The 57,080-nt window shown below is 52.7% G+C and carries 53 protein-coding genes and 2 tRNA genes (2 of these 55 running past the window's edge); 13 read left to right on the forward strand and 42 right to left on the reverse strand.

The genetic code is table 11. The features are described from left to right. Together ACR9FF_RS19610 and ACR9FF_RS19615 are read right to left on the reverse strand one after the other, a co-directional pair. A protein-coding gene (locus ACR9FF_RS19610) for a glycosyltransferase family 4 protein (protein ID WP_435163934.1) crosses the window boundary here: on the reverse strand, positions 1 to 709 show its 5' portion. Its footprint begins 389 nt before the window's first position; 709 of the gene's 1,098 nt are visible here — the first part of the coding sequence; it begins with the start codon at positions 707 to 709; the stop codon falls past the left edge of the window. Positions 710 to 1,101: 392 nt separating this feature from the next. Continuing rightward, positions 1,102 to 3,696: an adenosylcobalamin-dependent ribonucleoside-diphosphate reductase gene (locus ACR9FF_RS19615; RefSeq protein ID WP_201001577.1), complete on the reverse strand. Its 2,595-nt coding sequence runs from the start codon at positions 3,694 to 3,696 to the stop codon at positions 1,102 to 1,104. A gap of 331 nt (positions 3,697 to 4,027) precedes the next feature. Between ACR9FF_RS19615 and ACR9FF_RS19620 the strand changes: the two genes are divergently transcribed. The 3 genes from ACR9FF_RS19620 (at position 4,028) to ACR9FF_RS19630 (ending at position 7,775) form a co-directional block, all read left to right on the forward strand. Continuing rightward, positions 4,028 to 5,803 carry a DEAD/DEAH box helicase gene (locus tag ACR9FF_RS19620; RefSeq protein ID WP_127497657.1) on the forward strand — a complete coding sequence of 592 codons (1,776 nt, stop codon included), beginning with the start codon at positions 4,028 to 4,030 and terminating at the stop codon, positions 5,801 to 5,803. Beyond that, on the forward strand, positions 5,800 to 6,732 hold the full coding sequence (locus tag ACR9FF_RS19625; RefSeq protein WP_435163938.1) for a YqhG family protein: 933 nt from the start codon (positions 5,800 to 5,802) through the stop codon (positions 6,730 to 6,732). Before ACR9FF_RS19620 ends, ACR9FF_RS19625 begins: the two co-directional genes overlap by 4 nt. A gap of 152 nt (positions 6,733 to 6,884) precedes the next feature. Beyond that, entirely contained in the window at positions 6,885 to 7,775 is an 891-nt protein-coding gene (locus ACR9FF_RS19630) for a hypothetical protein (protein WP_435163941.1), read from the forward strand. On the opposite strand, the gene ACR9FF_RS19635 is transcribed toward ACR9FF_RS19630, so the two are convergent. Continuing rightward, positions 7,772 to 7,960, reverse strand: coding sequence for a YqzE family protein (locus ACR9FF_RS19635; RefSeq protein WP_015845564.1), 189 nt, complete (start codon positions 7,958 to 7,960; stop codon positions 7,772 to 7,774). The two genes, ACR9FF_RS19630 and ACR9FF_RS19635, sit on opposite strands and share 4 nt — an antisense overlap. 147 nt (positions 7,961 to 8,107) lie before the next feature. Here ACR9FF_RS19635 and ACR9FF_RS19640 point away from each other — a divergent pair, with 147 nt between their 5' ends. Further along, complete coding sequence (locus ACR9FF_RS19640; RefSeq protein ID WP_435163944.1) at positions 8,108 to 8,818, forward strand: N-acetylmuramoyl-L-alanine amidase family protein; 711 nt, start codon at positions 8,108 to 8,110, stop codon at positions 8,816 to 8,818. On the opposite strand, the gene ACR9FF_RS19645 is transcribed toward ACR9FF_RS19640, so the two are convergent. Next, positions 8,783 to 9,610, reverse strand: coding sequence for a divergent polysaccharide deacetylase family protein (locus ACR9FF_RS19645; RefSeq protein ID WP_248757840.1), 828 nt, complete (start codon positions 9,608 to 9,610; stop codon positions 8,783 to 8,785). The genes ACR9FF_RS19640 and ACR9FF_RS19645 overlap by 36 nt on opposite strands. Before the next feature lie 125 nt (positions 9,611 to 9,735). Here ACR9FF_RS19645 and ACR9FF_RS19650 point away from each other — a divergent pair. Then, a tRNA-Leu gene (locus ACR9FF_RS19650) sits at positions 9,736 to 9,822 on the forward strand. 122 nt (positions 9,823 to 9,944) lie between these two features. Then, positions 9,945 to 10,031, forward strand: a tRNA-Leu gene (locus tag ACR9FF_RS19655). Between the two features lie 126 nt (positions 10,032 to 10,157). Here ACR9FF_RS19655 and ACR9FF_RS19660 read toward each other — a convergent pair. From ACR9FF_RS19660 to ACR9FF_RS19670, 3 genes are read right to left on the reverse strand one after another with little or no spacing between them, the layout of a single operon-like run. Then, positions 10,158 to 10,370, reverse strand: a complete 213-nt coding sequence (locus ACR9FF_RS19660) for a hypothetical protein (RefSeq protein WP_435163947.1) — start codon at positions 10,368 to 10,370, stop codon at positions 10,158 to 10,160. Between the two features lie 20 nt (positions 10,371 to 10,390). Further along, the gene (locus ACR9FF_RS19665; RefSeq protein ID WP_127497648.1) at positions 10,391 to 10,705 is read right to left on the reverse strand and encodes a hypothetical protein; all 315 of its coding nucleotides are present in this window, start codon (positions 10,703 to 10,705) and stop codon (positions 10,391 to 10,393) included. A gap of 40 nt (positions 10,706 to 10,745) precedes the next feature. Beyond that, positions 10,746 to 11,315 carry a xanthine phosphoribosyltransferase gene (locus ACR9FF_RS19670; protein ID WP_015845569.1) on the reverse strand — a complete coding sequence of 190 codons (570 nt, stop codon included), beginning with the start codon at positions 11,313 to 11,315 and terminating at the stop codon, positions 10,746 to 10,748. Positions 11,316 to 11,525: 210 nt separating this feature from the next. Here ACR9FF_RS19670 and ACR9FF_RS19675 point away from each other — a divergent pair, with 210 nt between their 5' ends. Together ACR9FF_RS19675 and ACR9FF_RS19680 are read left to right on the forward strand one after the other, a co-directional pair. Further along, positions 11,526 to 12,230: a hypothetical protein gene (locus tag ACR9FF_RS19675; protein ID WP_435163952.1), complete on the forward strand. Its 705-nt coding sequence runs from the start codon at positions 11,526 to 11,528 to the stop codon at positions 12,228 to 12,230. A gap of 89 nt (positions 12,231 to 12,319) precedes the next feature. Next, positions 12,320 to 13,357, forward strand: coding sequence for a YkvI family membrane protein (locus ACR9FF_RS19680; protein ID WP_435163955.1), 1,038 nt, complete (start codon positions 12,320 to 12,322; stop codon positions 13,355 to 13,357). Here the strand turns inward: ACR9FF_RS19680 and ACR9FF_RS19685 are convergent. From ACR9FF_RS19685 to ACR9FF_RS19695, 3 genes are read right to left on the reverse strand one after another with little or no spacing between them, the layout of a single operon-like run. Continuing rightward, positions 13,322 to 16,540 carry an AAA family ATPase gene (locus ACR9FF_RS19685; protein WP_435163958.1) on the reverse strand — a complete coding sequence of 1,073 codons (3,219 nt, stop codon included), beginning with the start codon at positions 16,538 to 16,540 and terminating at the stop codon, positions 13,322 to 13,324. The two genes, ACR9FF_RS19680 and ACR9FF_RS19685, sit on opposite strands and share 36 nt — an antisense overlap. Next, positions 16,537 to 17,805: a metallophosphoesterase family protein gene (locus ACR9FF_RS19690; RefSeq protein WP_435163961.1), complete on the reverse strand. Its 1,269-nt coding sequence runs from the start codon at positions 17,803 to 17,805 to the stop codon at positions 16,537 to 16,539. Before ACR9FF_RS19690 ends, ACR9FF_RS19685 begins: the two co-directional genes overlap by 4 nt. A gap of 2 nt (positions 17,806 to 17,807) precedes the next feature. Then, complete coding sequence (locus tag ACR9FF_RS19695; RefSeq protein WP_435163964.1) at positions 17,808 to 18,938, reverse strand: glycosyltransferase family 4 protein; 1,131 nt, start codon at positions 18,936 to 18,938, stop codon at positions 17,808 to 17,810. 499 nt (positions 18,939 to 19,437) lie between these two features. Between ACR9FF_RS19695 and ACR9FF_RS19700 the strand changes: the two genes are divergently transcribed. Further along, complete coding sequence (locus tag ACR9FF_RS19700; protein WP_236013199.1) at positions 19,438 to 20,529, forward strand: GGDEF domain-containing protein; 1,092 nt, start codon at positions 19,438 to 19,440, stop codon at positions 20,527 to 20,529. A gap of 62 nt (positions 20,530 to 20,591) precedes the next feature. Here the strand turns inward: ACR9FF_RS19700 and ACR9FF_RS19705 are convergent, their stop codons facing one another. From ACR9FF_RS19705 to nrdI, 7 genes are all read right to left on the reverse strand, one after another. Continuing rightward, a complete protein-coding gene (locus ACR9FF_RS19705; protein WP_317982077.1) occupies positions 20,592 to 21,254 on the reverse strand; it encodes an HAD family hydrolase in 663 nt (220 codons plus the stop codon). Beyond that, on the reverse strand, positions 21,251 to 21,934 hold the full coding sequence (locus ACR9FF_RS19710; RefSeq protein WP_201001590.1) for a YjjG family noncanonical pyrimidine nucleotidase: 684 nt from the start codon (positions 21,932 to 21,934) through the stop codon (positions 21,251 to 21,253). The genes ACR9FF_RS19705 and ACR9FF_RS19710 overlap by 4 nt, the downstream gene beginning before the upstream one ends. Positions 21,935 to 21,966: 32 nt before the next feature. Then, complete coding sequence (locus ACR9FF_RS19715) at positions 21,967 to 22,764, reverse strand: PhzF family phenazine biosynthesis protein (RefSeq protein WP_435163969.1); 798 nt, start codon at positions 22,762 to 22,764, stop codon at positions 21,967 to 21,969. 147 nt (positions 22,765 to 22,911) lie between these two features. Then, positions 22,912 to 23,367, reverse strand: a complete 456-nt coding sequence (locus ACR9FF_RS19720; protein ID WP_127497078.1) for a GyrI-like domain-containing protein — start codon at positions 23,365 to 23,367, stop codon at positions 22,912 to 22,914. 158 nt (positions 23,368 to 23,525) lie between these two features. After that, positions 23,526 to 24,482: a class 1b ribonucleoside-diphosphate reductase subunit beta gene (gene nrdF / locus ACR9FF_RS19725; RefSeq protein WP_248762621.1), complete on the reverse strand. Its 957-nt coding sequence runs from the start codon at positions 24,480 to 24,482 to the stop codon at positions 23,526 to 23,528. 70 nt (positions 24,483 to 24,552) lie between these two features. Next, positions 24,553 to 26,637 carry a class 1b ribonucleoside-diphosphate reductase subunit alpha gene (gene nrdE / locus ACR9FF_RS19730; RefSeq protein ID WP_127497082.1) on the reverse strand — a complete coding sequence of 695 codons (2,085 nt, stop codon included), beginning with the start codon at positions 26,635 to 26,637 and terminating at the stop codon, positions 24,553 to 24,555. After that, positions 26,570 to 26,983, reverse strand: a complete 414-nt coding sequence (gene nrdI / locus ACR9FF_RS19735; RefSeq protein ID WP_127497084.1) for a class Ib ribonucleoside-diphosphate reductase assembly flavoprotein NrdI — start codon at positions 26,981 to 26,983, stop codon at positions 26,570 to 26,572. Before nrdI ends, nrdE begins: the two co-directional genes overlap by 68 nt. Positions 26,984 to 27,301: 318 nt before the next feature. Here nrdI and ACR9FF_RS19740 point away from each other — a divergent pair, with 318 nt between their 5' ends. Continuing rightward, positions 27,302 to 27,523 carry a hypothetical protein gene (locus tag ACR9FF_RS19740; protein ID WP_127497086.1) on the forward strand — a complete coding sequence of 74 codons (222 nt, stop codon included), beginning with the start codon at positions 27,302 to 27,304 and terminating at the stop codon, positions 27,521 to 27,523. 150 nt (positions 27,524 to 27,673) lie between these two features. Then, entirely contained in the window at positions 27,674 to 28,312 is a 639-nt protein-coding gene (locus tag ACR9FF_RS19745) for a thymidine kinase (RefSeq protein WP_127497088.1), read from the forward strand. Between the two features lie 122 nt (positions 28,313 to 28,434). Here the strand turns inward: ACR9FF_RS19745 and ACR9FF_RS19750 are convergent, their stop codons facing one another. The 12 genes from ACR9FF_RS19750 to ACR9FF_RS19805 form a co-directional block, all read right to left on the reverse strand. Continuing rightward, positions 28,435 to 29,196, reverse strand: coding sequence for a class I SAM-dependent DNA methyltransferase (locus ACR9FF_RS19750; protein WP_127497090.1), 762 nt, complete (start codon positions 29,194 to 29,196; stop codon positions 28,435 to 28,437). Between the two features lie 4 nt (positions 29,197 to 29,200). Further along, complete coding sequence (locus tag ACR9FF_RS19755; protein WP_201001604.1) at positions 29,201 to 30,139, reverse strand: CvfB family protein; 939 nt, start codon at positions 30,137 to 30,139, stop codon at positions 29,201 to 29,203. Further along, on the reverse strand, positions 30,136 to 30,483 hold the full coding sequence (gene rsfS / locus ACR9FF_RS19760; protein ID WP_127497094.1) for a ribosome silencing factor: 348 nt from the start codon (positions 30,481 to 30,483) through the stop codon (positions 30,136 to 30,138). The genes ACR9FF_RS19755 and rsfS overlap by 4 nt, the downstream gene beginning before the upstream one ends. A 3-nt stretch (positions 30,484 to 30,486) precedes the next feature. Next, positions 30,487 to 31,059 (reverse strand): bis(5'-nucleosyl)-tetraphosphatase (symmetrical) YqeK, encoded by a 573-nt coding sequence (gene yqeK / locus ACR9FF_RS19765; RefSeq protein WP_201001610.1) that lies wholly within the window; start codon positions 31,057 to 31,059, stop codon positions 30,487 to 30,489. Beyond that, the gene (gene nadD, locus ACR9FF_RS19770) at positions 31,049 to 31,639 is read right to left on the reverse strand and encodes a nicotinate-nucleotide adenylyltransferase (protein WP_127497098.1); all 591 of its coding nucleotides are present in this window, start codon (positions 31,637 to 31,639) and stop codon (positions 31,049 to 31,051) included. The genes yqeK and nadD overlap by 11 nt, the downstream gene beginning before the upstream one ends. Before the next feature lie 31 nt (positions 31,640 to 31,670). Further along, entirely contained in the window at positions 31,671 to 31,982 is a 312-nt protein-coding gene (yhbY, locus tag ACR9FF_RS19775) for a ribosome assembly RNA-binding protein YhbY (RefSeq protein WP_015845590.1), read from the reverse strand. 49 nt (positions 31,983 to 32,031) lie between these two features. Beyond that, positions 32,032 to 32,913 (reverse strand): shikimate dehydrogenase, encoded by an 882-nt coding sequence (aroE, locus tag ACR9FF_RS19780; protein WP_435163980.1) that lies wholly within the window; start codon positions 32,911 to 32,913, stop codon positions 32,032 to 32,034. A gap of 20 nt (positions 32,914 to 32,933) precedes the next feature. Continuing rightward, on the reverse strand, positions 32,934 to 34,058 hold the full coding sequence (gene yqeH / locus ACR9FF_RS19785; protein ID WP_435163983.1) for a ribosome biogenesis GTPase YqeH: 1,125 nt from the start codon (positions 34,056 to 34,058) through the stop codon (positions 32,934 to 32,936). Then, entirely contained in the window at positions 34,055 to 34,579 is a 525-nt protein-coding gene (locus tag ACR9FF_RS19790) for a YqeG family HAD IIIA-type phosphatase (protein WP_015845593.1), read from the reverse strand. The genes yqeH and ACR9FF_RS19790 overlap by 4 nt, the downstream gene beginning before the upstream one ends. A 140-nt stretch (positions 34,580 to 34,719) precedes the next feature. Next, positions 34,720 to 36,993 (reverse strand): transglutaminase TgpA family protein, encoded by a 2,274-nt coding sequence (locus ACR9FF_RS19795; protein WP_435163986.1) that lies wholly within the window; start codon positions 36,991 to 36,993, stop codon positions 34,720 to 34,722. Further along, entirely contained in the window at positions 36,990 to 38,234 is a 1,245-nt protein-coding gene (locus tag ACR9FF_RS19800; RefSeq protein ID WP_435163989.1) for a DUF58 domain-containing protein, read from the reverse strand. Before ACR9FF_RS19800 ends, ACR9FF_RS19795 begins: the two co-directional genes overlap by 4 nt. A gap of 4 nt (positions 38,235 to 38,238) precedes the next feature. Next, complete coding sequence (locus tag ACR9FF_RS19805; protein ID WP_435163992.1) at positions 38,239 to 39,195, reverse strand: AAA family ATPase; 957 nt, start codon at positions 39,193 to 39,195, stop codon at positions 38,239 to 38,241. 267 nt (positions 39,196 to 39,462) lie between these two features. Between ACR9FF_RS19805 and mprF the strand changes: the two genes are divergently transcribed. Beyond that, the gene (gene mprF, locus ACR9FF_RS19810) at positions 39,463 to 42,102 is read left to right on the forward strand and encodes a bifunctional lysylphosphatidylglycerol flippase/synthetase MprF (RefSeq protein WP_435163995.1); all 2,640 of its coding nucleotides are present in this window, start codon (positions 39,463 to 39,465) and stop codon (positions 42,100 to 42,102) included. 56 nt (positions 42,103 to 42,158) lie between these two features. On the opposite strand, the gene spoVAE (ACR9FF_RS19815) is transcribed toward mprF, so the two are convergent. The 7 genes from spoVAE (ACR9FF_RS19815) to ACR9FF_RS19845 all read right to left on the reverse strand — a co-directional run bounded on the left by spoVAE (ACR9FF_RS19815) (position 42,159) and on the right by ACR9FF_RS19845 (position 46,910). After that, a complete protein-coding gene (gene spoVAE / locus ACR9FF_RS19815) occupies positions 42,159 to 42,509 on the reverse strand; it encodes a stage V sporulation protein AE (protein WP_015845598.1) in 351 nt (116 codons plus the stop codon). Positions 42,510 to 42,515: 6 nt separating this feature from the next. Then, positions 42,516 to 43,529 (reverse strand): stage V sporulation protein AD, encoded by a 1,014-nt coding sequence (gene spoVAD, locus ACR9FF_RS19820; RefSeq protein WP_127497117.1) that lies wholly within the window; start codon positions 43,527 to 43,529, stop codon positions 42,516 to 42,518. Position 43,530: 1 nt separating this feature from the next. Further along, positions 43,531 to 44,025: a stage V sporulation protein AC gene (spoVAC, locus tag ACR9FF_RS19825; RefSeq protein WP_015845600.1), complete on the reverse strand. Its 495-nt coding sequence runs from the start codon at positions 44,023 to 44,025 to the stop codon at positions 43,531 to 43,533. 142 nt (positions 44,026 to 44,167) lie between these two features. Continuing rightward, entirely contained in the window at positions 44,168 to 44,518 is a 351-nt protein-coding gene (gene spoVAE, locus ACR9FF_RS19830) for a stage V sporulation protein AE (RefSeq protein WP_127497119.1), read from the reverse strand. After that, a complete protein-coding gene (spoVAD, locus tag ACR9FF_RS19835; RefSeq protein WP_435164000.1) occupies positions 44,515 to 45,534 on the reverse strand; it encodes a stage V sporulation protein AD in 1,020 nt (339 codons plus the stop codon). The genes spoVAE (ACR9FF_RS19830) and spoVAD (ACR9FF_RS19835) overlap by 4 nt, the downstream gene beginning before the upstream one ends. A gap of 2 nt (positions 45,535 to 45,536) precedes the next feature. Continuing rightward, the gene (spoVAC, locus tag ACR9FF_RS19840; protein ID WP_201001624.1) at positions 45,537 to 46,022 is read right to left on the reverse strand and encodes a stage V sporulation protein AC; all 486 of its coding nucleotides are present in this window, start codon (positions 46,020 to 46,022) and stop codon (positions 45,537 to 45,539) included. A 27-nt stretch (positions 46,023 to 46,049) separates the two neighbouring features. Beyond that, positions 46,050 to 46,910, reverse strand: coding sequence for a DUF421 domain-containing protein (locus ACR9FF_RS19845; RefSeq protein WP_435164003.1), 861 nt, complete (start codon positions 46,908 to 46,910; stop codon positions 46,050 to 46,052). Between the two features lie 187 nt (positions 46,911 to 47,097). Here ACR9FF_RS19845 and ACR9FF_RS19850 point away from each other — a divergent pair, with 187 nt between their 5' ends. Beyond that, a complete protein-coding gene (locus tag ACR9FF_RS19850) occupies positions 47,098 to 47,304 on the forward strand; it encodes a DUF1657 domain-containing protein (RefSeq protein ID WP_127497128.1) in 207 nt (68 codons plus the stop codon). Between the two features lie 213 nt (positions 47,305 to 47,517). On the opposite strand, the gene ACR9FF_RS19855 is transcribed toward ACR9FF_RS19850, so the two are convergent. The 6 genes from ACR9FF_RS19855 to ACR9FF_RS19880 form a co-directional block, all read right to left on the reverse strand. Next, complete coding sequence (locus tag ACR9FF_RS19855) at positions 47,518 to 49,362, reverse strand: DUF2264 domain-containing protein (RefSeq protein WP_127497130.1); 1,845 nt, start codon at positions 49,360 to 49,362, stop codon at positions 47,518 to 47,520. Beyond that, a complete protein-coding gene (locus tag ACR9FF_RS19860; protein WP_127497132.1) occupies positions 49,353 to 50,513 on the reverse strand; it encodes a glycoside hydrolase family 88 protein in 1,161 nt (386 codons plus the stop codon). Before ACR9FF_RS19860 ends, ACR9FF_RS19855 begins: the two co-directional genes overlap by 10 nt. Next, complete coding sequence (locus tag ACR9FF_RS19865) at positions 50,514 to 52,355, reverse strand: hypothetical protein (protein ID WP_435164008.1); 1,842 nt, start codon at positions 52,353 to 52,355, stop codon at positions 50,514 to 50,516. It lies immediately after the preceding gene. 12 nt (positions 52,356 to 52,367) lie between these two features. Next, a complete protein-coding gene (locus tag ACR9FF_RS19870) occupies positions 52,368 to 53,969 on the reverse strand; it encodes a helix-turn-helix domain-containing protein (protein WP_201001639.1) in 1,602 nt (533 codons plus the stop codon). Continuing rightward, on the reverse strand, positions 53,962 to 55,779 hold the full coding sequence (locus ACR9FF_RS19875; protein WP_435164011.1) for a sensor histidine kinase: 1,818 nt from the start codon (positions 55,777 to 55,779) through the stop codon (positions 53,962 to 53,964). The genes ACR9FF_RS19870 and ACR9FF_RS19875 overlap by 8 nt, the downstream gene beginning before the upstream one ends. Before the next feature lie 72 nt (positions 55,780 to 55,851). Beyond that, positions 55,852 to 57,080: the 3' portion of an ABC transporter substrate-binding protein gene (locus ACR9FF_RS19880; protein WP_435164014.1), read on the reverse strand. Its footprint extends 187 nt past the window's final position; 1,229 of the gene's 1,416 nt are visible here — the last part of the coding sequence; its start codon lies off the right edge, out of view — the gene reads right to left on this strand; the stop codon is at positions 55,852 to 55,854.

The raw sequence follows: 57,080 nt of genomic DNA on the forward strand, positions 1-57,080 counted from the left end.
AGCGCGCATTTATACGATATTTTCGTACTAATAATCTAAGGCTATTGATATAATTCGCTTTACCTCCCCCGACGATGATCAATCTTACTTTGGGATATTTTCTTTTCATAATTCCAATTGCCTGGATAATAACCGGTACACCTTTACGTGGAATAATTCGTCCTGCAAACAGGACCTGGAAGGTATCAGACTTCTTTTTTGAGTCATTTGGCTTGAACCGAATGGTGTCCACACCTAGATATACTGTTCTTATCTTAGAGGATTGCTTTGGAAACAAGCGGGATAAATTACTTTTTAATGAGACACTGTTCGCAATAATCAAATCGGCCTTATCCATGCTGGTTGCCACAGCTTTAGTACGTGGAACAAAAGTGAGAGAATGAAGGAAAAGCGAAACCGGAGTTAACGGGAAGGCATGCTTCACTTTAGCCATATAGTGGGGACGATTATCCACTTGTATAATATCATAATGCTTTCCTCTGATATAACGGAGGACCGATGCGATGTATTTCTGTGAACTTCCCGAAGGCACTCGAACAATAGTTAAGTTTCCATGGTTACTAACATTTGGTAAACCTGAACTTTGTCTGCTGACAATCGTAACCTTATGACTTACAGCAAGCTGCTTAGCAATTGCCAGCATACATATTTCAACCGATCCATTGCCCGGAACAGGTAATTGCTCCGGAGCAACCATAAGGATCTTCACTTAACCTCCCCCAGTTCATTTTTAGTGTTTTTGCAATCTAGCTCAATCGATTTCGAGTGAATTAGATAATACCTGCTACTTTAGAAAAATAATTATCTGAGTATGGCTTTAGCTTTTTAGTAATCGCTAAGACAAAGAAAGACAGAAATCAACTCTTCTGCCTTTTACCAAATTGGAGTTGAAATATTTTATTCGTTTGAACTTTATACGACCTCATGTAATGCCTATTTAAGTAAAAATGGGAACAATGACTAACACGTCCATAAATCCGATGCAGATAATCACCTGATATACCGCTTCATATAAAAAGCCCGAATCCGAAGGGATCCGAGCTTTGCTTTGCTAGTATAAGTTGTTGTGTGTGTGTTATCTAACATTTTACTAATTAATTTCTAATTACACTTGCTATAGCCGCAGTTGCTGCATTGCTTGCAGCCTTCGACATTAATCAGCGAAGCCGATCCGCAGGATGGACATAAGTCGCGAGAGGTAACTTCGCCATGTTTATGCGAATCCTCTACGGCAGGTGCTGCAGCGAAAGCCAAGGCTGGAGCCTCTTTTACCGGCTCATATGCAGCTGCCTGCTCATTCGTGCTCTCGATATGAATTTCCAGCGCCTTCGCAACCGCGTCCGCGATGGATTCTACGCGGTTGGCTCCAAAGCCGATGGCTCCGGTTCCGCCAATGCCTTTGAGATGCTTGATCAGGAGCTTCGCTTTGTTGCCGTGATCCCCGTAACGAAGGAACAAGGAGCATACGCGGCCAAGCGCTTCCGCCATCGCGAATACGTCGGAGCCGGCTTTGCCTACGTTCAGGAAGATCTCGCCCGGAATGCCGTTCAGATCGTTAATCGTAATATAGGCCATGCCGAACGGCGTGTTTACTTTGTACGTTGCCCCGCGAAGAATTTGCGGACGGCGCTTGTACTGCTTGTCGAATTCCTGCTCCGCCTGCGGCGATACCTTCGCGTTAAGCGCCGTATTCAGCGTCTCGAGTTTATCTTCTTCTTTTACCGCTTCCGCAGCTGCAGCCGCTTCGACCGCCGCATCCGGCTTCGCGTCTTCCTTCTTCGTCGACAATACTTGAACGTCGCGGCTGCCGTCGCGGTAGATCGTAACGCCTTTACAGCCCAGATCAAACGCCATCTCGTACAGCTCTTTCGTCTCTTCAACCGTAAAGTCGCTCGGACAATTCGCCGTCTTCGAAATCGAGCTGTCGACCCAGCGCTGAATCGCCGCTTGCACGCGAATATGATCCTTCGCCGACAAATTCATTGCCGTTACGAAGTAATCCGGCAATTCTTCGCCCGGATGCGCATCCTTCCATGCCTGCGCGATCGGCACCAGCTGTTTGTCGAAGCCTAGACGGCTTTGACGGAAGTATTCGAAGGCAAAATACGGCTCGATGCCGGTCGACGTCCCAACCATCGTACCGGTGCTGCCCGTCGGAGCCTGCGTAATAACGGTCACGTTACGCATGCCTTTGGCCAGAACCGCTTCGCCTACCTCCGGGAATTCGGACACCATGTTTTTCATAAAGCCGCTTTGCAGAAACTTCTCCGCGTCGAACGCTTCGAACGAGCCTTTCTCCGAAGCGATCTCAGCCGAAGCGAGGTAAGCCTCCCGTGCCATAAAACCGTATATTTTATCGAGGAACAGAAGAGATTCAGGGCTGCCGTAACGGACGCCAAGCTTTATCATAAGCTCGGCCAGCCCCATCGTGCCAAGGCCTACGCGGCGCTCCTTCTTCTGATTCTTCTCATTCTCTTCGAAATGATAAGGAGTTGTATCGATAACGTTATCGAGGAAGCGAACGGACCATTGGGTTACCTTCGCCAGCTCTTCCCAGTTCACGTCATGCTTGCTTTCATCGTAAAATTTGGACAGATTAATCGCGGACAGGTTGCAGACGCCCCAGCCCGGCAGCCCTTGCTCGCCGCAAGGATTCGTGCAAATAATCGGGTTGAAATACCAGCTGTTCGACATTTGGTTGTAATATTCCATAAAGACGACGCCAGGCTCCGCCGACTTCCATGCCGATTCGATAATCGTATGCCATACGTCGCGCGCCCGAACCGTTTTATAATGGATAACCCTCTTGCCAAGCTTCTTCCATGCTTCCAGATCGCCGTTCCACAGCTCGTCGTAATCGGTTTCCTTGGTGTCCGGGAATACAAGCTCCCAATCCAGGTCTTCCTTCACGGCTTTCATAAACGCATTGCTTACGCATACCGACAGGTTCGCATTCGTCACTTGCCCCATCGTTTGCTTGACGGTAATGAAATCAAGCACATCCGGATGCCAGTCGTTAATCATAAGCATAAGCGCGCCTCTGCGGCTTCCGCCCTGTTCGATCAGGCCGGTTGTATAGCTGAACAAGCCCCCCCAGGATACGGCACCGCTGGAGGATCCGTTAACGCCAGCGACAATGGCGCGTCTAGGACGCAGTGAAGACAGGTTAATCCCTACGCCGCCGCCGCGCGCCATAATTTCCGTCATCTCCGACAGAGTCGTCATAATGCCGCCGCGGCTGTCCTTTGGCGAAGGAATAACATAGCAGTTGAACAACGTCAATTCTTCGCTCGCGCCGGCGCCGGCAGCAATGCGGCCGCCAGGAACCAGCTTCCAGTCATCCAGAATGTAACGGAATCTTTCCGTCCAGGCACGCCGCTTCTCTTCGCCTTGCTCGACGCCAGCCATCGCACCGGCCAGACGGTCCCACATCTCTTCCGGAGTCTTTTCTATAGTAAGCGTGAGTTTCTCCACGCTGGATGTCACGGTATCCCCGCTTCTAAGCTTGACGGTCACTTCGTCGCCGCTGCGTCCGATGACTTCCCCAACCTCTTTGGCCGGGAATTTCGGATCATCCTTCGTCAGGACCAGTACGACATCCCCTACTGCGGTATTCTTTGTATCCGCGTTTTTCCAAGCATAGCGGTCCAAAAATATTTTTTCGCTAAGGCCTTCCAATTTCTGAGTCATTGCCATCCGATTGGTCCTTCCTCCCATGTCCCTTATATCGCATACACACCTCTTATCGCATGTGTCGGGCACCATATATTGTGTATACTGCTTATTATACTATACTACATATCGGTATCCACAGTTGTTTTTACCTATTTCGCCGCTTTTCTCCGCTTACATTGGCTATTCTCTTTCTATTGCTTGTCCTTTCGCTAATTTTACTGCTTATTTACTAAGATTTGATGAAAAAGGCCATACTAGTGACAACTATCTCTATTCGCAAAAGGAGCTGCCTATCGTGACCTTTACTATGAATGATCAGGCGAATGTGAATCCCGCCTCAACGGAATCTAATATGGTCCGGCGCAAGCTTCATCCGCTTGTAGACCTGCAATGCGACCGCACCTGGTTCGACGAGCTTCAGAACCGGGTCGCCAAAAATGGTCCTTGGGACGATTGGACGCTCTATCAGCTGACGATGGAAGCCGAGCAGGCCAAGCGGGTCGACAGCTTCGAACAGCTGCAATGCTTGCGGACGCTCCCCTCCTTCGAGCCGATGCCGCATCAAGTGGACACGGCACGCAAAGTTGTTCACGAGATGGGCGGCCGAGCAATTCTCGCCGATGAAGTTGGACTTGGCAAAACGATTGAAGCCGGACTCGTCATCAAGGAATACATGGTGCGCGGACTCGTCCGAAAGGCTCTGATTCTTGTTCCCGCTTCCCTCGTCTTGCAATGGGTGAGAGAGCTGAATTCAAAGTTTGGCATCTCGGCCGTCGCTCAAAAGAAAGAGCATACCTGGCAATACGACGTTGTGGTTGCCTCTATAGATACGGCCAAGCGCGATCCGCACCGCGAGATTATTCTGGGCCAGGATTACGACATGATCATTATTGACGAAGCGCATAAGCTCAAGAACAAAAAGACGACAAACTACCAATTTGCGCTCCAGCTCCGCAAAAAATATTGTCTTCTTCTTACGGCTACCCCGATTCAGAACGATCTGGATGAGTTATATAACCTTATTACGCTGCTTAAGCCCGGCCAGTTAGGTGGTCAAAGCGAGTTCGCAGCCAACTTCGTTGTCGACAAGCGTCTGCCGAAAAACGAAGATCAACTGCAGGATGCGCTGTCCACCGTCATGATTCGCAACCGGCGCGGAGATGGCGGCATATCGTTCACCAAGCGCGTCGTGAAAAATATCCCGCTGGAGCTTTCTTCCGAAGAAAAGGCTCTCTATGACGCGGTTACGGCATTCGTTCGGGACCGATACAAGGAAGACGGCGTCGATATGATGAGTATGCTTCCGCTTGTTACGCTGCAGCGCGAAGTATGCAGCAGCCGGGATGCGGTATTTATTACGCTTGTTAATCTGTTCAAGAAAACGGCTGAGGATTCCCCGATCCGCCCAAAAATCTGGGAGCTGGTTGAATTCATTAAACAGATCAAAGCCAATACCAAAGCTGAGAAAGTGATGGAGCTAATTCAGCAGATTAACGACAAGGTTATCATTTTCACCGAGTACCGGGCATCGCAAGAATATCTGCTTCAATTCTTCCGCTCGCATAACATTTTGGCCGTACCTTACAGGGGCGGCATGAACCGCGGGAAAAAGGACTGGATGATGGATCTGTTCCGCGGCCGCGCCCAAGTGCTTATCGCTACCGAAGCCGGCGGCGAAGGTATCAACCTGCAATTCTGCCACAACATGATCAACTTCGATCTTCCGTGGAATCCCATGCGCGTCGAGCAGCGGATCGGCCGCGTTCACCGGCTTGGACAGAAGGAAGACGTCAAGATCTATAATCTGTGTACGCTCGGGACCATCGAAGAGCATATCGTGAACCTGCTGCATGAAAAAATCAATCTATTCGAGCTTGTCATCGGGGAACTCGATCATATTCTCGAACGGTTCGAATCGGATGCCGGCTCCATCGAACAGCAGCTGGCGCGAATGCTGCTCGAATCCGAAGGAGACGCCGTTCATCTGGAGCAAAGGCTGAATCATCTGGGCTCCACGATATCCAAGCTTCGTGAAGAGAAGGAGACGGATACGCCGGATACGCCGCAAGGACCAACCATCCTGGCACAAATGACCGCGCTAGGCCAGAAAGTCGAGGTGAGACCGTGAATTCGAAGCAGGTCCACAAATACGTACAACGGTTTCTTGAAGCTACCCAATGCTCGATATTGGAGAAGTCGCCTGCTCATTTCACGGTTAAGCTTTCCCCTGCTGCCGACCGTGAACTTACGAACCGTCCCTTCTACTGGAGCTTTGTTGACCGCACGGGCTCCGATCCGGAGACGATGACTTACCTGTTCGTAACGGACAAGGAGAAATACGAGGAGGCGCTTGCTGCTCCGCCGCCAACGCCGGGTCCCGTAACAAACGCCGTGGATGCGGCTTTAAACCGCTCGTTCGGATTCGTAAACAACAATATGGCCAGCGGTATCCGCACGCCAAGGGAAGATCTTTATTTCGGCTCCCGTAAGCTTGAGCAGCTGTTTGGCGCAGCCAAAAACTCCGGCAGCTACGTGAACCTGTTCCAGGAGCCGGAACGGAGGTCCAGCACTCCGTTCCAATCGACACCTTACACCGCATGGCTCGGAGTCAATATGCGTGTCGAATTCGCCTGCGACAGGAAGCGAGAGGAAATTCACAGCTATGGCGTCTCTCTCGCAACGGGACTCGTGATCGAGAACTTCTATGACCGCCTTAAAAATATGAAGCTTACGCCGCGGCTGCCATCGAATATTCATTTGACCCGCAACGGCCTTTCCCACGCCAAGGCATTAGGCGTTATCGAAACTTCGCTTGAACGCAAGCTCAGAAATTACGACTATACCTGGGCTTCCGATGCCGCGGCAAGGCTGGAGGAAGAGCTCGATAGGATCCGGCATTATTACGATCCGATGATCAAACACGCCGAAGAGGATGCCAAGGCAGCCATCGAGGAGCAATTCAACCAACGCCAGACCGAGATCAAATGGCAGTATGAGCCGCGGGTGACGGCTTCCGCCATTAACTGCGGTATTTTCCACTTGGAAGGCATTGAATAGAGACAATCAGACGGCATTCGCAGCAATACGCCAAAAATAGAACAACCGATTGACGTACGCCCGCGACAGGTTCCAACAGCCTTCTGCGGGCTTGTCCAATATAATGAGACCATGTCAGAAACAGATGCAAAAGAAAGAAAGGATGTGCCAGGGTGAAAAAGTGGATTCGACAAACGGTTATAGCCGCATTGGTGGTGTCAACATTCCTTGTCACGGCTCAAAGCCTTCAGGCGGAATCAATGCCGTCCGTAACGGCTCAACAGGAAACGGAGCTTCAATCCGCCGTACGAGGCTGGATGGACGAGCTTGCGAAATTACCGGAGTTCAAAGCGTGGAGTCATGCCGAATTTACCGTGTCGCCTCTTGGACCCGGCACGCATAGCTGGATAGCGATTGTTAAGGATAAAGGTCAACCGGCCGGATATCTGGTTGTTCAGGCGAAGGAAAATGGCGGGTTTGCGCTTGGGGAATACGGAACGGGGGAATACTTGTTTGACCAGACAACGCTGCATCAATCCCTTGCGCAGCTGGAGCTTCTCTCCTCTCTGCCTAATACGAACCAAGCTTTATATATTCATCCGTTACTGGCCGTCTGGGACGTGAACGGTTCAGCGGAAAATACGTATTTGGACGGAATGAGCGGTGAATGGCTGCCCCTGCAAAAAGCAACGTTGGAGAAGACAGCCAAGGCGGAAGAAGGACTTGCCGCACGTTACGCCCTGCAAGGGAACACCTTGATTCAAAGAGCCGTGAAAAGCCGTTCTTTCGATCCGTACAGCGAAATGCCGTGGCTGACTGAGAAACCTATACCAGCTTCCGCCGAGGATACCAGCATCGTGCTCAAAGCGTTAAGCTCCAAGACGCCTCTCCGTTTTACGGTAGAACGCTTTAATAAAGAGATGCTCTATGTATGGTCGGTAACCGGGTATCACAGCTGGGGGGATGGCAATGTCTATGCCGCTCTGGAAACGGATGAGCTCGGCAGCAGCACAAGGTACATTCCCCTCAAGCTTCTTGCCGAGCTCGGTCATTTCTATCGCTAACGTTCCGTACGGCCTTTCCACCATAGCAATACGCTTGCCCCGCCCCATCCGAACCAGCGCGACAGCCAATGCTCCCTTGCAGCCTTGGCTGTCGCTTTGGCTGCTTTTCGTTCATCCCTCGGCGTCTCGATGTAGTTCACAAATTCCACGGTCACGTATTTAATAAGATCATGTCCATTTGCCACTGCCCGATCACCTCTTCGGTTTATTTGTTACTAGAAGTTTGCCCGGATTGTCCAGATCGTAAACATGCATGAGTTTTCCTTCAATTAGCCACGCTATCGATAGCTGCTTTGCACGCAAGTCTTGGCATATTGAAGGAGGAATTCAAATTGTTTGTCATGCGGGTTACCGTTTTTGTGCTTATCGGCTTGCTTAGTCTTGTGCCCCAGCTGTCAGCTGCCGTTCCGGAAAACAAACAGCAAATTGCGCACGCTCCCGAGGACGGTTGGACGATGCCTTCGGCTATCGTGTTGATTGATGCCGGACATGGCGGGATTGACGGAGGCGCAACAGCCGGAAATACCTTGGAAAAGGATATAAATCTGGCCATCGCCCAAAAGCTGTACCTGCTGCTTAATAGTCAAGGCATTCCGGCCGTGCTGAATCGCACCGGTGATTATGCGCTTAGCGAAGAGAACCGGTGGCATGTGAGCAGATCTCGTCACAAGCGCGATTTGTCGCAACGCCGCCAGTTAACGGACGAGATCGAGACGACCATGCTGGTCAGCCTTCACGTGAACTGGACCAAGGACAGATCCAAGCATGGTCCGCTTGTACTGCATCAGTCTACGGGTGAAAGCGCCCTTCTTGCTTTTTGCATACAGGACACGCTGAATAGACAACAGCAAACCGCTTTTTACCCAAGAGAAGGCAAGCCTTTTTATTTGCTGCGAAAGGTCGATCAGCCGGCCGTCATTGTAGAGATGGGCTTTATCAGTCATGAAGGCGACCGTACGATGCTCACCGACCCACGGGAGCAGCTTCGCGTTGCCTCGGCAATCGCCTCAGGGATTCGGCAGTATAAATGGATCACCCGATAACGAAGGAACCAGATCCGACAGCTTGACGAATTGAACTTGGCCGTCTGATTGCATCCCTGGAATGGATGCCTTAAGGACGGCTGCCGTTTTTTTGCCCGGAGGCCCAACATGGCCGATAACGATGCAAGTAGCATGGGATTCCAGATGCTTCTTCGCAATCGTCATTTGTTTCGATACATGCTGCTCCGTATAGACGTCATCAAGAAATACGTTGTTTGCGAGTGCCGGTACGCCAAGCTCCTCCGTTACTTTGGGTACAACCGTTTTGAAAGTCGTACGGCTGTCGAGGAAAAATAATCCCCGTTCCTTGCAGACCGAAAGGACGATACGCATAATCCGTTCGTCAGCCGTAATTTTGGAGCCCATGTGATTGTTCATGCCTACCGCATACGGAACGTTATCAATGGCATCCTCTACCCGCTTCTTAATTTCGGCATCGCTGAGATCAGCGGTAATTGCCCCTGGACCCAGCCAATTTTTTTGCCCTTTATTAGGCTCCATCGGCATATGCACAATAACATCGTGTCCAAGGCGATGCGCTTCTTCGGCATCCTTTTTGGTGGTTGGCATAAACGGCATAATCGCTACCGTAAATTTAACGGGCAGCTGCAGCATCTCATCCGTGCCGTTCATTCCGTTGCCGAAATCATCGATTACAATCGCAAACTGTCTTGCGGACTTCGCTTGTTCTTCCTCTGCGGCCATCGCTTGTCCCGCGCCTGCCGGCATGAATAACACGAGTGCAATGATCCAAATGACAGCTGCTCTTTTTCGTTTGTTCACGTCATACACCCTTTCCCTTTTATCCCCTTCATTGTTTGTCCAACGGAGGAAAAATATGCTGAATTTTGCAACTTTATTGGATGGGTTGACGAATGAAACCCGTACATGCTACCATAAGTGACGTAATAAGGCATGCGGTCGTGGCGGAATTGGCAGACGCGCTAGATTCAGGTTCTAGTGGTGTAACAGCCGTGGAGGTTCGAGTCCTCTCGACCGCACCATGCATAAAGGGTTCCAGCGCATGAGCTGGAGCCTTTTTCTTTTGTCTTAACTATTTCTAAATAAACAGCTTGACTCTTCTCTTTACTTAATGGTATGATATTTTTCGTTGGCAACAACATTTGCGGTCGTGGCGGAATTGGCAGACGCGCTAGATTCAGGTTCTAGTGGTGTAACAGCCGTGGAGGTTCGAGTCCTCTCGACCGCACCATACATAAACAGTCAAAGGTTTTGGTTAGTCTAGCGATAGACAACCAAAACCTTTTTTTGTGTACCTCGACGCAAAAAAAGCAGGAAACCCGGCGTACCAGAGTTTCCTGCTGTATGCTGTACTTGCTTATTCTGCAGAACCGCGTTCGCTCGAGGCAAGCTCAAAGCGGTAATTGCGGCTCAGCTTGACGACCCGTCTGTTGTGACGACGGATGACAACCGATGCGTCATCCCAAGCAACAACGATTCCAATCACGTCGTTTACTTCCATCTCGTCCCGAACGACACGGATCTTCTCGCCGCTTTGGCGAAACTGATCCAACAGCTCTTCACTAATCACCGCTAATACCTCCGTGCGGACTAACCGACATGCTCCTTGGAATCATTGGTTTCATACCATTCATCAAGCACTCTTGAAGACATGACGCGCTTTGCGATATATTCTGCCTGACGTTCCGTGAATTGACCTTTCCATTCCTCACCGAGCTCTTCGCAAAGCTTCACAATCGTAAGAAGCTCCGACCATGCAACATAACGCTTGTACCAGAAAAATTGCGGATGCTCAATCATATAAGGATACAAATCATCAAATTCCGTATGCTTGCAATCTAACGCGCGTTCGAAGTGAACTTTCGCGTCACCCAGTTTCGCAGTCAAAAATTCAGAAGTTATCATTGCCGCTGCCTCCCCTCGGTTCCTTCACCCTCATTATAACTTAGTCGAACTGAATTTGCCCGTTTTTCAAAGAAGTAACATTTACTAGTGACTCAACCCGCACACCTTGCTCGCGAAGCGTTCTTGAACCGGCCTGGAACGATTTCTCGAGAACAATCCCCATGCCCACCAGCTCTGCACCGGATCTCTCAATGATCTTGATCAGTCCGCGGGCTGCATCGCCGTTAGCGATAATATCGTCGATGAAGAGCACTTTATCTTCAGCCGACAAAAACTGCTTCGACACCATAATATCGGTCACCATCCCTTTTGTAAAGGACGGAACACGCTCCGAATAAGCATCCGGATCCGCGATTAAAGTTTTCTTGCGACGTGCAAATACAAGTGGTACTCCTAGTACGTACGCCGTAGCATAAGCAACGGGAATACCAGAGGATTCGATCGTAACAACTTTCGTAATTTTCTCGTCAGCAAACCGTTTTGCGAATTCATGTCCCATTTCCATCGTAAGAGCAGGATCGACCTGGTGGTTAAGTATGGAATCCAGCCGCAACACATCGCTTGAAAGTACCGATGCTTGCTCTAAAATTCGTTCTTTTAAAATATCCATCGTCATTTCCCTCCACCAAAATCTCTTTTCGATAACTTACCATAGGATAGGCAAACAACGCAACCCGGCTCTTTCAAATTTTTTATCGAAGCAGGAGAGGAATCATTTTATATAGAAGAGATATATAATCCAAAGCAACTTCTTCCAGATATGGACGTAAATAAAGATAAGATTTCAGGACAAAAAGCGACCCAAAAGGAGCGCAATCGCATGAACAAGACTAAGAGAACCTACCATGCAGCAAAATGGACGGCCGTTATGGCCCTTTCCCTTATAGCGACAACAGGCTGTTCGAACGCGTTGAACTCGGAATCTCCATCAAGCGTGCAGCTGGCCGAGCATTCATCGGATACTTACCCAACGGGCGACAGTCCGCAGAAAACCTACTCCCAAGGGCAGGATAGCGGGAGTTACGGCAAGGAGCCTGCAGCAAGCGGCGCAAATGCGTCCGGCGGAGATATGAGCGCGGAATCCTCCGGCAAAAACACATCCCCGTCCGGCACTGGCACGGCAAGCAAACAGCAGCAATGGGATGCTTCCCACCCGATCATGCTCGGGCTTCGGATCGGCGATTCCAATACGAAAGTATCCGAGCGCTATGGCAAAGCAAATGACGTATACAGCCTGAAAGACGACTCGGAGACGATAGAGGTTCACGAATACAAAGGTTTTGCCGTAGGGATCAACGAAGACAAAGCGATCCAGTACATAGAGGTTTACGATAAGTCGATTGCAACCGGGCTCAGCGGCGTTCGCGTCGAGGACAAAACGGAAACCGTGCTTAAAGCGCTTGGCAAACCAACTTCCCAGAACAGCTACATCATTACTTACCAAGGAAAAGACTCGCTGCTCAAATTTGATCTGGATCCGGATCATAACAAAATCGTATCGATCAAGCTGTTAGCGGGAGCTTAACCGGACCGCTTATCCGGAAGTTGCTGTCATGCCCGTCCCTCTTTGGACATACCTTCTTATATAGAAGGTTATTTTCGGGAGGACATGCCATGGTAAAGCGTACGGGTAAGGCTCTTCAAATCGCATCCACTTATATCGGCACGATTGTAGGCGCCGGTTTCGCGACTGGACAAGAGATCTTGCAGTTTTTCACCCGCTTCGGCTATTGGGGTACACTGACGATCGCTGTCGCGACGGCGCTATTTATATGGCTGGGCGGCAAGATGATGCTGATTGCCAGCGAGATCGGGGCAAAGTCCTACGAGGATCTGAACATTGCATTGTTTGGCGATAAGTACGGGAAATGGATCAGCCATTTCATGCTGGTTGTGCTGCTTGGCGTAACCGCCGTGATGCTTGCCGGTGCGGGCACCATCTTTTACGAGAATTGGAATGTCTCTTATCAAACGGGATTACTCGTCACCATTGCCGCATGTTATTTCCTGCTTCGCAAAGGCATGAAAGCGATTCTGACGGTTAATGCGATTGTAGTGCCGGTTATGCTCCTATTCACCGCGATAATTATGCTGGACACGTTCCAAACGCCCGAAGCCGACAGGTTCATAACGATTACGACGGACCACTCGGTATGGGCGGCATGGGCTTCCCCATTCCTGTATACCGCCTTTAACCTGTCGATGGCGCAAGCCGTGCTAGTCCCGCTTGGCTCGGAGGTTAAGGACCGTAAAACCATTGTACTGGGCTCTTGGATTGGCGGAATCGGAATCGGCATTATGCTGCTTGCCGGACATATTGCGTTATCCGTCCATATGCCCGGCATCCAGCAGTTTGCCATCCCGATGGGAGGCATCGCCAAGCAGCTTGGCCATTTCGTGCAATATATTTATATTTTCCTCATATTCGCCGAGATCTTTACGACGCTGATTGCCGACATTTACGGTCTGACCCTCCAGCTCCAGGAGCGGCTGAAATGGTCCCGTCCGTTAATAATCTTGGGCATTCTCGCCTTCTGCTATTTCGCGAGCCAAATCGGCTTCGGCCCGCTGCTCTCGACGCTTTATCCGATTTTCGGCCTTATCAGCTTAGGCTGGCTATACCTGGTCATCCGACGAAGGATGGCTCACTAACGGACGGCTGCTGCCGGGAAGCTCGATTTGCGCGGCATGAGGGATGCCACTCTGCAGGGCAGCCCGGATATGCTCATGGCAGGTAAACAGAATCAATTGGCGCGATAACGACAATTCGCCAAGCAATTGGGCGACGGCTTGCAGGCGCTGGCGGTCGAAGTTAACGAACAAATCATCCAGCAGCAGCGGCATGCCCGCTGCTGCTGTTCGTTCTACGGCAAGCGCAAGCCGCATGGACAGATACACCAGCTCGGCTGTGCCGCGGCTTAACATAACGGAATCGACTAATCGGTTATCCGACGTCTCGAGCCGGAGCGAAGGCTGGTCCGGGGTCGTCATCACCCGGATATACCGCCCTTCCGTAAGACGGCGTACAAATTCGCTTGCCAGCTTCAGCAAGGCGGGCTGCCGTTCTTCCTCGTATATCCGTCTCGTTGTCCGAATGAGGGAGGCGCTGACAGCCAGCACGGCGTAACGCTCGGCATCCTGGGTGATCCGGGCAAGCGTCATTTCCTTGACGGCCAGCAGCTCCCGGCGCTTCTCCTCCTGCAGCAAATGCTCAAGCTGCTGGCGCAGTCTTCCCCGCTTATCGAGCAGATCTCCCCTGTTCCTCTCCAGCTGCTCGGCTTCCAATTGAAGCCGCTCGCAAAGCTGCTTCAGCTCATCTCCGTCGTGGCTGGTGAGCAGCAGCTCAAGTTCCTTTAACCGTTCCTCCGACATGCCTGCTTCGATCTCGATCCGCAGCTTATTCCGTTCGTTATCGATGGCTTCCAATCGATTCCGGTGAACGAGAACGGCTGCAAATTCGGCTTCGTTATGGAAACCGGCAGCTTCCGTAAGCTGTCGGATGGAAGAGTTGAGCTGCTGCTGCTTGTCTCCGACCGTCGTTAAGGCTAATTGAAGAGCTTGAAGCCGCTCATCCAGCCGGGCGGCTTCTTCCTGCGCCGCTGCCTGCCGGCGCAGCTCCGCTTGCAGGAGCCGCAATGCCAATGCGGGCTCCGCGGGAAGACGCTGCGCCGCGTCCGGGAAGGCGGCGCAAAGCTCCGCCGCGCGGGCCTCGAACGCGGCGAGCTGGGCGTTGGCCGCGGCGAGCTTCGCTGCGCGGCGGTCCCGCTGCTGGAGCCGGTGCAAAGCTTGCTCGGCGAGCTCGAATATTTCGAGCGCTGCATCCGGCGACATGTCCGGCAGCGCTATCGCTTCCAGCCAGCCGCGCCATTGCCGGGCAGCGGCTGCGCGCTCTTCCGCCGCGGCGGCGGCAGCCTCGCGGCGTTCGCCGGCGGCAGCGCGAAGCCGCGCATGCCGGCGGGCCAGCTCGGCACGGGCGGCGCCGAGCTGCTCGCTGCGCTGCAGCGCGTTGGCGTGCGCCTCGGCAGCGGCGCGCAGCTGCTCGCGGGCCGCGCCGGCCGCGTGCGGCGACTCCGCCAGCAGCGCCGCGGCGGCTTCCGCGGGCGCGCTGACGAGCGCCGCCAGCGCAACGCGGACGCGCTGCTCGCGCGCGGGCGCCGGCGCTTGGCCGCGAGTGCGCCGCGGCCTGCGCCTAGCGGCCGCGCTGCGCCCGCGAGCCGCGGCTAGCGCCGCCAGCGCCAGCGCGAGCGCGCCTAGCGCAGCGGCAGCGCCGGCTGCGCCGGGGAAAGCGCCGCCGCCAAGCGAGGCGGCGCCAAGGGCAACGGCGGCTCCTCCCGCCAGCGCCGCGCCAATCCATAGCGGGCCGGCTGAGCCTTGGCCCGCTGCCTCCCGGGCGGCTGGTGCCTGCAGCCGCTCCAGCTCCCACTCGCGCAGCGCGGCGTCGCAGCTGTTCCATGCTGCGCGCATAGCGTCGCTCGTCTGAGGCAGGAACGCAGCGCTGCCCAGTACGCTGCGCCCGCCTGCCGCTGCTTCCGCGCGCGCTAGCTCGGCTTCCGCCTCGGCAAGCTGCTGCGCGGCCTCCCTCTCCTGCTGGATAACAGCCTGCAGATCGGCGTTGAGCCTTTCCGAGCTTCGTCCGGCCTCCGTCTCAAGCTGTCTCTGCCCGCGTACATATTCCCGGTCGGCTACGGTTAACTGCAAATCCAGCAGCTCTTGCTCTCCCCAATTCGGGGCGATGCGGCCGAGGAGCCGGGTTAAAGCTTCGGATTCCGATTGCAGCTCTGCCGCGAGCGTAATCCTTTCTTCTCTCAGAAGCTGCATCCGTTCGCTCTCGAGCAGCAAAGCTTCGGCTTCTTCTTTTCGGGCCAGCAGCTCTATGTCTACCTGAATGGTCTGGCGCTTATGCGCGACCAGCTGCTGCTCCTGCTCTACTTGTTCTTGCTCTTGCGCACGGCTTCTCTGCTCCTTCCGCAGCTCATTCCAGCTATGCTCCGCTTCCGCCGTAATCCGCTGGGCATCCGCAATCCCTTCCCGCTCTCGGCCAAGCTCAAGCTGCCTGAGCCATAACGGTCTTATCGCATGGGCTTTTCCTGCCAGCTGAAGAGCAGACTGCCGATGCGGCTGCTCCTCCTCAATCCGTTCCAGCTCCCGTTCAAGCCGTTCCAGCTCTTGCTGGAGCCCATTGTATGCCTGAATCGCATCAACCTGCTCCCGAAGCTCTTGCTCGGTTTTCTCCAGCGTCTTTAACTGCTTGTTGATCTGTTGGTTAGCCCCGCGCGGCTTGAACAACTGCTCCATTTCAAGCTGCAGCTTTTTCTCGGCCGCCGCAATAGCCTTGCCATTCTCCCATCCGGCATGGTACAAATACCGGCCTAGCTCCTCATGCGATAACACCCCAACCTGCTGCAGCTCCGTTAAGGTGATGGCATACAGCTCGCGAAACAGCTGTTCGTTGGTCCCGCCAAGAAACCGCTGCTCCCATTCCTCCTGGGTTGGCCAGCTCTCCTCATCGGATGAAAGGTCATGCTCCGCATGGCTGATCCGCCTAAGCTTGAGACGGCCTCCGTTCACATGTGCATAGCGCTCCGCTATGAAGGTATAGCCTTCCGTATCCTGAAATACCAGCTGTCCTCCGTGGTTGCCCCCATTAACGGGTTCTTGCCGTTCGGCCGGCTGATTCCGCCTTGCAAAACCGAATAGAATCGTCCGGATAAATCCGAACAGCGTACTCTTTCCGGCTTCGTTCATGCCGTATAAAACAACGGAAGGACCATCCAGCCTGCAGCGTAACCCTTGCAGCTGGCCAAAGCCGTCGACCCGGATTTCCAGCAGCTTCATTCGTCCTTCCTCCCTTCCGCGGTTAGCAATCCAAGCACATGCTCCCTAGCTTGCTCCAGCCATAGCTCGGGCAGCTCGTCCCAGTTCCCGCGGAGCAGCCTTCCCAGCTTGGCATGACCGGAGAGCGGCGCCACGGCGGCTGCCGCTTCTTGTCTCCAAGCGCCCGAATCCTGCTCCAACCGCTGCGTCAGCCTGTATAGCTCGCCGGCAAAGCTGTTCTCGTCCTCAAGCTCCGTCAAACGCAGCCCCGCTCGCGTATGGACCTCAAGCGCATAGATCCATGCATGCGGCGAGCCTAACTGCAGCTGCTCCAACAAGGTCCGCACGGTAATCGTCTCCGATAGCTTAGGATGCAGCGGACCTTGCCCTTCCAACGTAAGACGAGCCATAACGGTTCGTCCGTCACCCCGGGCGGCAAGCTGCTCCGCTTGTTCTTCCAAGCGCTGCAGCAGCTCCTGCTCCGTATGCAGATCGTTAATCGACAGTGCCGCGTCCAGCCAGCGAATTTCATCTAGCGGAATAAAGGTCAGCTCAACCGCCCGTGAAGTTGAAACCTCTACCAGGTAACAGCCCTTCGGTCCGGTCTCCCGCGGATTGCGGCCTTGTATATTGCCTGAATACACGACATGCGGATATTCATGCAGGACTTTCCTTGTATGTATATGGCCAAGCGCCCAATAATCAAAGCCTTTGCCGGTTAGCTCTTCCAGCGAGCATGGCGCATATGGATCGTGGGATGAATCTCCATTTACGTTGCCGTGAAGCATAGCGATATGAAATGGCGCCCCTTCAACCGGCGAATAACGGGCGGCCAAATTTTCCGTAACATGCCGTTTCCCGTAGGACATCCCGTAAACAAAAGCAGCCAGCTCACCGTTTCTGCAGTAAGCCGGCCGATATTCCATGCCATTTGCACCAAATTGCGTCACATTGGACGGCAGCTTCAGCTCCGCCCTTGCGCCGTTCAGCGGATCATGATTGCCGTGTATGACAAAAACGGATATTCCGTAATGCTGCAGCCGCTCCCACTCTTTTAATAGAAGAAACTGCGCTTTCAGCGAGCGGTCCGCCTCATCATACAAGTCGCCGGAGATGACGATAAAATCAACCTGCTCCCGAATGGCCGTATCCGTTAACCGCCGCAAGGCGCCGAAGGTCGAAGCTTGAAGCTTCTCCTTCAGCGCATCCGGCACCTTGCTCATGCCGCGGAAAGGGCTATCCAGATGCAGGTCTGCCGCGTGTATAAATCGAAAAGGAACCGTCACGATTATTCCTCCGGTTTCAACGATAAGTAAACTTTCTTCATCTGCGAGATTACCCGCTGAAGCGAATAGACTTTTTTCGCCTTGTCCCAGCCGGTACGCGCCAGATTGTACCTGTAGGTCGGATCCGTTACCAGCTTCTCAAGCGCATCCGCAAGGGCAGGCGCATCTTCCGGCGGTACGAGCAGGCCGTTTACGCCGTCTTCGATCTGCTCGGCGATACCGCCGACATTGGTTCCGACCAAGGCAAGCCAGCATAAGGCAGCCTCGGCAAACACGGAGCCGAAAGCTTCCGCGCGTGACGGCAGAACAAAGACGTCGAAGAAAGGCATGAATTCTTCCGGATGAAGCATGTAGCCGTAAAATATAATATCGTCGTATAAATCCAGCTCGACCGCCAGCTGCTCCAGCTCTTCCCGAATCGGACCGTCCCCGATAATATGCAGGACAAACGGATGACCGCGATGCTTCAATTCCGCGCAGGCGCGCAGCAGAATATCCAGACCTTTCGCGGGTACCAGGCGGCATACCGTGATGAACTGCGGAACGGCATTCTCGTGGGCAATCGGCTTGAACCGCTTTTCGTCGAAGCCGTTAGGAATAACCTTAATAGCGGAAGAATCCTTCATATAAGGAGATAGATAAGTCCGGAATGAATCCGATACCGTCAAAAGACGGTCCAGCTTGGCTTCCAGCTCGCCGTAGATGGAAGTCAGGAAGCGGTGCGCAATGCTGTTTTCTTCGATTTTACCGTTCAGGACAAGCTCCCGTTCGAAGGAGGAGTGAATCGTCATCATGACCGGCGTATCGGGGAAGAGCTGCTTCATGACAAGCGCAGCAATCGGGTGATGCGCATGAATGATATCATAGGAACGCTTCAACCGCAGTCGCGTCCACCAAATGTAGTCCCGCATCGTCTGCAAATATTTATCTACGATAGGATCACCGAGAAACGGCGTCACATCGAAGGTTTCAAATACGATTTCCTCTTGTCCTTTTCCTCTTACCCGCTTCGGAAGCGAGAATAATTCCATTTGCCAGCCTAGTTTCAAAAAACGCTCTTGAATATAGGGCACCATGGAGGACACGCCGCCCGGTTGTTCCGGCGGAAAAAACAAAGCCTGCAGTATATTCAATGTCCTTCCTCCTAAAAAAAATTATCACACAAATAGCATGTTTACCTGCTATTGTGATGATTTTTACTTCGTAAGGATAAATTGTGAAGCAATTCTTAGCTTCGTAAGCATCCGCTTAAAAATTGTCGCACAAGGGGTCACTAATTCGGCCACTTGTGATAATTTTTACCTCGTAAGCATCATCTTAGAATTGTGAAGCAATTCTTAGCTTCGTAAGCATCCGTTTTTCTTCATAAAGCAGCTGCTCATCTTTAATTTTACCCTGTCAAAATCCGATATCTTAATTATTAGATAGAGTGCTTTATTAACAGAATCGTTCTTGGGTCATGCTTTTACCATCACGTAAATCATGATATATTAGAACATATGTTTCTGTAAAGCAACACTCCATAGGATATGGTGATACTTCATTATGACAATCTTAACCTGGCTAACCGGGCCCAATGGCCAACTTATTTCTTCCGCTTGTGTCATTATCATCCTTATATTGATGCTTTTCATGTCAACCCGGTTGTATACCAGCTATCGGAACAAACGCATCTACAGGTATCTTACCCTGACGATCCCGCTGTTTATGGTTCAGAACACCATACTTGCCATGCTTGCTTATCCCGGGCAGAAGCTTCCGCCATGGCTGCATATCGTTTCAATGATTTTGCAGATCGTCTCTTTTATCATTATAAACTTTGTATACATGAAATTATATACTCATCGCGGCGCGCAAATAAAAGTTATGCCTTTTGTACTGCTGATCGTCTTAACCTTTGTTATTGCCGCGGTGCAGTCCGTGTTCATGGATCCTTCGGATGACGCTTTGCTGCCGGGAGGGCAATACCGTCTCCTTGGACTCGATTTCTATTCCTTGATCGTAACCTTCATGATCCTTCTTGGCAGCAAAGGCGCCGAGATGAACGGCAAATTTTCGGCGAGCCTTATTACTTATTTTATTCTCGACCTGTCTAGAATTGCTGACGGCTACGTCTTTCACGGTTCCGTGGATTGGCTGGTGCTGCTCGGTTACTTCCTTCCGATCGTCTACTTCATGCAGCTGTTCCTCCTGCTGTTCGAGTGGGTCATTGAACGTCTGATGATGACTTATCAATCTTCGATTACGGATGGCTTGACGGGCCTGTACAACCGGAGGCACTTCACATCCAAGGCCGAACAGATTATGCGGAGACAAAAAGGTCTCGCCGTTATTTTCTGCGACATCGACAACTTCAAGAAGCTGAATGATACGCAAGGCCATCATAAGGCAGACGGCGTGCTGAAGCAGGTCGCGGAGATTATGAAGGAAGAATCGGCGGGCATTGGCGCTGCAGGCCGGTACGGAGGCGAGGAGCTGCTTGCCTGCATCTCGACCGACCGGGTAAAGCCGGACCGTGTCGCCGAGTCGATCCGCAGCCGCGTGGAAAAGGAAACCATCGTTACGGTGAGCGTTGGCGTCAGCACCACCAAAGACGGCAAGGATGTCATCCAGCTTATCAAGCTGGCGGACGAAGCCATGTACCATTCCAAAACAACCGGCAAGAACAAGGTTTCCTTATTCAGCTCTCTGCCGTCCAGCAAGAAGAAGGCATTATCTACCTAAAACAAACAGGGTCTGGTCTCGGATGGCAGCATGCCACTAAGGCCAGACCCTGTTTTTAATTTTTAGCGGACCAATCCCGCAAGCAGCTGCCCCAACTCATCCACCGTAGCTACCAAATACGTCGGCTCAGCCAGCTTCAGCTCTTCTTCGCTGCCGTAACCGTAGCCAACGCCAACCGAGTCCAAGCCATGGCGCTTCGCCCCGATAATATCATGCTTGCGATCGCCAATCATAATAGCATCTTCCGCGGATAGACCGCAGGAGAGCAGTACATGCTCGATCACTTCGCCTTTATCGACGCGGGTATTATCCAGGTTGCTGCCGCCGATAAACTCGAAAAATTCGCTTATCTCGAAGTAAGCAATGATTTTTTCCGCGAAAAAGGTAGGCTTGGAAGTTGCCACATATAAGGAAGCTCCCTGCTCCTTCAAGGCAGCAAGCACTTCTTTAATGCCTTCGTACCGCTTGTTCTCGTACATGCCCCGTTCCGCGAAGTACTCCCGGTAGTATTTGATCGCCTCCGTGCACATCTCGTCCGTAAAGCCGTAAAACTCCTTAAACGAGCCGGCAAGCGGCGGTCCGATAAAGGGATCAAGCACGTCCAGATTATCGATTTGAATGCCGAATTTGCTTAGAGAATATTGAATAGCGCTTGTAATGCCCAGCTTGGGATCCGTTAACGTCCCGTCCAGGTCGAATAAAATCGACGAATACGTCTTTGTCATAGAAGAGTCAGCACCTCGGATAGTTGTTTGATTTCGAATTTCGGCTTAACAGGCGTCGCATTCGTCTTGTTATGCGGATTGTACCAGCAAGTATCAATGCCGCTGTTCAGCCCGCCTTGAATATCGGAGGTCAGCGAGTCTCCAACGATAAGCACTCTCGCCGGATCGGTAATGCCAAGCTTGTTAAACGCGTAATCGAAGATCCCGATATGAGGCTTCTGATAACCCGTATCTTCCGACACGATAATATGCTCGAAATAGTGATCCACGCCAGCCTTGGAAAAACGCGACAGCTGCACTTCCCGGATTCCGTTCGTAATAATCGCCAGTCTTACTTTCGAACGGAGCTCTTCCACAAGCTCCACAGCTCCGTCGATCAGGTACGCACCTGCTCCAAGGTAACCGAGATAACGGTTGCTGAATTCCTCGGCTCCAATCGTAAGGCCCGTTCCGGCGAATAGCCGGCTGAACCGTTCTACGCGGAGCTCGGCCAGCGAGATCGCCCCTTTTTCGAAATCATTCCACAGCTCCTGATTGATGGTCCGGTAGAGGGCTACATAGTCGGTATCCGGAGATTGAACCCCGAATTCTTCGAACACGCTTGTCAGAGCGAAGTCCTCGGCTTTCTTGTAGTCGAATAGCGTATCGTCAGCATCGAATATTATCACGTCGTAATTCATTGCAGTCAAACTCTCCTTGTTTTTCAATAGTCTTAGACTTCCAATGTTCCTTGCAAAATCATCTTCGCTTGGCCGGCCAACAGAACGCAGCTGCCGTTCACGGCCACCTTCACGATGCCGCCGCGCTTCGAGGCCTGATAACCCGTCAGCTCCTGTTTGCGGAGCCTCCTGGCCCAGTGCGGCGCAAGCGCGCAATGCGCCAGGCCCGTGACCGGATCCTCCAATATACCCGCATTCGGGAAAAAAACGCGCGTTACATAATCATAAGGCGCACCGGCTGCTGCCTTGGCGGTTACAATGATTCCTCTTCCGCCTGCCGCGGCAAGCTGCTGCTGATCCGGCCTTAGACTGCGCACGGTTTGTTCGCTATCCACCTCAACGACATAATCCTGGCGGCTTTTGGCCGTATAACGCGGAATTAACCCCAGACCTTGGATAAGAGCTTCCGGCGCATTCACCGGCTTTGGTATCTCTTCCGGATAGTCCATCGTCATCCAGCCGTCAACGGTATCGTAAGTCACGGTCAGTACCCCGCTCTTCGTTACAAACCTGGCCGTCTGATCGAAACCCAGCCTCCCCGTATGCCACAGCATATAAGCGGCTGCCAGCGTGGCATGCCCGCCAAGGTCAACTTCCGTCTCCGGAGTAAACCAACGCAGGTCATAGCCGTCAGCAATCGGAACCAGAAAGGCCGTCTCGGGCAGGTTCATTTCCGCCGCCACCTGCTGCATCCACCGTTCATCCTCCGGCTTCTCGCATAGGCACACCGCTGCCGGATTTCCTCGGAATGGCTCGCTTGTAAAAGCATCCACCACATAAATCAGTTTCATCTTCCGCCCTCCCTGTTATCCTTATTATAAACGACAACCGCAAACGACTGCATCCTTCCTTGGGAGAAGCGGCAGCAGATATGAAAAAACCTCTATCGCCGCGTCTCGAAGAGGAGCAGCCGCGAATAGAGGCAGGTTGTAATCTAATTATTCATCCTTTAGCGGAATTAGAAGCTCGACTTCTTCCTCTTCCCATTGGCGTTCGTTAATGTAAAATACTTCAATCGCAAGCGCGCTGTCGTGTTTGTTCAGCTTCCGTTCGTTCATCCAGGCAAACAGCTGCTCATAAGCTTCGCCAATCCGTTTGTTAGAGGTTGCTACCATGGCATAACGGTGTTCCGGAATCGTGAACTGGACCATGCCCTTCGGAAGCTCCTCCATATGATACACCTCATAACAGGCCCAATAAGAAGCAAATACTTCATTGCCGAAATACGGGCTGTACAAAACAGGTGATTTGGATACGGTATTTAATTCATGCTTGCGGGATAAAAACTCGCTCTGCAGCCGGATCGCTTCATCCGGGAATGCGGAATAAGGACCGCAATAGCTGATGCCGGCCAAATGAATAGCAGGCTTCGTAATGATAGAGCAGTTGTCCAAGCGAACTCCCCCTAAATAATTGTAGGTCTACGCTGGGATGAGCATTTATTTCGCCATTAGTGTATCACGAATTACCATTTTCAGGATAGTATTTTAATTGTTTTTTCCGAACCTGCGCAAACAAAAAAGCCGGCTTCGGAAGCCGGCTGTAAATGCTCTTACATATTGAAGACAAAGTCTTCGTCGCGCAATTGCTCGATATGAACGGTACGCACATAACCGTTGCCTTTTTTCGAGAAGAAGTCATGCTGCTTCGTATGCGTGCTGATGCCGTTGAACACGATCGGGTTGACCGGCTCTTCCGGGAAGTACGGTTCAAAGCCTAGGTTCATCAAAGCTTTGTTCGCGTTGTAACGGACGTACGTTTTAACGTCCTCCTGTAGGCCAATTGGGCTGTACAGGTTATCCGTGTACACCACTTCGTTCTCATACAGCGTGTTCAGAAGGGCGAACACTTCTTCTTTCAGCTGAGCTTGCTCTTCCGGCGTGAATTCGTTAAACAGCTCTTGCGCCAGAACGCCAACATACAAGCCGTGGATGCTTTCATCGCGGAGGATCAAGTCGATAATCTCGCCGCTGCTTGTCATTTTGCCTTGGCCAGCCAGGTAAAGCGGGTAGAAGAAGCCGCTGTAGAACAGGTAGCTCTCCAGGAATACCGAAGCGGCCATCGCTTTGTACAGCTGCTGCTTCGTCTCAATGCCTTGGTACCAGGAAGAGATCAGGGTTGCTTTCTTCTGCAGCTGCTCGTTTGTCTCTACCCACTGGAAGATGGCATCGATTTCTTCCGTCGAAGCCAGCGTCGTAAAGATACTGGAATACGACTTCGCATGGATCTGCTCCATCATGGACATAAACGCGAGTACCGCTTTGCGCTGCAGGCCGTCCACATGCTCGAGAATTTTCGGCATGCCTACGCCGCCTTGAATCGTATCGAGAAGCGTCAGTCCGCCCAACACGTTTTTGTATACGGTGCGCTCGGTGTCGCTCATTTCCATCCAGTCCATTTTATCGTCGGAAAGTGGAATTTCTTCGTCTGTCCAGAATTGCATCACGTTCTGCTGCCAGAAGGTAAGCGTAAAATCGTCATCCGGACGGTTCCAGTTTACTGCTTTCATCAATCCTGCTCCTTTGGTTAAAGGCTGCTTTCCGATTCTCCTCTTCCGGCAGCCTTGTCATTAGTTCGAATTATACGGCGCAGCTTGTGCATTCCTCGACGGAAAGACGCTTCGTTCTCGTATAGTAGAGCGATTTCAGCCCCTTCTGAGCGGCATAGATGTAGAAGCGCGCCAGTTCGCGGGTTGTTACGTTGCTGTTCACGTGAAGAACGGTCGAAATGCCTTGGTCCACGTGCTGCTGAATTTCCCAAATCAGGTCAATCAGCTTGAATTGATCGATATTGTAAGCCGATTTGTAGTAGAAGTAGTTATCTTGTGCCAGGTAAGGCATCGGATAATACGTCGTCGAGTTCGCGTAAGTACGAGTCTCGATATGCTCTACGATCGGCATAACGCTCGAAGTCGAGTTTTGGATGTACGAGATGCTTTGCGTTGGCGCGATAGCCAGGCGGTAAGCATGGTACAGACCGTATTTTTGCACTTTCTCTTTCAGTTCAGCCCAGTCCTGCGGAGACGGGATTTCCATGCCTTCGAACAGCTCTTTTACTTTATCCGATGACGGACGGAAATCCGTTTCGATATAACGGGTGAAATAAGTGCCTTTTGCGTATTCGGAACGATCGAAATCCTTGAAGCTTGCGCCGCGTTCTTTGGCGATTTCCATGCTCTTCTCGATCGAGTAGTAGTTCATCATCATAAAGAATGCGCTCGCGAACTCTTTCGCTTCGTCGCTTTCGTAAGCAATCTTGTTCTTCGCGAAGAAGCCGTTCAGGTTCATTGCGCCAAGGCCAACGGAGTGAAGCTCTTCGTTTGCTTTGCGCACGCCCGGAGCGTTGTCGATCTCGGATACGTCGCTGACCGTCGTCAAAGCTTCGATGCCGACATGGACGGATTCTTTGATTTTCTTGCGTTCCATGACGTTAACGATGTTCAGCGATGCCAGGTTGCAGCTGATATCGCGGCGGATAACATCATCCATGCCGTAGTCGTTGATCGTCGAAGTCTCTTGCACTTGGAAAATTTCGGTACAGAGATTGGACATCTTGACTTGACCGATATCCTTCAAAGCGTGAACTCGGTTAGCGTTCGATTTGTTCATGATGTAAGGATAGCCGGATTCCAGCTGGATCGAAGCGATCTTTGTCATCATGTCGCGGGCGTTCATGACCGCTTTTTTCACGACTTTATCGTTAGCGAGAAGCTCTTCGTACATAACGTCCATATCCATGTCGTCGAGATGCTTGTCGTATGCTTTATGAACGGAATGAGGACCAAAAACGTACAGCGTTTCGTTCTTTGCAGCCAGCTCATAAAATTTATTAGGTATAATCAAGCCGATCGACAATGTTTTGATGCGCGTTTTCTCGTCGGCGTTAATTTTCTTACAGTCAAGGAATTCAATGATATCCCAGCCGAAAATGTTGTAGTAACCTGCGCCGGAGCCTTTGCGCTGACCCATTTGGTCCGCGTAGGAGAATGCGTCCTCCATCAGCTTCAGTACCGGCATGACGCCTTTTGCGGCGCCTTCCACGCCTTTGATGGCTTCGCCGCGTCCGCGCAGCTTGGACAGGTTAACCGCTACGCCGCCGCCGATCTTCGACAGCTGCATGCATGTGCCAAGAACGTAGTTGATAGAGTTCAAGGAATCGTCCATCTCAAGCAGGAAGCAGGATACCATTTCGCCGCGGCGGCTTTTGCCAGCATTCAGGAACGTTGGAGTTGCCGGCTGCAGGCGCTGCTCGATCATCGCTTCCGCGATGCGGAGCGCTTTGGCGCCGTCGCCTTCGCCGAGGTTCAGGGCAACGATCGCTACGCGGTCGGGATATTGCTCCAGGTACTTCGATTTATCGTTCGTCTTCATTGCGTAGTCTTTGTAGAACTTCGAGATCGCCATATACGATTCAAACTGGAAGCCGCTGCTCTCGGTCAGCGTAAACACCGCTTCGATCTGCTCATATGTATATTTGTCATATACATTCTCGTAAAAGTCATTCTCGATGAGGTAGTCCAGCTTCTCGCGGAGGGAACCGAATTTCACGCTTTTCGCTTCCACTTCCTCCATAAAAGCGGCTACCGCTTCTTTATCTTTATCCAATTGATAGAAGCCGTCCGCTCCTCGTTGCATCAATTCGTTGTTCAGCTCGATGTGTTTCAATATTTCGCACCCTTTCGACAAAGTATTCCATATCTTGATTCGTACCGGATAATTCAAACTTCGATATGACCGGCACGTCGAACAGGCTAGAGATCGTATCCGCGCTCTTCGCGAAGCCGTCTCCCCAATTCCGATTGCCGCTTGCGGATACCCCTTGAAGATAATTACTGTTTCGGTTCAAGAAATTCATGACGCGCTCCGGCACCTGACCAAATCCCGTCGTGTAGGTAACCAGTACGTAAGGCTCGTCCACTATGTCAAGCTCGCCAATGGGCACCGCTCTCATATTCAATTTATTGATAAAGCGTTTCACATTGCCTGTTCTTGAATCGTAGACTACCAGCATGTTTCTCTCTCCTTAAAAGAATTGCAGGGCAATTCTTGCTTCGTAAGCATCGATCTAGCAACGTCTATCACTGAAATTTCAGCAATATAAAAGCGCTTCTGACAGCAAAGATGTCAAATGCGCTAGTTGACAAAATCGTTGAAATCTGACTACACAACTCAATATGTAGTTGATGAATTTGATTCTACATCAAGATATAGGCCTCGTCAATGCAAATTATGGAGAAATTATTTATTTGGCCTTTTTCGACACTCGACTATTTTAACAGATGAAGATATGATGGGATAGTGACATTTTATTGCTAATATGGAGGTACAAATGGACAAGCAAATAACGCCGGAGCAGCTGCGAGAAGCCGTGCTCCAGTTGTTCCGGGATGCCGGATATACCGTACCCGAACTGCTGCCTTACATAGATGGTTTGAATCAGGAGAATGATCGTCTGAAGCAGGAATTAAAGCGATTGAGGCTGGCGGCCGCCCGCGGATCGGCTTCCTCGGATTCTATGAACAGCAGATTGAAGGACGCTTTAAGGGAGTAATTAATAGATCGGAATTTGGAAGGCAAAGATGAATAGCAAAATCTATATCTAGTGTTCGCCGGTTAAAAATTATGTCGAATACCCCTGTTGCATCCTCGACTTATTCTGATAAAATAATACAACCATTGAAGTAAAGGTAAGGGATAAGTCATGGATAGAGGGTTCATTACGGTCATTATCGGACCGATGTTTTCGGAGAAGTCGGGAGAGCTCATCCGGCGCTGCCAGAAGCTGATGAAATACGGCCGCAAGCAGGTCAGGGCTTATAAGCCGGCCGAGGATGACCGGTTCAGCAACGAAGAGATCGTCAGCCGGATCGGCTACCGCCTTCCCGCAACAAGCGTGCCGCGCGCGCTCCCGGCATCATCGGTGGAGCAAATCCTGCTCGAGTCGAAGGATGCGGACGTCGTGGCGTTTGATGAAGCATCCTTCTTTGGGAAGCCTATCATCGCTCTGGTAGAGGAGCTGGCATACCAAGGGAAGCATATTATCGTAGACGGTCTGAATATGGACTACCGGGGCAAAGAATTCGGCTACATCGGCGGCCTGCTGGCGATTGCCGACGAAATCGTAAAGCTGACTTCGTTCTGCGCCGTCTGCGGCGATGCCAACGCGACCTTCACGCAGCGTATCGTCAACGGCAAACCGGCCAAGCTTGGACCGGTCTTCCTCATCGGCGATACGGAGAGCTACGAGCCCCGCTGCCGCTCCTGCTTCGTCCCTCCGCACAAAGTGACGGACGACACTGCGGAAGAGCTCACAGACACGATTACGGCGTCTCAAGCGTAAACAGCTGAGCTACCTTCAGAAAGAAGCTGCTCCAATTTGCGCGGATGAAAAATAACAGGGTTGTCTCCCGTCACTCGAAGTGACGGAAGACAACCCTGTTTGCTTTCAAATGACCAGCCTCATCATTTCACTGCCGCAAAAAACAACCGCTCCGAACGGTCACCCGCCGGCTCGAGTTCAAAGTCCGCATAGCAGTCAACCGTACGGAAGCCCGTACGCTTCAAGGCTGCTTCCATCCAGCCGCGGCCATACGCCCGCTGTTCGTGCATTTCTTCGAAACGCTCGAACTTCCCGCTCTTCTCCTCGGCGAATATGGTCAGATGATGCTCGATCTGAAGCCGGGACTCGTCGAGCTCGCAAGTCCATATATAAGCGACTTCGTCCTCGTCCAGCACAAAAGGCTGCTCCTCCGCGTAACGAAGGAACACCTTCGGATCATGAACATCGAACAAGAACAGTCCGCCCTCGCGCAAATTATCGTAAGCCGCCTTAAAGGCTGCCTCCACGTCTTCTTCCTCGGTCAGATAGTTCACGCAGTCGCAGAACGATATCACCGTATCGACGGGCTCCGCAAGCGTCCAGTCCCGCATATCCTGCTCCAGCCAGGTTACGTTCCCCCGGGCGCGGGCCAATTGCGAGGCAGCTTCATCCCATTTGCTGCGCGCAACGGTCAGCATATCGGCAGACAGGTCGATGCCGTATACCTCCAGCCCGGATAAGGCCAAAGGAATCGCAATGCTGCCCGTCCCGCAGCCGAGATCCGCAACCGTCTTAGGCATGCCGTAACGTTCCCAGCTGTCATGGGCGAATTGCAGCCAGTCTTCGTATGGCATGTCCTGCATCAGCCGGTCGTAGACCGATGCGAATTGACCGTATGCATCCATGCCGTTATTCCTCCGACGGCTTGGCGGATGCAGCGGCATCCGAACCGGCATCGTCCGCTTTGGCCGGATCCGCCAGGTAAGTCCAGCTTCCTTTTTGCGTAATCAAACCATCCCTCATCAGCTTCCCTAAAGCACGCTTGAAAGCCGATTTGCTGATGCCGAAGCGCTGTTTGACCGTATCCGCAGGCGTTTCGTCGGAATAAGGCATGCCCCCGCCCGGGCGCTCCTTCAGGAAGGCCAGAATGCGGTCCGCATCCTCCAGCCGCCCTTCCTGCTTCAGCTTCGCCATCGACAGATTTACGCGTCCGTCTTCGCGGATGAACGTTACCCGCGCGGATACCCGCTCGCCAAGGCGAAGCGGACGGACGCGCTCGGGTGCCGGAATAAGTCCGTATACGCCAAATCCAACCACGCCGCCGTCAACAAGCACAAACGAGCCCATCTGCAGCGATTTGGTGACCCAGCCTTCCACCCACTGGTTGCGCCAAGACTGCGGAGCCTCGAATACGAGCGGTCCAAGCTCGTCCTCGCCAGCCGTTCTGGCGAGCAATCGTCCGGCTTTATCGTGACCAAGCACAACATGGACCTCGTCGCCCGGCAGCGGACGGAACTCCACCTTCTCCGGCAGCTCGGAAATCGGAAGCAGCAGCTGCCGTCCAAGGCCAAAATCCAGGAAACAGCCGAGACGCGGATGCACGTCGGCAACCTTCAGGCGCGCCATCTCTCCAAGCAGGAGCTTTGGACGCTTCATCGTTGCGGCAATCCGGTCCTCGGAATCATAAAAAATAAAGACCTCTACCTCATCGTTCATTTTCGGCTTCTTGCCTACCAGCTCGGTATAGTGCAGAAGCACCTCCGACTCTTCATCGGTCAGGAAATAGCCGTAGGGCGACACTTCGCGTGCCACCCTTAAAGTTACAATCGTGCCGGCTGTCAGACTCATGCGAATTCCACTACCTTCGCATCGGACCACAGGCGTTCGATATTATAGTAATCGCGTTCATCGCGGTGGAACACATGGACGATTACGTCGCCAAGGTCAATCAGTACCCAGCGCGCCGAATCCATGCCTTCGATGCCTTTTACGCGTACGCCGCGCATTTCAGCCTGCTTGCGGATTTCAGTCGTAATCGCTTGTACCTGCGTATCCGAATTACCGTGGCAGATAACGAAATAATCAGCCACCAGCGAGATTTCTTTCAAGTTTAATGCTACGATGCGATGCGCTTTCTTGTCTTCCGCAGCCGCCACCGTAATTTGCAGCAATTCATCCGAATGTACGGTCATAGCTCAGCCTCCTTGTTTTTGCTGTTCAATTAAGTCATTGCGGGATTCCACCGTTAGGGGATAAATCCGATTTCCTTTCTCGAGCAGGAAAGAAATCGTGGAATCAAAACCCGCGATTAGCGCCTGCTCGAGGCTGGTCTCGCTCAGTTCGCGAATGCGGTCGACCCCGGGAAAGTCCCGTCCGGGTTCCATATAATCGGCCAGACAAACCACTTTGTCCAGCTTGGTCATTCCTACACGCCCGGAAGTGTGATACCTGATGGCATCCAGCACTTCCTGATCCTTTACGCCGTATTCATGCTCGGCTACCCAGTAGCCGACCTCGGCATGCCATAACGCCTTATCATGGTTCAGCAGGCCTTGGTCAAGCTGCTGCTCCCGAATAATCTGCTCCATCTTCGCAATCGGCCAATATTTGGCCACGTCGTGCAGAATGGCTGCAAGCTCCGCTTTTACCGGGTCTTCCCCAAACCGTCCGGCAAGGATAATCGAGGTTTCCATAACCCCTTCCACGTGCTTCCAGCGCTTCTCCGGCATTTGCGATTTGACCGATTCGATCATTTGTTCACGATTCATAAAGCCCTCTCCCCTTTATAAACTGATGAACGGTGTCCGGCACCAGATAAGCAATCGAACGCCCCGCATGCACTCTGCTTCGGATCTCCGTGGACGATATGCCGATCGGCGGCATGTCCGCCATCGTCACGCGCCGACGAAGGAATTCCGGCAGTTCATCCAGCTTCACCGCCGTCCCTTCCCGCTCCAGCCCGATGAAGGTAATCAGCTCCGCCAGTTCTTCTATACGATGCCATTTGGGCAGATCGTTAATCCGGTCCGAACCGATAATATAGGAAAAAGCTTTATCCGGGTACCGCCTTTTCAGTTCCAGCACCGTGTCGATGGAATAACTCATTCCGCCGCGCTCCAGCTCGATATCAAGTACTTTGAAGGCCGGGTTTCCTCCGAGCGCTTCCTGGACCATCTGAAGTCTTAGCTTGCTGCTTGCACCCGGCTCGTTATCCTTAAGCGGCGGCTGATAAGTCGGAATAAACCATACCTCGTCCAGCCCGCAGCCGTCACGGGCTGCTTCGGCCGCAATCAGATGTCCGGTATGAACCGGATCAAACGTTCCGCCCATAATGCCGATTTTGCTCATTAAACGCTACCCATCCTTTTCGGTTACGGCGTTATTTCGCCGCAGCCTTAGGCAGCTCGATCTTGCGGTACTTCTCTTCCGTTGCTTGCTTGTACAGAACGATCGTTTTTCCGATGACCTGTACCAGCTCGGCACCGGCAGCTTCCGCCACTTCCGCGCCGATCTCCCTAGGATCGTCCATGCAGTTGTTCAGTACCGAAATCTTGATCAGTTCCCGTACTTCAATCGCTTCTTCAATGTGACGGACAAGCTGATCGTTCGTGCCGCCTTTGCCTACCTGGAAAATCGGCTGAAGATGATGAGCCAGCGATCTGAGGTGACGTTTTTGTTTGCCTGTTAACATGGTAGTTCCTTCTTTCATCTCTATAGGTTGTCGATATGGTTGCATTGAACTAGACAAGGGACTGCAAAACGGTCTCGCGCATCGCTGCTGCCGGAGCCGGCTGCCCTGTCCAATATTCGAAGGCGTAAGCCCCCTGATAAATAAACATGCCGAGTCCCCCGTGCACGCGGCAGCCATGCTGCTCAGCGTCCAACAGGAACTTCGTGCGCAGCGGATTGTAGATTAGATCGCTTGCGACGGCCCCCGGCTTCAGCCAAGATGCGTCTATCGGCGCTGCATCGGTATGAGGATGCATGCCAACGGAGGTTGTGTTAATGACGATATCCGCTTCCCCGCAGGCAGCCTGCAATTCATCGTTTGCAATGGCCCGGATATCCGCCAGTGACCGGAACGATTGCGCAAGCTCCTCGGCACGCTCCACCGAACGGTTAGCGATCGTAATGCCCGAAGGCTGCTCGCCGGCGAGCGCGTACACGATTCCGCGCGATGCGCCGCCGGCGCCAATGACGAGAATCCGCTTGCCCGCAAGCTCCGGCTCCGCTTCTTCCTTCAAGGACCGGACATAACCGATTCCGTCGGTGTTATAACCGGTCAACCGGCCATTATCGTTCACAATCGTATTGACGGCTCCGATCGCCTGCGCGCCCGCGTCAATCTCGTCCATATACTTCATAATATCCAGCTTATGGGGAATCGTCACATTGACTCCCCGAATGCCCATCGCCCGAATGCCAGCTACAAATTCTCCAAGCTTGCCCTGCGTAATATGAAAAGCCATGTAGGCTCCGTTGATTCCCGTCTCGCGGAAAGCCCGATTCATCATAATCGGTGATTTCGAGTGGCGAACCGGATCTCCGATTACGCCATACAATACCGTCTGGCTGTCAATCCGGTTTCCCGTAATCCCATTGTCAAGCGCGGATACCGTCAATGTTCCCGTTCCCCTCTCTTCTATACAAGCGAATCGCGAAGCAAGACCTTAATGCCCTTAGGCGCATATACGTCCACGATCGCGCCGGAAGTGCCATTCGCCTGAATCCAGCCCATGCCGGATACGAAAATATCCTTCTTCGCTCCCCGCGGAATGCGAATCGAATGGCGGGTCCAAGCCGGCATTTCATCCAATTCTTCGCGCGAAGGACCGCCAAGCAGCTCCCCGCGGTGGTCGGCGTACAGCTGTTCAGCCCGCTCCAGCTTCGTGCGGTGTACGCTAAGCGCATTGGAGATATAGAACGTAAACGATTGACGTTCGCCCTCAACGAAGTCGAACCGGACCAAGCTGTTGATAAATAACGACTGCTGGTCGTTTAACTGGTAAACCAGCGGCTTGATCGGCTTGTCCGGCAGCAAAGCCTGAAGGAAGCCGCGCGGAACGATCTCCGTCATCCGGGTAGGGTACACGATCCCCGGCGTATCGATTATCGACTTGCCGTCATCCAGCGGAATATGGACCGCGTCAAGCGTAGTGCCCGGGTAACGGGAAGTCGTCAGTTCGCGTTCCATATCGCTGTAGTCATGGATCAGACGGTTAATCAATGTCGATTTGCCGACATTGGTTGCGCCAACCACGTATACATCGCGGCCCTTCCGGTGATGCTCGATTGCTTCAATGACATGCTCGAAGCCGATATTCCGTTTGGCGCTGCAGAGCACGATATCTACCGTGCGAAGCCCTTCCGCCTTCGCCTGCTTCTGAACCCAGTTCCGAAGACGGTTCAGATTTACCGAACGAGGCAGCAGATCAACCTTGTTAACCACAAGCACAACCGGATTATTGCCTACAAAACGCTGCAGACCGGAAATGAGACTGCCCTCAAAATCAAATAAGTCGACAATATGGACAACCAGGCTGTCCGTCGACCCGATGCTGCCGAGCAGGCGCAAGAAATCGTCCTGATCAACGGTTATCGATGAAGCTTCATTATAATTACGAATACGGAAGCATCTTTGGCAAATAACCGGCTCCCGGTTTAACGCCGCTTCGGGCAGGTAGCCCGACTCTTCCGGATGCTCCGTCTGGAGCTTAACTCCGCAGCCTGCGCATGCATGCGACTGACTATGCTGCTCTTCTCTCACTTGGTCTCCCCCTCATACCATGTCCCTTTTTTACGCAAACGGGAAAGAACAAAACGCTCGATTCTTCTGTTCACGCGGGTCATTATTCCTTCGTCAGCAGGAGCAATCGGCGTGACCAGAATCGTATAAAGGCCCATACGTTTCCCGCCGAGTACATCCGTAAGCATCTGGTCGCCGAGCACAACGGTCTGCTCCACGGGCAGCCCCAGCACGCTCAATGCTTTATGGAACGCTTTATTCGCCGGCTTGCGCGCGGCATGAATAAACGGAATGCCCAGCGGATCGGCGAATTTGGACACTCTCGTCCTGTTATTATTCGACACAATGACAACTTTAAAGCCATAATCCCGAACTTGTTCCAGCCATGTCGTGAGCTGTGGCGTTGCAAGCGGCTCACGCGCTCCAACGAGCGTATTATCAAGATCGGTGATAATTCCGCGGACACCTTTTTTGTATAACTCGTCCAGCTGAATATCGTACACCGAATTTACTCGTAAATGCGGCAATAATCTTTCGAACATGCTGCCTTGCCCCCTCGAACTTTCGCTCATCTCCTGCTATCTTACGAAACTATACCATATATTCGGATTTTGTTGCAAAAGAAATACCGCCCGCGCAATGCGAGCGGCGAATTTTCCTTCTATATAATATACGCAAATTTCTACAATTCCTCTTTAATCGCTTTGATCTTTAAAATAAACCGGTCGGTCTCCGAACTTGTCGCCTGGACGGAGCTGTATTTCGCGCGTTCGAACTCATCGAGCACTTCGCGGAACAGATTGTTCAGCCGCTTGTGGCTAGGCGACCATCTCTGAATCGCTTCGCGCAGCGTCTCATGCTCCCCGCGCTCATAGCCTTTGCGCCGGCAGAGACGCAGCAGCTTCTCCGTCTCCCATACAATCCGGTCATTACCGGAATAAGCCCGGTATCTGGAACGGATCCATGGCGTACGCAGCAGGACAACAACAAGCACAAGCACGATAAGAACGGCTGCCGATACCGAGCCCCAGATGATAGCGGAATGATTGCTTCCCGTGCTGTCGGTTACTTCCTCCTGTACCGGATCGGTATCAACCGCTGCGGTAGGCGTCGGCAATGCTTCCTGCTGCACTTCCGTTACGGAATAAGGGAAGGTGAAGCCCGACGTAGGCTCGAACGGAATCCAGCCATAGCCGTCGAAATAGATCTCCACCCAGGAATGCGCATCCGAGTTGCGGACGGTATACGTGCCTGCTCCGTCCGGATTTAATTCCGCTTCGCTTGGAATCCCGCCGGCAGACGGCACATATTCCGAAACGGGAAGCACGCCCGGGGCGAAGCCTTTTACCCAACGGGTAGGCAACCCGATAGAACGGGACATGACCGCCATCGCCGTCGAGAAATAATCGCAATAGCCTTCCTTCAGTTCGAAGAGGAACTGGTCGACGAAATCCTTGCTGTCTCCGGTCAGTCTTGATTTATCCGGTTCATTCGTATACATGAAGTTCTGGCGGAGATAAGTCTCTATCAGCTTCGCCTTGTCGTAATCATTCACGGCCGAAGCCGTTAACGACACGGCGAGCGACCTTACGCGGCCCGGCAAGGAAGACGGCAGCTGCAAATATTGCTTCGTCTCCGCCTGATCCGGCAGCTCGGCTTCCGTCTTGCGAAGTCCTTCTTCATCTAATATGGTGACTTCGGAGGTTACCGCATAGCTTTGCGGATATCTGCGCAGCGGCTTGTCGGACCAGATCAGCTCCTGCTCGTTAACCGCCCACTTTAAGCTTTTCGGCAATACGGATGCATCGGGATCATCCACCCAATGAACCGCGGTAACGGGAGAAGCGGCGAACAAGACCGGATAAATATTATTATTGGACATTCGGACCTGCTGGTCCACCTTCATCGTCTCCGCCTTCTCGCGTCCTTCGATGAGCGGTAGCTCCCAGTCTTTCCCTACCGAGGCTAACCGGCTCCGTTCCGTCTCGTCGTTCACCGTCCAGCCCGCTCCGGTGTATTCCGTTTTCGTCTCGCCTCTCCAGTAGCTCCGATGGTTGGTTGTAATCGTCATGACGGGCGAATAGTCAAAATCGAATCCGCCACCCAGCTCCGAATCATCGCGTCCGTAACCGGACTTGGTGTTGCTGCTGCTCACGTCAACGGGAGCAGCGATTCCTTTGTCTCCGAGGAATACGTTAACCGTCTCGCCCTTCGATTCCTTCCACATCGTATAAGGATCTTGAATAATCGGCGATACGGTCGGCATCAGAATGCCGGCTGTCATCAGCACGGACAATACGATAACGATTGGCATCAGCAGCTGCAGCGGATATTCCGTAAGCTCCCTCCAGCTGTTCGGATGATGGCTTGCCAGCTTATGCAGATGATTGGCCACCAGCCAGAGCAGACCCAAAAAGACAATCCAGGCGACTTCATCCCATAACCAGATCGGAGTAAAAGAATCCGCAATGGTCAGAACGAGAATATTGACGCTTATAAATCCGAATAGGCGCAGCCTAGTTGTAATCCACAAATCAAACAGGATATACAAAACGAGCAAAGCTCCGCAAATCCATATAAAGGGATGCAGCTGCTCGGCATAACCCCACAACGTGCGGAACAAATCGCCAAGCCGGTTCTCTTGATGGGGAACGGTCGTGGAAGCGACTTTTTTCAGATCGGCAAAATAAGCCGTCGCGCCTACCGCAAGCACCAATTGAACAACAATCCGCAGCACCCGCATGCTTCGCGGCAGCAGCCAATCGGCAGCAACAGCGAAGAGCAGCGTGAAGCTGACCGCGTAGAAGGTCTCGCTCCACCAGAAGCCCTCAAAGATCCGGATTGTATGAATAAGCATAAGAGCAATAAATAATTGCGAGAGCTTCGTATACCAATTCGGCGTAACCTTGATGATCACCGTTCGGCAGAAAGTAAACAAACGCGGCAAGAGGCTCATGCCCGGCCTCCTTCCAGCACGGCAGGAAGCTCCTGCAGCTGCTTCAGTTCGAATAAGGACCAGCCCTTGCTGCGAATCATCAGGCGCCATTGTTCCTCCAGCCGCCTGTCGCCGCCGATATGCATCAGGCATGGCGTAAGTCCTTTACGGGACAACCATTCCATCGAACGGATGGCTTCCCTGCCGGAAGTTCCGCTAATCACGATTGCGAAGGAGCCTGGCTCCAGCCGGGAGTCGGCTGCCACGAGAGACTTGTACAGCCCTTGCTCGGCATCGGCGTCTACAAAGGTCAAATGCTTCATTAGCGCGTTGCGCTGTTCCACGCCGGACTTGGGCGGGAGAATCGTCAGCTTCTTGCCTGCGGACATTAGTCCGATCGCCGTATCGCCCTTCAAGCCGCTGTCAATAAGCGAAGCTGCTGTAGATACCGCCAGCTCGAACCGTTCCGCGCCCGGAGCGGGGTAATCGCCGGCATATCGGTCAAGAATAATAAGCGTACGAGGCAATGACTCCCTCTCGAACGCCTTCGACTTCCAGTCGCCCGTCTTCGCCGTTGCGTTCCAGTGAATCCGCGACAGCCTGTCGCCGTACAAATATTCCCGCACGCCGTTGATTTGCGTCGTTTCTTTTGCGGCACGCGGAGCTGCGGCATGGGAGAAGGGCCCCCGGAAGCCGCTTTGTATGCTATGCCATTGCCGCAGCGGAACAATCTGAGGCAACACGCTGAATGCCGACTCCGAGCCGAAGCGGCCGGAATGCTCGAACAAGCCGAATATGTCATGGGAAATGCATTCGGTCGTGACGAAGCGGTACTCTCCCCGCTGAAGCGGCGGCGTCTGGTAAAGCACATCGCCGGAACGCTTGAAGCTTGGGACGAAAGAGGCTTCGAACTGCAGCTGCTGGCCGTTATGGCGCTGCAGCCTGTCTCTGACCAATACATAAGGGATCGGATAAACGCCGGGAACCTTTACCGATAATTGAACATCCAGCGTGCTGCCTGCCGTGAGCGAATGGTCGCTGCCCGCGGTTGCCCCGGTCTGCCTATAGCTTCGGATGCCGGACACGCGGCTGATCCCGCTCCAACGGCCTAAAGCCAAATAAATCAGCAGCACGTTCAAAATCATAAACAGCATCAATGCCGTTTTGCCGCCCTGAAACAATAAATAAAGCAATGCGGCGCCATAAATGATTGCGATAAGCCTCCAGCGTTTACGGGTCTTCGTCTCTTTCACCGCATTCATGGGATCACCGCTCCAGTCTTACGGGAACCTTTGTCTTCTCCAGAACCTCGGCGATAATATCTTCGCTCCGCAGACCGTTCATACTTGCATCCGTGTGAAGCAGCAGACGGTGGGATAGAACATACGGCGCCAATTGCTTGATATCGTCCGGAGTGACAAACGTACGCTGGGCAAGGAACGCGCTGGCTTTCGCCGCGCGCGATAACGCTATTGCGGCACGAGGGCTTGCGCCAAGCAGGACATGGGGATGCGATCGCGTAGCGCGTACAAGCTGAATCAAATAATTGCCGACCGCATCATCGATATGAACGGCTTGTACCTGGTGCTGGATTCGTTCGATATCTTCTATGGAAGTAATCTGCTGCAAGCGGTCCGACGGATGGCCGGACTCTCTTGCCAGAATCATCCGCTGTTCATCCGCTTCGTTAGGATAGCCTAACGTCAGCTTCATCATAAAGCGGTCGAGCTGGGCTTCCGGCAGGGAATACGTGCCTTCGAAATCGATCGGGTTTTGCGTAGCGAGCAGGATAAAGGGGGCCGGGAGCATATACGTATCGCCGTCAACGGTGACATGCCCCTCCTCCATCGCTTCCAGAAGGGCGGATTGCGTCTTTGTTGTCGCCCGGTTGATCTCGTCGGCGAGCAGGACGTTGGTCATGACCGGTCCAGGACGGAATATGAACTGCTCCTGCTTCGGATGATAAATCGACACGCCCGTAATATCGGTCGGGAGAAGGTCGGGATTGCATTGAATGCGGCGGAATTGGCCGCCGATGGTTCTCGCCAGCGCTTTCACCAGCTGGGTTTTACCCGTGCCCGGAACATCCTCAAGCAATACGTGGCCGCCTGCAAGGACGGCTATCATTAAACGTTCTATTTCGCTTTGTTTTCCAAGGATACATTCATTCAAGCTATTTAGGATTAAGGTGCATAATTGCATATCGGCAAGGCGTGTTTCCATGGACATACCTCCTGCGGAATAATGGATGCAAAAAATAAGGGGATTTAGTACCATTTTACAGCAGCACCTTCGGGTAGCACAAATGAACGAACTGCCGAAAAAAATTGGAGGATTCCACATAACGCGGGCGCCGAGTCGCCTTCTGTCGCAAAAAGTGGGAATCGGTATTCTCATATGATATATTGGCAATATCTTCACTTTTAGACGAACGAAGGAACGAAAAGGTTCTGTTCGCCGTAAAACTTTCCCTTAAGAAGGTGCCATCGTTTGCTGACTCATCTATCCCGCTTTACTAACCGGTTCAAAAACGTATTCAAACTGCTGTTCCCCGTCGCCATTCTTCTCTTTCTGTATACGCAAACAAGCGGTTTCATCAAAGAGATCAAGCCGGCGGCGGCGCTCCGTCTGCTAAAGCATCTGCACTGGAGCGACCATATTCAGCTTGCCACCGTCTGTTTCCTGGCGGTAGCGGTCATGTCCGCGTATGACTTTATATTAGTCAGATGGAACCAGGCGCGAATGCCCTGGACTGCGGTGTTCAGAATAAGCTGGATCGCCAATTCCTTCAATAATGCCATGGGCTTCGCCGGTTTAACGGGAGCGGGACTGCGCATCACGCTGTATCGCAAATGGGGCATTCAAGGCCCAGCATGGCTGCGGTCGCTGGTCTACCAGTCCTTATCCGCCCTTACCGGATTGTCCATCCTCTCCATCTTGCTGCTTGTTGGCGTATGGAATGACCGAAGCCTTCTCGTGCATCATCTCTGGCTGTACCTGGCTATCATCCTGATCGCCGCGTATGTGGTGCCATTCGTTTTACTCGGCAGACTGCCCAAGCTCCGCAACCTGCTTGGGCTGACGGACAAGGAACAGGAAGATGATGCTTCCTTGACGAAGCCCCCGGCCCTTCGCATGATAACGGCATCTTTGGCGGAATGGCTGATGGCCGGACTTTCCTTCTGGCTGATCATCCACTTGATGCATCTGCCTATCGGATTCCGGGAAGCGATGAGCATTTTTGTCGTGGCCGCAGTTGCCGGCGTTGCGAGCTTTGTACCGAGCGGTCTCGGTTCCTTTGACGCGATCGTCCTGCTGGCATTCCAGCATCTCGGCTTATCCCCCGACCAGGGGCTGGCCGTGCTTGTACTCTACCGGATCTTTTATTGCTTCCTTCCGTGGGCGATCGGGCTTGCGCTTGCGACAACGGAATGGATTCCGAATAAGGAAAGATGGAATCAAACGCAGGAGCAGGTTCTGAAGCCGGCAATCAAACGCTGGCATACTGTCTGGAATTGGCCTAGCCAAACGGCCGTCCTTAGCGATATTAGCACTTGGGCGCTGGCTGCTCTTGTATTCATAAGCGGCATCCTGCTATTGCTCTCATCCGCCACACCGGGCAGCTGGCACCGGATGCACCTGCTCGAGCAGTTCGTAACGCCTTTTACGATGAAGGGCTCCCATCAATTGGCTGTTCTTATAGGTTTATTAATGCTGATGGTTTCCGAGGGCATCCGTTTCCGCGTCAAGCGGGCTTATTTCCTGGCGATGATTCTGCTGATCGGCGGTACGTTCGCTTTGATTCTGAAAGGCTTTGAAATCGAGGAAGCGATCTTCCTTCTGTTCGTTTGCCTGCTCTTATGGCTGTCCAAAGACAGGTTCAACCGGAAAGAAGCGATCTTCACCTTGCGCAAAACAATTGCCTGGGCTGGCATCTCGCTTGTTGTCATGCTGCTGTACCTGTCTGTCGGAATATCCACCAACGAGCTTCCGCCCGGCGTGCTTCACCATGCCAAATGGCATGCCCGTTATACGTTGAAGAACGAAGAGCTGCTGCGCGAAGGCATCATTGCACTCGCGGTCAGCTGGATTCTGCTGACCGTCCGGAGAATATTCGTGCCAAGCCTCCCTCCCGCCCCTAAACCGGGGCCGCAGGATTGGGAAAGGCTGGAGCAGCTGCTCACCAAGCATCCCGGCAATTTCCTGACCCATCTGCTGTATATGGGCGATAAAAGCTTTATGTGGACGCCCGACTACCAAGCGGTGCTCGCCTATGGCCGCATTGGAAAAACCCTTGTGGCACTCGGCGATCCGATTGGAGATCCTGCCTCCATCCGAAAGCTCGTGCGTCAATTCCGCGATTACGCGGATCATTACGCGGCGACAGCCGTCTTCTACCAGGTAAAAGCCGAACACCTGCCGCTTTATCATGAATACGGCTACCGGTTCTTCAAGCTTGGAGAGGAAGCGATCGTCCCGTTAGACCAATTCCAGTTGTCCGGCCGGCGGAAGGCGGATTTGCGGGCGGCTTGCAACCGGTATGAACGGAATGGCTTTGCGTTTGATATCGTCAAGCCGCCATTCAGTACCATGCTGTTATCCGAGCTTAAGGCGGTATCCGACGAATGGCTGGATGGCGACAAGGAAAAGGGCTTCTCGCTGGGCACCTTCTCCGAATCTTATCTTGAGCTGGCTCCCATTGCCGTTCTGCGGGATAACGAGAACCGCGTCGCCGCATTTGCCAGCATTATGCCGGTGTACGATCGCAACAAATCCGTCTCCATTGACCTGATGCGCCATCGTGACGGTCTCAGCGGCGTTATGGATGTCCTGTTCGTTCATCTTCTGCAATGGGCGAAAGCTGAGGGCTACGAAATATTCAATCTGGGGATGGCGCCCTTATCGAGTGTCGGGGAATCGGTCTATTCGTACCGGGGAGAACAGCTGGCGAGATGGGTATTCCTAAAAGGAGGCCACTTCTATGGATTCCAGGGTATCCGTCGCTTCAAGGACAAGTTCGACCCGGAATGGGAACCCCGTTATCTGGCCTTTCCCCAGAACAGCCTCTTCCTGAGACTTATCGTTCAAGTAACGAGAATGATCTCCCGCGGGACAGGAAACGGCAGATAAATATCGTACGGCAAAGAAAAGCAGGCTTGTCCCAATGCGGCAAGCCTGCTTTACCTTTATCCCTTCGGACGGACGACAAGCGCCGCCAGGAAGGAGAATATAATCGCCGCGGAAATACCGGCGCTTGTGACTTTGAATATTCCGGAGATGACGCCAATCCAGCCGGAATTTTGAAGCTCGGTCAACGCGCCGTGCACAAGCGCGTTGCCAAAGCTGGTAATCGGTACGGTTGCGCCCGCGCCGGCAAAGCTGACAAGCGGCTCATACCAGCCTAGACCGTCAATGATAGCCCCTGCCACAACAAGCGTAGCCATCGTATGTGCCGGAGTCAGCTTCACGACATCAAACAGCAGCTGGCCAACGACGCAAATTGCGCCTCCCACAACAAATGCCCATAGAAATTGCATGCTGCTCTACTCCTTTCCGCCGCTGATCGCAACGGCATGTGCAATGCAAGGAATACTCTCCCCTTGTTGGAAGGAAAGCGGGGATAACAAGGCGCCAGTCGCAACGACAAGTACGCGCTTCAAATCTCCCTTGGCGATTTTTTTGAGGATATGGCCGTAGGTTACGACGGCCGAGCAGCCGCAGCCGCTTCCTCCCGCCTGCACCTTCTGCTTCTCCACGTCAAAAACCATCAATCCGCAATCTTTGAATGTCGTTTCATCCATGGGAACCCCGTCACGGATGAGCAGCTCCTTGGCAAGCGGGTGCCCAACGCTGGCGAGATCTCCGGTTACAATCAAATCGTAATCCTTGGGCGTGCGGCCCGTATCGTTAAAATGCGCCTGAATCGTATCCACGGCGGCGGGCGCCATAGCCGCTCCCATATTAAACGGATCCTTGACTCCGAGGTCGATAACCTTGCCGATCGTCGCATATTCAACGACCGGGCCCTCGCCTGAGGCGGCAACAACAACGGCGCCTGCGCCGGTAACGGTATACTGCGCGGTAGGCGGCTTCTGCGCGCCGTATTCCGTCGGATAGCGGAACTGCTTCTCCGCCGTGCAATTATGGCTGCAGGTACCTGCCAGCACGTATTGTCCGGCACCCGAATCCACCATTAAGGAAGCTATCGCGAGCGACTCCATCGAGGTCGAACAAGCCCCAAACACGCCGAGATTAGGCACGCCCAGCGTTCTTGCGGCAAAGCTGTTGCTAATAATCTGATTCATCAGGTCGCCGCCGACGTAGAACTGCAGCTGATCCTTGGCGATCTTGGCATTGTTCAGGGCAAATTCCGATGCCTGCTCCAGCAGCAGCCGTTCGGCTTTCTCCCAGCTTTTCTGCTGCATGTCCAGCTCCGGATGCACGAGATCGAAATCCCCGGCCAGCGGTCCGTCCCCTTCGTCGGGACCGACAACGGTAGCCGCCCCGATAATGACCGGGCGGTTCTCAAACTTCCATGTTTGTTTTCCCTGCAGCATCTTAATGAGCACCACCCGTCCCAAAGATTAAATGGGCGATGCCGACGAAAAACGCCGCAACGGTACCGTACACGATAACGGAGCCGGCCAGCTTGAACATATTTCCTCCCACGCCTAGCACCAGCCCTTCGCTGCGATGCTCAAGCGCGGCGGAGCACATGGAGTTGGCAAACCCGGTTACCGGCACGGCGGAGCCTGCTCCGGCAAACTGGGCGATTTTGTCATAAACCCCGATGCTCGTCAAAATGACCGAAATAATAATCAGCACGGCAACGGTTGGATTGCTGGCATCCTCAGGCTTCATATGGGCCAGATGGATAAAGAGCTGCTGAATAGCTTGCCCGAGCACACAGATGGCACCGCCGATAATAAACGCACGAATGCAATTGCCGAAAATCGAACGCGAAGGCTCGCGAGTTTTCGCAAAGGCTTGATATTCCTTCGGCGACATGGACATTTTGCGGTATTTTCCGCCTCCGGCGCTTTTTACTGCCATAACGTTACACTCCTTTTTTATGTACACATGGTAAGTACATTATTTGTCAACGGAAGAAAGGATATGTATCGGAGGGCGAAATGCCCCATCGGCAATAAAAAAACCTCCGCAGGGATGCGAAGGTCTGAACAGCTAAGTATGTTTAACCTTTCGGCTTTACGAACAAGGCGGCAATGAAGGAGAAGATAATCGCCGCGGATATCCCGGCGCTTGTCACCTTGAATATGCCGGTAATGATGCCAATCCAGCCTGTCTTCTGCATCTCGTCCAAGGCACCGTGAACCAGTGCATTACCAAAGCTTGTAATCGGAATCGATGCGCCGGCGCCCGCAAATTTGATCAGCGGATCATAGATGCCGACACCGTCCCCAATCGCGCCCAGCACAACAAGGAGAGTCATTGTATGAGCAGGCGTCAGCTTAAAGACGTCAAAGCAGATTTGGCCGATCACGCATATCGCGCCGCCTACAAGAAAAGCCCACAAGAAAATCATAGCTTCCTCACCTCGTTCTCAATGGAAACCGCATGCGCGATACACGGTATCGTCTCTCCTTGCTGGAAGGAGATCGGCGATAAAAGAGCTCCTGTTGCTACGACGAGAATGCGGTTCAGCTCCTTTTCGCGCATTCGCCGGAGCAGATGGCCGTAGGTAACGGTTGCCGAGCATCCTGCGCCGCTGGCGCCTGCTTGCACCTGCTGCTTCTCATAGTCATAAATCATCATGCCGCAATCCTTATAGACGGTTTGATGAATGGGGAATTTATGTTTTTCGAACAATTCATTTGCAATCGCATAACCAACCTTGGATAAATCCCCCGTCACTATCAGATCATAATAACCGGGCTCCATGCGAAAATCGCGGAAATGCGCCAGTATCGTATCCACTGCAGCCGGCGCCATAGCCGCTCCCATATTAAACGGGTCGCTGATGCCCATATCCACGACGCGCCCAATGGTAGCTGACGTGACATACGGACCGTCGCCTTGCTGAGTCAACACGCAGGTTCCCGCTCCCGTTACGGAGAATTGAGCAGTCGGCGGCTTCTGGGAGCCGTATTCCGTCGGGTAACGGAACTGCTTTTCGGCGGTAGCATTATGGCTGCAGGCGCTGGCCATGACGTATTTAGCCGACCGGGAATTGATCAGATTAGCCGCGATGGCAAGGCTTTCCATGGAAGTCGAACAGGCGCCAAACACGCCGAGATACGGTATTTGCAGCGTTCTTGCGGCGAACGTGGAGCTGATGATCTGGTTCATCAGATCTCCGCCTACCAGGAAGTTGATGGATTCTTTCGTTATTTTGGCCTTCTCGATGGCTAGATTCGCCGCTTCCTCGAGCAAAGTCCGTTCCGCCTTCTCCCAGCTGTCTTGTCCAAGGCGGAGATCACCGTGGACAATATCGAAATCATGCGCCAGCGGGCCTAGTCCTTCGAACGGTCCGACGATAGCAGCCGTCCCGGCAATGACGGGATGATTCTCAAAGAGCCAGCTTTGATGGCCTTTCAGCATGATTAATGTCCTCCCCCAACCGCATGAGGATTAAAGATCAGGTGAACCAGACCTACAACAAAAGCCGCAACGACGCCAAATACGATAACGGGACCCGCGATCTTGAACATTTTACCGCCTACGCCAAGAACAAGTCCTTCGCTCCGGTGCTCGATGGCCGCCGACGACATTGTATTGGCGAAGCCTGTAACGGGTACGGCCGAGCCGGCCCCCGCCCATTGAGCGATTTTGTCGTAAACGCCAAGGCTTGTAAGGATAACCGACAGAATGATCATGACCGCTACCGTCGGATTGCTGGCCTTCTTCTCGTCAAAGCCGGCCCAATGAACAAACATCTCCTGCACGGCTTGACCAATAATGCAAATGATACCGCCCACCAGAAAAGCCTTCAGGCAATTGATGAATACGGGCCGCTTGGGCTCGTGTTTTTTGGCTAACTCCTGATATTCGCGCTGAACCGGCGTGAATTTCTTCTTATTGCTCGACATGTTCCCCTTACCTCCTAACTACTGTAGTTAATGATGCAGCAGAGGCTTCATTTCCTTTAATACTTGCCGCATTTCCTGCGCACACCGTTCATACATATGCTTGGCCTCTTTATTTTTCGTCGAGAGACCAAACAACTCCAGATCCGCTTCGATTTTCTTCATTAAGGCATACAGCTCGGCCTTAAGCTGCGGCTGCGGAACTTTAATATGGTCATCGTAAAGGTCAACGTACAGCTGACGGTATGCGTCAACCTGCGCGATATAGACATTCTCGAGCGTTACGCCGATCGTCTCGAGCTCGGTTGCAAGCCATCTCCGATTAAGGCCAACGGTCGAGAGCGGCTCGTCCATGATTTTGCCGTCCATGATAACCGTCTGAGGTTCATGTTCCGGCGCAACCTTAATGCCGAGATGCGCAGGAGTAATGGGCTGGTTCTCCCGCGTCAGCAGCACGCTGATATCTCCGCTTGGCTCCATAATGGCGAATTCGACATCCGCAACGCGGAAGACATCCTTCTTGCGCAGCTGCTCCAGAAGCTCATCGGAAGTCAACCGTTCTTTCTTCAGGTTGTCTTCCAGCACTTTGCCGCCCTTAATCAATACGGTAGCTTTGCTATCGATAAGATCGCGGACTTTCTTGCTCTTCAGTTGCATAAATTCAATGCCAATGGAAATCGCCACCCACACGCCAAGCGAGATCAGGCCCAAATACCAGGTTGCCTCAAGATCAAGCGATACATATGCAGCCAGGTTGCCGATCGAGATACCGGTAATGTACTCAAAAAACGAAAGCTGGGATATTTGCCGTTTACCCACTAACTTTGTAAGCAGGAACAGGACAAATATCGACAGTAAGGTGCGTAGAGTAACCTCTAACCAGTCCTGCACAATTCTTTTCCCCCTGTCGCTTGTTTCTACGTTTAGATTATTTGTCAAAAGGCAGATCCCAACACGAATAACCATTTTCCACAGCAGGAAAATGGTTCAGGTCCAATTTCTATTATTTCCCATGAATGCCAGAAGACAAAGGCTGACATATTAGTTTTGTTGTCAAGTTCTTAAGGAGGTGTTGGATATGACCGTAGCATCCGATGTAAAAACATGCGTTGCCTCTTTAAAGAGCGCGCAGGCAAGCCTGGAGCAATTTGCTCTGTCCACTGAAAACAAGGCTGCGAAGCAAATGTTCGAGCAGGCGGCACAACAAACGCAAACCATCGTCGATCAAGTGGCCAGCCGCGTAAAAGAGCTGGAAAACGAAGAGCCGCAGTACGTAGGGTTTTAATAAAAAATGGCCGTGCGATTTAAACGCACGGCCATTTTTCTTATTTAATTAAAAGCAGAAAAACAATAAGATCACAAGAAGCACGTAAAGGACAAGAACAAAGGTCGTAATCGAAGGCTGACGGCCGCTTGATGCTGCAACGCTTTTCATTGGCATTCCCCCAGTAGGCTTCTGCCATTATCGTATGCGGCTTGGGCGTCAGCGGTTCATGCCCTAAAGACTGATGATGATTTCTTTGCCGGAAGGACTAACCGCCCGGATCCGATCATCCTGCACGGACAGCTGGATTGACTGCTGCCATTGCTCAGGCAGAGCCTCTTCCAATGCGGCCGGCTCTCCGTAGACTGCGGCAATCAGAATATGCGTCCCCGGCTGAAGCTTTGCCTGAAGCGTAGGAATAGCCGTTCGCGGATGCATCAGGTTGGTATTGGACTGGGCTTGAACAAGCTCGGCCCGCTCATAACCCCGAATGCCCGAGATGCCGCTGCCGCCAAAGCCGGTCCGGCCGATCAAGCTGCAGGGTTGCTTATTGACTCCAAGCGTTGCGTCAAGCGGAAGAGCAAAGCCCCCTTCAGCCGCATCCAGCCCTCTTGCGGTCTCGATCCGGTGAATCCTTAAGTGCCAAGGCAATCCGGCGATCAGATAAGTCGTCACCGTGACATCCCGCCACGGCTTCCAGACAGAGATAAGGATGTCGCCATCGATGCTGGTCTCTTCGTTTTTCCGGCGAACGCGATACAGGTTATCTTCCTCGCTTAAGGCAAGCATGGAGTCGTAAGCTCCTTGGGACAACCCCCACTCCGCACGCGGCACGCTGAAACCGAAGGATGCGGAATAAACAAACTTCTCGTATTTCGCCGAGGTATGAGTATGCTCGTTGGTTCCGGGATGTCCCGCGTTAAACGCCGCAACATGGTCGCGTTCGCTATGCCTGCAGACAACAAGATGAGGGGCCTGCTGCGCCGAAATAGCCGGCAGCTCCGGCAGCGGAAGCTCCTCTGCCTGCCAGAACGGATGCTCTTCCGGCAATGCGAGCGGCAGAAAGGCTTTAAACGCCCAATAGACGGATCCAGGGGCATTATAATTTTCGGCCATAATCAGATTGGGATAGCTGTATCCAACCGTTAATACGCCATCGGGCGAGAAAATCGGCTGACTGAGCCACCAACGCAGATGGCGCAAATACAATCCTTTGACAACGCCAAGCTCAAACGGCAGCATATCGGCAAAAGCATACGCTCCCCACAAAGCTCCCTGCGCGAATCGGTAAGTCAAGCTGCGCCCGTAAGGAAGCGCCCTGCCATCCTCGGCGAACCAGTTCACGAACTGCCCGGCGAACGAGATACTGCGTTCTTCGAAGCGAGCTGCACGTTCGGGATCCTCTTCCTTCATCAGTGCCGAATAGAGAAGTCCGCAGTAATGAAAAGCCAAGGGCACGTAATAGTCGCTATGACCGTTTACTCCGTCTTCGTACCAGCCATCCTTCAGATAAAACTGTTCCAGCCGGTTCAGGTTCGCCTCAAGCTGATCCTTCGCGTAAGGAAGACCAAGCTTATGGAAGCCTACGTTAACAAGGACATGGAAGAACAGCCAATTGCAATCATGAGCCCGGCGGCTGTTAATTTGATTCAGCCAATTATAGAAGTGCTGCTTCGCCTCTGCGCCAAGCGGCTCCCACAAACGGTCAGGGGCAATAGCTAACGCAAGGCCAAGCGAAGCCATCTCCACCAGGCGCTGATCGTGATCGGCAACCTCGCCCCAATACTCCTCATGCTCGGGATTGGTGCCGTTTGTTATTCCTTTCAACACCAGCTGCAGCAGCTCTTCATCAGCCTTAACAGAGCCAGCCGCAAGCGGGGCCAGCCCCCAGACAATACGGGAGAAGCCTTCCATCCCCGCTACTTCCGGAGCTTGGCCGGCGCCGGATCCGTTCAGCTCCAGTCGTGCTCCACCGGCTGAATAATAAGGCAGGAGCGGCTTGGTGAGCTGGCTGAATGCCTGCTCCAGGTCTGCTTTGTTGCGTAGCGGATTCGAAGCAATCGGCACGCTTACTCCCATGGAATCGTGACGCCCCCTTTAAGACGAGCAAGACCCTCCACAAAGAAATAGTCGCCGTATATAAGCGGCACATCCATATTTTTGCGTTCCGGATAATGGCTCGTGCCATGCAGGATAAGCCCTTCTTCCTCTTCCTCGCCAAACGAGCCGTAGTTCTCGTATAACGATTTCAGAATCCGCTCTCCCGCGCTTCGATAGCTGGATGCCTCCGCCGATGGTACAAGCTCGGCCAGCAGCAGCAAGCCGCAAGCCGCGCATGCCCCGGCTGAAGAATCGCGAAGCCATTTCGTGTCCTCCGGCGCGCGGAAATCCCATACCGGTACGCTGTCCTCAGGCAATTGGGACAGGAAGAAATGCGTTACTTGCTTGGCTGCATCCAGAAGGTCCTTGCGGCCCGTATGCTTGGCGGCCAAGGTCAATCCATAGACCGCCCAAGCTGTGCCGCGCGACCAAGCGGATTCCGGTCCATAGCCTTGACCGCCAATAAATTCGGCAACCTCGCCGGTCCTAGAATCAAACCGCACAATGTGACGGACCGAGCCGTCGGTACGGATAAAATGATTCAATACGGTACCCATATGAGCTTCGGCAACATGACTGTATCTCGGGTCGCCCGTCTCGCGTGATGCCCATTGCAGGAGAGGAACGTTCATCGCGCAGTCGATAATCGCCCAGCCGCTGTTGTCTTCCCCTTCACTCCAAGGGTTCCAGGCACGGATGAAATTGCCCTTCAGGTTAAAGCGGCCCATCAAATAGTTCGCTGCCTTCAGCGCTCTTCGGCGGGACTCTTCGCCGCCATTCAGCTTATAATTGATCACGCTGGTCAGAATCCACATAAAGCCGATATCGTGGTCGAGCCGGTCATAACCGTCCAGCACCTCGTCCAGCTTCAGCTCGCATTCTTCCGCAATCCTGCGGAAAGGAAGGCCGGCATTCGCTTCGCCTTCATGCAATAACCACAACAGTCCCGGCCAGAAGCCTGCCGTCCACCAATGCGGGGCTTCAAGCACATATTGGCCGCCTTGGCTCGCATGAGGGAATTCCGCACCGATGCGGGCGCTTGTCCGCAATACCTTTTGCACCGTTTGTTCCCAAGCTTCCTTTACCCATGATGCGGTTCCGAGCTGGTTAGCAGCCATTGTATTTGTCATTTAAGATTCCACCTGTTCCTGAAATTTGAAGTTTAATTTAACCGTCTTTTCAAGGGACGCTTCCTCTTTCGAAATAAGATAAATGCGATAATAGCTTTCTTCCTGACCCGAATGATTGGAATACGTTCGTTCTATAATGGAGACTTCCAGGCTTTGAGGTTCAAAGGACAATACAACCGAATGCCGGCTGCCATTCAAGACAATCTGGCCTTCCGACCGCACGAATGGCGGGCATTGGCTGACGATAACCTCCGTAATGGTCCCGCCTTCTTTGTCGAATCGGAAGGTGTCCGTTAACTCAAGCTCGGGAAGTCCGGTTTTATGCCAGACAAATTCGCGCTCAAACGTTGCAAGTCCGCTGCCCGGGTAACAGGCTGCAAGCTCCAGCATGAGCCGGTCCTCCGATTCGCCCTGCTCTACCCATTCAACGGAAGCCTTGCTCTCGGCGCCAACAGCCTGAAGCTGCCCGTTCACAATCGGCAAGGAATGTCCTTGCGCCCCCGTACAGTCGTATTCGTACCGGCCTTCCCCAAAGTATTGCGCCGTATATTCCCCGCTCCCGAGATCCACGGCAAACGCCGGATCGTCTTCCGCAATCAGAATGAAATGGCCCACGTCATTATGATTATGCGGTTCGTCGTTATGTCCGCCCTTGGCCGCAAAGCCAAAGCTGCCGGAAGCATGGCTTACCCGCGAAATCAGCCACTGCGCATCCGCCAAATACCAGCTTCCGCTTGGCCAGTCCGATTGTCTCGGAGCTTCCGGCCTGAACCAGAGCAAATTGCGCAAAGCATGGGCGAAGCGGCTGCAATGATCATCGGTAAAGCCCGCCCGTATCGACAATGGGGCAAAGCTCACTTCTTCAACGTTAGAAGCCAGATAATCGGACAAGCCGATGTTTGCGCTTACATGTGAAGACGCATCCGAGAAGTTGGCCGGCCGGTTCCCTGCGAGATAAGCTTTTTGCTGGAATCCGGCGATGTTCCGTACATGCCTTGAATCAAGCAAATCCGCCCTTCCGGCGGTGGCGCGCTTCAGCAGATCGGCGAAATAAACGAAATAACCAAAACCGTAATTCCAATAACCCGGACCTTCCGCGCAAGCTCCGTCTTCCCCAAAGCCGGATAAATAATGATTCATCGTTCCGATTGCCCGGTGAAGGACAGCCGCTCTTCGCTTTTTGTCGATGCCTAGCAAAAGGGCTGTTGCCCCAATCGACCCCGCGCATACCGCCGCCCAGTTATGGTCGGCTGTCTCCCAATGATAGGGAGGAAATCGATCATCCAGATAAGGGGCAAATATTCTTCGCTCGATCTGTACCCGAATGTCCTCCCGTAGCGCGGAAGGAAGCGATTGTTCCGTAATCGTCAGAATCTCAGCCAACGCAAATCCGGTTTCGGATGCAAAAAGATCAATATGGCGGTCAACCGAATTCCCTCTCATATGAGCCGGTAAGCACCAAGTCATCTCCTCCAGAACCGCCTCAATCGTATCGATCAGGGCCTGGCGATATTCCGCTGAATCGGGGAAAAGGCAATGCAGCAGCGCAAAGGAAGTAAGCCGGCTCCTGCGTTCGAAATACAGTCCTTCGTAAATAAGGCGGTTCCCGTTCGTCTCGAACAGATCGTATATGTCCCGGGACAGAACGGGAATTGGACGGTCAAGCAGGCGTTCCCCCTCTTCCCGAATCTCCCCAATCATGTCCGAGTAAGCCGGGGATTCCGCTATCCCTCTCCAGTCCGCTTTGTTCCCGGAGTACGTATATACATCGCTGGCCGCCGCTGACTGATCCGTCAGCCATCCATCCAGCACTTCCTTCGGCCAATCGTAATTCGTCCGCAAGTTTCTCTCCTCCTAACCGCGATATTCGGTTGGCGTTAAGCCCGTCTGCGCTTTGAACGTCTTGATGAAATAGCTCTGGTTGTCGTAGCCGAGCATTTCGCAAATTTCGCTTACGTAATAATTCGTTTGATCGAGCAATTCCTTTGCCCGTTCAATCTTCTGGTCGGTGACATATTCAATAAAGGTCAGGCCGGTCTCCTTCTTGAAGAACCGGCTGAAATAGCTTGGATTCATATGCAGATGAGCCGCTACTTCCTCCAGCGAAATTCGTTTGCCCAGATTCATCGACACATACTTGCAGGCTTCCGATACTTCTCGGCGTTTGCTCACCGGCAAGGCTTCTTCTCTCGCTGCGATGTAAGACTGAAGCTGCGTGTGGAACCACTCGAACAGCCCCCGCAGAGAATCGAAATAAACGATTTCCTTGTGCAGCTTCTCTGCGGTTAAGGTCTGGGAGGCAAACAGCATGGCATGCAGCTTGAGCCGCATATCGATAAGCAGCTTCAGCACCCAATCCCTTACTTCCTCTGAAGCGTATTGCTCCTTGCGGATATGCGCCTCCCATTTGCCGGCAAGCGCTCTGATTTTATCGCTGTCCTTCGCCATAATCGCTTCGCGAATTTCCGCGGCTGCCTGGTCGTACATCGCAAGAAGCCCGGAGGAAGGCTGGGTGCCCTTCTGCCATTTGGCGGTTTCCCCTTTGGACAAATAGAACCGCTGTTCATCGGCTTTCAGCAAGTTGCACAAGGCCTGCTTCAGCAGCTGCGGATTGTCGCAGCCCGTTCCAATCAGGAAGGCCATCTGAATCTTCAGCACCTGACCAAGCGTCCGCTGCACGGTTTGAATGCTAGCCTGTACCTGATCGTAAACGTTTTGCTTGAGACCCGGCTTAAAAGAGAAGAGCAGCAAGGATTGCCGGCTGCTGTAACCGATATGCACGACGCGCAGAGGCAGTTCGGCCAGCAATTCCTCCATCACGTTGCTGATCGCGAAATGCAGCGTCTGATCCGAATCGAACCGGTTTTTGATCAGATTATAGTTTTCCATAAAGCCGGCTACGGGAAGACAAAGCTCGCCGGGCTGGAACAACCCGTAGGAGCCGAAATCGCGCTGCCATTGCTCCGCGGAAATTAGCGGCTGCTGGACAAATTCGCGGAACAGCTTCTCCTTGCGCAAATCCTGGGTTTCGCTGACCATCCGCTTCATCTTGTTTTGCTCGGATAACATTTGGCGTTCGCCGTCGAAGCCTTCCTTAAACTTCTGCAGCAGCCCAATCAATTCCTCCGGATCCAATTGATCCTTAAGCAAGTAATCCTGAACATCCAGCCGCATTGCCTGCTGAGCATACTGGAATTCGCTATGGCAGGAGAGGATGACAATCCTCACCGAAGGATTTAATTTTTTTACCCTTTGCGCGAGTTCCAGACCGTCCATCTTCGGCATCCCGATATCGGTCACGAGAATATCCGGAATTTCCTCCTGTACATGCTCCCATGCCGCAAGTCCGTTCTCATGCTTGCCGGATAAAACAAGACCAAGCTCCTTCCAATCCACTACTTCCGATAACAGCTCGATTACCGGATAATCATCATCCACTAGCATCACTTTATACATGAGGACGCCCCTCCTCCCGAATAGGGATATGCATCATAATGCGTGTTCCTTGTTCGCTCTCGACGGTAATATGAAAGGCATCTCCAAACATAATCCGCATACGCTCCGCGACGTTCGCCACGCCGATTCCTGACATTCCCGGTCCTGTTGAACGCCCGGTTTCTTGAAGTTCTTCCGTCCCGGATCCCGCAGCCGTTAGGCGCGCTCTCAACCGTTCCAATTGCTCAACATCCATTCCAACTCCGTCATCTTCCACCGATAGCTCAAGGAAGTGATCCTTTCTCTCTGCCGTAATCCGGATTGTTCCGGCACTTTGGTTAAAGCCGTGTATTAAAGCGTTCTCCACCAGCGGCTGCAAAATAAACCGCGGGACCCGAATATCGAAGGAGGTTACATCCGCATCCACCAGCAGCCGTGCTTCCTCCTTCTGCCGCAGATTCATCAGCTCGACGTAATGCGTCAGCAGTTCGATTTCCTCATGCAGCATAATCGCGTCTTCATCCCGGCTGATCGTCATTCGCAGCAGCTTGGACAAAGAGGCAATCATCTTGGCACTGTCCTGGTCGCCGCTCCTCATCACTTTCATCCGGATCGAATTCAGCACGTTAAACAGAAAATGCGGATTAATCTGGGCCTGCAGCATCGCAAGCTCTGCCTTGCGCTTGCGCGCTTGGTTGAGAGATACTTCCGTAATCATCTCTTTAATGCGGTCGAGCATTTGGTCGAACAGAAAACCCAATCTGCCGATCTCGTCGGCGCCGCGTATACTGGATCGAACCTCCAGATTGCCCCGCTGGACGCTTGAAGCTACCTTCCCCAGCTTGATCAGCGGCTTTGTCAGCTGTCTCATCAAGAGAAGCAGCACCACGAGAAAGGCGATAAACGATACGATCTGGAATAAAAAGACCCGGTTAAAAATCGAGCTGATGTTCACGATCGCATCCTGATAAGGCTCCGTTGCCACCAGATGCCAGTCATTAAAGGAAAGATCAGCGGTTGTCAGCAGCAGCTTCTTGTCCTCATCCTTAATAATGGAGGACGCGACGCGGGGATCCCGTTCCGCCATCTGCTTGCTGTATTCGAACTTCCCGTTCACTTGCTCCAGCTGGGGCGATGACAGAATCTTGCCGTCGCCGTCTACAAGGACAACCTCCTGGCTGCCCGTCAGGCTGCCCAGGATCTTGCTGAACTTGTTCTCCATCATTGTCACGATGACGTATCCGTAAATCCGGGTGCTGTCGAACCGGAGTGTTCTTGCAACCGAGATCTGATACGGACTGCTTATGCGGTCGTAAGGAAAAATCGTCGGAGAAGTACTCACCCAATAAGACTGCAGCCCCGTCAGCTGCTTGAGGCTGTTGAACCAAGACTCCTTCTGGAAAGTAAGCGGATCCATTTCATCCTTGGAGTAGTTCGTAAAAGTCTCCCCGTTGGTGAGAATAATGGTGATGTAGCTCTTCTCCCCTATATAAGTCAACGTCTCAAGCTGCTGCATAATCCGGCTCGTTGCCGTAAACTTCTCGTACGGATCCAAATCCGTATTCAGCATCTTGATAAAGCTTGCTTTCATATCCGCGTTTGCCTGCAAATAATTCGCCGTGTTGAGCATGCCTTGAAACAGATTATTGATCGAGCCGTTAACGAGCTGCATGGAATCCGTGGCATTTTCCTTCGCCTGACGTTCTACGGCTTCACGGGTTAGCGAGTTATAGATCAGCATCGTTAGAACGGCGGGTATGAGAATACATATAACCGCTACTAAAGAAAGCTTCCCTCGAATGGAATGAAAATAAGACCTGATGCGGTACATCGCGTGAAGTCCCCCTTAGATAGAAAAGGGGGACAGTAACTCCCGTCCCCTTTGGATATTTATTATACCTTATTATTTTTTGTTCGCCGCAATAATTTCGTCCACGCGTTTCTTGGAGTTGGCAACGGTCGTATCGACGTCTTGGTTGCCAAGAATCAGCTTCTCGTACTCCTCGTTGATCGCTTTGTACACTTCGGCTTGGTAAGAAGCAGGAGCGATAATTTCCGTTGCTTTCGAGTTCACAAGCGTGTTTACGAGGCTTTCTTTGTCGACAAGCTCAGGGTTCTTCGTGCCGGCAAGAATCGTATCGATAATGCCCGCTACCTGATCGTTGCTTACGCCGTTCCAAGCCGGAATGTTTTTGCCTTGTACGACTTGGCCTTCGGTTGTGTACCAGCGAACGAATTTATAAGCTTCTTCCTTGTTCTTGGAGCTTTCCGATACCGCTACGTAATCCGTCGTAACCGGCGTAATGCCGGATTGGTCGCTTGCGTTGTTTTTCGGGAATGGCGCAACCGCCACATGGAACGTCAGAGGCAACGTATCCGTACCGCCGATTTCCGTATTCATCCAGGAGCCGATTGTCAGCATGCTTGCCGATTGGTTGAAGAATTGGTTCCGGTAAGCCAGCTTTTGCGAGATCATATCCGAGTAAGGAACGGAGGACTTATCCTCTTTCTCCATTTTTACGCGAAGCTCAAGCGTCTTCTTGAAGTTAGGATCATCCAGGTTGGACGTGCCGTCCGCTTTCAGGAATTCGGATCCGGTTGGCTGGTTCTCCATCATCAGCTTCAGGTACTCCATCCAGCCGCCGTTTTGCGGACCGTGGAAGTAGGTGCCGTAACGTTTGGTCGCGCCTTCGCCTTTGGTAAGCTTTTTCGCGTAGTCCGCGTAATCGTCCCAAGTCCAATCCGTCGGAACCGCAAGTCCCGCTTCGTCCAAATTGTCCTTGTTCAGAAGAACGTACCAAGGATTGAATTTGCCCGGCAGCGAGTACACCTTGCCGTTCAGATGCGTGTCAACCTTGTAGTCCTCTTCTACCTTGTAGCCGTCTTTCTCGAGGAAGTCGTCAAGCGGAGCTGCCATGCCAAGCGCTACGCGCTGCGCGTAACCCGCCGCGTCGCTAAACATCATCACGTCGATTTGCTCGCCGGATGCTACGGCAAGATCGAGCTTTTTCATCGATTCCTGCGTGTCGCCTTTTTCGCTCAGCTGTACAAGCTCAACGGTTACGTTCGGGTTCTTCTCATGGTACGCATCCAATGTTGCTTTCCAGTTGTATGCTTGCTCCGTGCCGTACG

This window comes from Paenibacillus glycanilyticus (genome assembly GCF_051200795.1).
Taxonomy (GTDB): Bacteria; Bacillota; Bacilli; order Paenibacillales; family Paenibacillaceae; genus Pristimantibacillus; species Pristimantibacillus glycanilyticus.

What these genes read in the sequence shown, in the direction of transcription:
- ACR9FF_RS19615 (WP_201001577.1), bottom strand. Translation starts at nt 3,696, where the DNA reads ATGGCAATGACTCAGAAATTGGAAGGCCTTAGCGAAAAAATATTTTTG.
- ACR9FF_RS19620 (WP_127497657.1), top strand. Translation starts at nt 4,028, where the DNA reads ATGGTCCGGCGCAAGCTTCATCCGCTTGTAGACCTGCAATGCGACCGC.
- ACR9FF_RS19665 (WP_127497648.1), bottom strand. Translation starts at nt 10,705, where the DNA reads ATGATAACTTCTGAATTTTTGACTGCGAAACTGGGTGACGCGAAAGTT.
- ACR9FF_RS19670 (WP_015845569.1), bottom strand. Translation starts at nt 11,315, where the DNA reads ATGGATATTTTAAAAGAACGAATTTTAGAGCAAGCATCGGTACTTTCA.
- ACR9FF_RS19675 (WP_435163952.1), top strand. Translation starts at nt 11,526, where the DNA reads ATGAACAAGACTAAGAGAACCTACCATGCAGCAAAATGGACGGCCGTT.
- ACR9FF_RS19680 (WP_435163955.1), top strand. Translation starts at nt 12,320, where the DNA reads ATGGTAAAGCGTACGGGTAAGGCTCTTCAAATCGCATCCACTTATATC.
- ACR9FF_RS19685 (WP_435163958.1), bottom strand. Translation starts at nt 16,540, where the DNA reads ATGAAGCTGCTGGAAATCCGGGTCGACGGCTTTGGCCAGCTGCAAGGG.
- ACR9FF_RS19700 (WP_236013199.1), top strand. Translation starts at nt 19,438, where the DNA reads ATGTCAACCCGGTTGTATACCAGCTATCGGAACAAACGCATCTACAGG.
- ACR9FF_RS19705 (WP_317982077.1), bottom strand. Translation starts at nt 21,254, where the DNA reads ATGACAAAGACGTATTCGTCGATTTTATTCGACCTGGACGGGACGTTA.
- ACR9FF_RS19710 (WP_201001590.1), bottom strand. Translation starts at nt 21,934, where the DNA reads ATGAATTACGACGTGATAATATTCGATGCTGACGATACGCTATTCGAC.
- ACR9FF_RS19715 (WP_435163969.1), bottom strand. Translation starts at nt 22,764, where the DNA reads ATGAAACTGATTTATGTGGTGGATGCTTTTACAAGCGAGCCATTCCGA.
- nrdF (WP_248762621.1), bottom strand. Translation starts at nt 24,482, where the DNA reads ATGAAAGCAGTAAACTGGAACCGTCCGGATGACGATTTTACGCTTACC.
- nrdI (WP_127497084.1), bottom strand. Translation starts at nt 26,983, where the DNA reads ATGCTGGTAGTCTACGATTCAAGAACAGGCAATGTGAAACGCTTTATC.
- ACR9FF_RS19740 (WP_127497086.1), top strand. Translation starts at nt 27,302, where the DNA reads ATGGACAAGCAAATAACGCCGGAGCAGCTGCGAGAAGCCGTGCTCCAG.
- ACR9FF_RS19745 (WP_127497088.1), top strand. Translation starts at nt 27,674, where the DNA reads ATGGATAGAGGGTTCATTACGGTCATTATCGGACCGATGTTTTCGGAG.
- ACR9FF_RS19750 (WP_127497090.1), bottom strand. Translation starts at nt 29,196, where the DNA reads ATGGATGCATACGGTCAATTCGCATCGGTCTACGACCGGCTGATGCAG.
- ACR9FF_RS19755 (WP_201001604.1), bottom strand. Translation starts at nt 30,139, where the DNA reads ATGAGTCTGACAGCCGGCACGATTGTAACTTTAAGGGTGGCACGCGAA.
- rsfS (WP_127497094.1), bottom strand. Translation starts at nt 30,483, where the DNA reads ATGACCGTACATTCGGATGAATTGCTGCAAATTACGGTGGCGGCTGCG.
- yqeK (WP_201001610.1), bottom strand. Translation starts at nt 31,059, where the DNA reads ATGAATCGTGAACAAATGATCGAATCGGTCAAATCGCAAATGCCGGAG.
- nadD (WP_127497098.1), bottom strand. Translation starts at nt 31,639, where the DNA reads ATGAGCAAAATCGGCATTATGGGCGGAACGTTTGATCCGGTTCATACC.
- yhbY (WP_015845590.1), bottom strand. Translation starts at nt 31,982, where the DNA reads ATGTTAACAGGCAAACAAAAACGTCACCTCAGATCGCTGGCTCATCAT.
- ACR9FF_RS19790 (WP_015845593.1), bottom strand. Translation starts at nt 34,579, where the DNA reads ATGTTCGAAAGATTATTGCCGCATTTACGAGTAAATTCGGTGTACGAT.
- ACR9FF_RS19795 (WP_435163986.1), bottom strand. Translation starts at nt 36,993, where the DNA reads ATGAGCCTCTTGCCGCGTTTGTTTACTTTCTGCCGAACGGTGATCATC.
- ACR9FF_RS19800 (WP_435163989.1), bottom strand. Translation starts at nt 38,234, where the DNA reads ATGAATGCGGTGAAAGAGACGAAGACCCGTAAACGCTGGAGGCTTATC.
- ACR9FF_RS19805 (WP_435163992.1), bottom strand. Translation starts at nt 39,195, where the DNA reads ATGGAAACACGCCTTGCCGATATGCAATTATGCACCTTAATCCTAAAT.
- spoVAE (WP_015845598.1), bottom strand. Translation starts at nt 42,509, where the DNA reads ATGCAATTTCTATGGGCATTTGTTGTGGGAGGCGCAATTTGCGTCGTT.
- spoVAD (WP_127497117.1), bottom strand. Translation starts at nt 43,529, where the DNA reads ATGCTGCAGGGAAAACAAACATGGAAGTTTGAGAACCGCCCGGTCATT.
- spoVAC (WP_015845600.1), bottom strand. Translation starts at nt 44,025, where the DNA reads ATGGCAGTAAAAAGCGCCGGAGGCGGAAAATACCGCAAAATGTCCATG.
- spoVAE (WP_127497119.1), bottom strand. Translation starts at nt 44,518, where the DNA reads ATGATTTTCTTGTGGGCTTTTCTTGTAGGCGGCGCGATATGCGTGATC.
- spoVAD (WP_435164000.1), bottom strand. Translation starts at nt 45,534, where the DNA reads ATGCTGAAAGGCCATCAAAGCTGGCTCTTTGAGAATCATCCCGTCATT.
- spoVAC (WP_201001624.1), bottom strand. Translation starts at nt 46,022, where the DNA reads ATGTCGAGCAATAAGAAGAAATTCACGCCGGTTCAGCGCGAATATCAG.
- ACR9FF_RS19850 (WP_127497128.1), top strand. Translation starts at nt 47,098, where the DNA reads ATGACCGTAGCATCCGATGTAAAAACATGCGTTGCCTCTTTAAAGAGC.
- ACR9FF_RS19855 (WP_127497130.1), bottom strand. Translation starts at nt 49,362, where the DNA reads ATGGGAGTAAGCGTGCCGATTGCTTCGAATCCGCTACGCAACAAAGCA.
- ACR9FF_RS19860 (WP_127497132.1), bottom strand. Translation starts at nt 50,513, where the DNA reads ATGACAAATACAATGGCTGCTAACCAGCTCGGAACCGCATCATGGGTA.
- ACR9FF_RS19870 (WP_201001639.1), bottom strand. Translation starts at nt 53,969, where the DNA reads ATGTATAAAGTGATGCTAGTGGATGATGATTATCCGGTAATCGAGCTG.
- ACR9FF_RS19875 (WP_435164011.1), bottom strand. Translation starts at nt 55,779, where the DNA reads ATGTACCGCATCAGGTCTTATTTTCATTCCATTCGAGGGAAGCTTTCT.